Consider the following 57671-nt stretch of genomic DNA (forward strand, 5'->3'; position numbering starts at 1 on the left):
AGTAACCAACTTAATACAGTTGCGCCAGAGTTAGGACAGCTAAACAATTTAGCCTTACTAAGTATAACCAACAACCCCATGACAAGTATACCACAAGAGGTTTGTGATCTGCAAATATCTAATGGTGGTATACTAACCATTTTAACAGATACAGGAGAGGGTTGTAACTAAAATAGTCTATTCAATAATACTCCTAGGTTTTGCAAGAATAGTTCAAGAGATACACGGAGTATGTTCTTATAATTGTTTCACAACTTAAACGGTAACAATAATGAAACCAAGAAACACCATTAAATACGCTTTGACCACCCTTATGATAATTGCTCAAACCTTCCTAATACAGGCCCAAGCAAAACGTGATAAAAAGTTGATTCATAAGGCGGTGGATAAAACTCAAACCTTATTTTTTGATGAAGCAGATGCCATCTTCGGAAAAAGAACTGAGGTTGAAAAGGCATACCCCAAATTCAAGATTACAGGTAAGTTAAAAACAATTAACATATCTAAAAAGTTGAATGAAGGTGATAATTTAATTTATAAATTAAAATCTGGGCATACCTTAAATGCAACTGTAAAAAAAGGAAGGATAATTAAATTTAGTAAGGTTGTTGACGGAACATCAACAACCCTATTTTCTACCAGAAAAAACAATACACAGACTTGTTTTAATTGTACAGAACTTTGTCTTAATCCTGTAGATAGTGATTCACAGGATTGTTGGACTATTTGCGAAATGGTTGATTGTTCAAAAGACTTCAATGCTCAAATTAAAGGTAAGCTTGCCCCAACATTAAAATCAGCCCCATCACCTGCAGGGCCAATTCCCATACCCTATCCAAATAGCTCAAAGTTGGATCGTTCGAACCCGTTTTAACCCCAAATAAATGCTTGCACACCAACAATCAACATCTATACGAGGGTAGTCATAATTCATATAATTCTTGAACAAATACATCTAAAACCATGAAAACTACAACGATATTAAAGTTAAAAAGAAACCTAATCGGTTTGTCCATAGGCATTCTGGCATTAGCATTCAGTTCTCCACTACAATCCCAAGTTGTACGGGACCACAGAACAAAAAAAGAGACCGACCCCTATACCAGACTAAAAAACGAAGCTAAAAAAACGGCTGTACAAAAATCCCGAATGTCCCCGATTGAGATTTCCCAAAACGACCCTAATTGGAAAGGAAAGACAAAGGCCGCAATTAAGTTCGTTCCCTTTAAACTCGAAGATAAAAAAGGCAATCCCATTCCACCCAATAGAAAGGTTACCCTAAAAAACGGCAAAGTAATCACTGCGCTACAGTTATTGAATGAAACCAATGCCCTTGAAAAAAAGCTGAACAGCAAAGGGTATAGCCTTAGAATCAATGATGAAAAGGTCGTTTCCAGAACAGTAACGGACACCAAGTTTTTAGATGGCAGAAGGTCTTTGGCCCCTAAATCCATAGGTGCCTTCAAAAAAGAAGCGGAAGTCAAAAAATTCATGAGTTTAGAACGACAGGTGCAAGTGGCTGGCCCATCATTCAATGGAAGGTCACAAATGCTTACGCTAAAACCATATAGCAGCTATACCCAAAGTGAGCGGGACCAAATAAATAAGTATGATTTTTCAAAGGTATCCGGAAAGGTCATCGCTCAAAAAACCACAAAAAGGCGACCTTTTAAAGATTTTAGGACCAAAAGAATAGGCAACCTGGCAAAACTCTATGAAATCAACAAAACGAACAATAAAAATTGGGGCTTTGGCAATCCCGATACCTTTAGAGCCAATCTAGAAGGTTCAATAACCCGTTTTGCGAAAATTTATCCATTTGACCCACAAAACACGGCCAATAACAAGTCTGAGTTTAGGGTAAAGGCTACAAGCAAGGCAACAGGCTCACTTTTAGGGAAATCCATAGACATCCTTAATGCAAGTTGTCAATTCCATGCCCCCTCAAACGTGTCTAAAAAAATGAGTGCCACAATTTCGGTAAAAGCATTGGAGATGAACCTTTTTCCTCCAAATTCTACCACTTTTTCACAGCAAAAATCATTTTCTAAAACCTATGGTAGATCTTTTGATAAATCTTTTCCTTTAAGAGTACCAATTTTGCCAGGACTAGATTTTGTGGGCCTTATAGGTGTAAAAGGCGAAGTAGGATTTGAATATGAAGCAAAAATTGAAAGAACTGTAGCCTCCGTTCATGCCAAGCCATTAATTGATCTAAAAGTCTACGGCGAAGGCGGTCTTAGTCTTATAGGGGTCTTCGAAGGCGGTGTAGAGGCAGAATTAACCTTTATTAAAGGTGAATTAGACTTAAATGCATTCGCAGGCATATTCAGTCAAAATTCTGAAAACATCGTAGTAGGTGTTAATCATTATTTTGGATATGACATTGAAATTTTAAGTGGCACAATAAGCGCTTATGGTGAAGCCTGTTCCCCAATAGATATTCCTTTTATCGATGACTGTTATCGCAAAGAACATGAATTGTTTAAATGGGATGGTTTTAAAGATTCGGGAACTATTACTGAAGGAGGTTTTGAGCCATTTACATTAAAAAATATTGCAAAATATGATGAAACCCCAGTTTTCACCCAAGAATAGAAAACCATGAAAATCATTAAGAATTTAAGTATCATACTTCTTTTATGTCCATTTATTTATGGATGTAAAGGGAGTAGAAGTATGTCCATTTCAAAACAATCCCATTATAAATACAGTGCAGAAAACTTTGGATATAGCAATATAGAAAAGCTCTATAATCCTGATTCCGTAAATGTAAAAACAACCTTTTTCAATAGTGAATCACTACAGTATTTAGAAATGACCCTTCAGAGCGACTTAGAAAAATCAATACTAAAAAAAACTAAGGACAGTATGTTGATCTGTTATCAATTACAAAACCTGAAACTGGATTTAAAAAACGAAGGAATTTCAATTGATCTACATCCGATTCTTAAAGAGTTGATAAAACCGGTATTCGTCTACACAGATGTTCATGGAAAAATCGGTGCTATAAAATTTGATGCTGGGATATCTCAAATAGCAAGAGGTTTATACAAAGATATATTAAGTAGAATGCAATTTGTAAAACCATTAAAACAATCGAAAGATTGGAAAACTACCGAAGAAAACACCTTAGGAACCTATATCGCCGAATACCAAAATGTAGATTCCGATAGTTCAAATAGATTGTACAAGAAAAATGTACTGGACTATTTAACCTACAAATCGAAAAATGAAAATCAAAAAATAAAAACCGATAATAATTCGACTATAGAAACTGATGCATCTGGGACTATTAAAAAAATCAATATTTCAGAAGCCCAAATAATTGTTCGAAATAATGACACCTTAAGCATCTTAGGTTCTAAAGTTTCGGTCTGTATGAGTTCCGAAAAACAGGTGAAAAACGTTGATATTGCCCATCTTTTAGTATTAGAAAACTCTAAAAATTACAGGCAAAAAACAACCTTAAGTGAGGCGTTGTCACATGAGAAAATAAAAGGTACAGCATATAAAGGAACTTTAGGCTCGGATAATTGGGAGACCTTAATTCAAAAATTATCAAAAACCGAAAACTTAACTAACGCTTTAAAGGAAGATCTAATATTAAAGTTTAGAGCACTTTTTTATCTGCAGCCTGAGTATTGCAGTAAGGCTGTTTCTTTCCTTGATAATCAATTAGCTACTTCTAATGAGTTTGTTCTGCTCAGCAAAGCTTTATCAATTACTGAAACCCCTGGTGCTACAAATGCTTTAGCGATACTCATAGATAAGCGTAAAAGTAACGAAGAACTTATGGGAGCATTGATTCCTGTACTAACAACCACTAAATATCCAACAAGCAAGGCTATTGAAGTTTTAAAAAAAATAGGCTTTAGTGAAAGTAAAACACTTGGTTATTTTACAAAATCAATTGCGCAACTCGCATTAGGCGGCATGGCTAAAAATTTAGAACATTCCGATACTTTTAAATCCGAGACTCTGACAAATTATCTTATAGAAAAAATGACATTGGAAAAAGACCCCCTTCAATATCTGTTTGTGCTTGGCAATACAGGTTCTCCTTTAGTATTTCCATATGTAAAATCATTGCTTGAAAACAAACATTCGTCTGAGGAAATAAAACTTGAGGCAGTTTCCGCTCTTAGTCTCATTGATGATGAAAAAGTGTCATCCTACTTAAAACAATTGATGCAAAATAAGAATGTAGCTCTGAAAAACAAGGCAAAAGAAGTTCTTGAATTTCAGGGTAATAATTAGAAATAGGTTAAAAGGAAAGTAACAGAATTTTCGAAAACAATGAAAAAGCTATTTATAATAATGATCGGCGTTTCTTCGATAGGTATAGTTACAGCACAAAAAGGAATAAGTATAAGTAATTTCATTGCTGAAAAGATATCCAGTTCAGAGCTCTTAATTTCAGTTGATTATAGTCTTACTAAAGAAACGGATTCAAAGGATATATTTATTCAGGCAAATCCAGTCATGAAAGATGGTAGATTTATTTATAAAGAGGTTATTATTGATCGTCAACCTTTAGAAGCTAATAATCATCAGGTGAGTTTTAAAATCACCAAAAAACCCGGAGGGAAAGATTTTAGTAGCGAAAGCATTAGGGTATGTGTGACAACAAATAGAAGTATCCTTTTGTGCGAAGTGTTTCCATTTTCATTTATATGGAATGAGTTGGATGTTTCTACTGTAAAGATCGATTCATTTACCTCAAGTGAAACTCAAGTAGAAAAAGGAGAAACCGTGATACTTTCTTGGGAAACAGAGAATGCTTCAAAAGTAATGCTGGGGAAGTTTGGTGCAACAGATTTTCAAGAAGTACCGGCCAGTGGATCGAAAACTCTAGTTATAGATAAAACCTCTGCGTATGTGCTTATGGCAAGTCCTAAATCATCAAAAGGGCCAGCACAAGTAGAAAGCAGCAAACTTCAAATTGAAGTTACTAATAACGAACTTGACATTGGGAGTTTTTATGCAAGTCAACCTACTATTCGAAGAGGTATTGAAACTAAGCTTTTATGGAATGTTTATAATGCCGATAAAGTCACGCTTAACGGTAAAGCAGTCGAGGTTTATGGAGATCTAATCGTATCACCAACAAGTACTACGAGGTATACATTAAAAGCTCAAAAGGGCGATATTATTTTGGAAGAATTGCTAAGCATATATGTAACACCATTTGCTGTACCAAAGCTGTCCGACCCAATATATAGTTTAGAGATTTGTAAAAGAATTGAAACCAAAAATGGATATTCGAAATGTATTTCATCAGATGGTCCTTTTGCAACAGGAGATGAAATTTATATCATGGCGCGATTTAAAAATCTTCCTAAAGGAAATTATTCAGTGAAACGAATAACGTATAGAGGCCTTTATTTTAAAGATAAATGGACTAAAGCACATGAAGAAGAAGGCAGCTTCGACAATCCTGATAGCGGAGAACGCCTATTAACTTTTCTCATTGCCAATCTTGGTGAAGGGGCAAAAAAACTTAAAATAATCTTTAACGATAATAAGGAAACAAGTAGTGAGATTATTTATTGTATCGATTGTTCTCGCATGTGGGAATAAATTAAACTGATGGTGAGAACCAATACAAACGGGACTTAAAAAAATTATAAATTAAACCAGATCTTGACCATTCACGAATACTGCTAGAGATTGCATGAATAGTGAAAACCCTTCTGATTTGTAATGGTTAACCTTGCAACACTTCCCCCATAGATATTTTTCAATTCTAAAAAGTACGGCTGATCATGAAAGATGAATCTTCATACTTAATTAAAAAATTGGTGCGTCAAATTACCATATGCTGTAGTTTGATCGTATTGATCGCCACTATTGCTCTATTATTCTTTTTTGATGTGTTTTCGAAAGAACCGGCACCCTTAGAAGAAACCATGCTCATACCGATAGCATCAAAATATGATATTTCATTATTGGACGATTCCAAAGAAAATACGGCCATTAAATATGGGTATCAACTTTTTGTGAATTCCCCCAAATACATTGGCCCGGATAATGAAGAACCGGATAAGGCATACTCTGGCAATCGTTTGGCATGTAACAACTGTCATTTAAAGGCTGGTACAAAACCCTTTTCCGCACCGCTAATCGGTATCATCAACCGATTTCCACAGTATAGGGGAAGGGAAAACAAAATCGGCACGATCCAGGAACGCATCAATGGCTGTATGGAGAGAAGTATGAACGGTAGTACTTTACCACCTAACGGAAAGGAAATGCAGGCCTTTGTAAAATATTTGACATGGCTCAGCAGATTTACACCTGAGGACGGTAAAATCTTCGGTCAGGGCTTCGTCAAAATCCAAATTCCGGAACGAAAGGTAAACCTAGCTCAAGGAAAAGATGTTTTTGATAAGAATTGTGTTGTATGTCACGGCAAAAACGGACAAGGGGTTAAAATGCCAGATAGTTTCACCTATCAATATCCTCCGCTTTGGGGCAATGATTCCTACAATAACGGGGCGGGAATGACCAGGGTAATTACCGCTGCCCAATTCATTAAGGCCAATATGCCCTTGTTAACCACCTATGACTCGCCCCTATTGAGCGATGAAGAGGCCTATGACGTCGCCGGTTATATTAATCAGCAGATTAGACCCATAAAACAAAATCGGGAATATGATTTTCCTGATTTGAAGAGAAAACCCGTATCTACCCCATATCCACCTTATGCAGATTCCTTTTCAATGGAGCAACATCAAATGGGACCGTTTCAACCTATTATGGCTTTTTATAAAGAAGAATATAATATGAATAAATCTAAATAAATGATTATGAAAACAAAGAAAAATTCGAGAAGAAACTTTATGGGCGCCCTAATGCTCGGTGCCACCGCAAGTACGCTTTCAGTATTAGGGAATTCTGCCTTTGCAGGTATGACCGACTTTGATGAACACCAAATGAACGAGGCCGATGATTGGTTCAAGAATATCAAAGGAAAACACAGAATAGTATATGATGGGTCTTATCCCCACAAGGGTTTTCCGATAATTTGGAACTGGGCTTTTTACCTTTCGAACAATGAGACGGGATCTAAAGACAATGATATTACTGCCATGACCGTATTTCGACATGATGGGATACCTTTTGCCTTTAATTCTTCGCTTTGGAAAAAATACCCATTAGGAGAAATGTTCCATGTAAAAAAAGCCGACGGCACCAATTACGACAGAAATCCTTATTACGAACCACAAGAAGGGGATTTCCCCCTTCCGATCATTCAAGGAATAAAAGACATGCAAGCCCGTGGGGCCATGTTTTGCGTATGCAATTTGGCGATTTCTGTGTACAGTGGTGCCTTGGCCCAACAAATAGGTGCTGACCCAAAGGCAATGTACGACGAATGGATCGCGGCTGTATTACCAGAAGTTCAATTAGTCCCCTCCGGGGTTTGGGCACTCGGTCGTGCACAGGAGAATGGGTGTGGGTACATCTTTGCAGGTGAATAAGTAAAATTAAAAATCTATAAAAATACACGTATGAAAACGATAGTAAATTTAATAATGGTGTGCGTATTCAGCACAATGGTTTTTGCACAGGAAAAACCCGTCAAAATCGTATTTGATGTTACAAGTAGTAATACCAGTGTGCATGAATCCGCAATGCGGCATGTAAAAATGATGTCCAAGGCATACCCTGATTCAAAATTCGAGATGGTCATGTATAGCGGTGCCTACGGAATGGTCATAAAGGGTGAATCAACAGTTTCCGATGAAATGGAAGCACTAGCCAAGAATGAAAATGTAGACTTTGTGGTTTGTCAGGCCTCCTTGAATCGACATAAAATCGATGCTTCCCAACTCGTTGCCGGAGTTAGAGCCGTTCCTGATGGAATATTGGAAATCATTCAAAAACAAGGTCAAGGTTGGGGCTATATAAAAGAAGGGCAATAATCAATTATTTACCCGTCTATATAGGGTTTGGGTCAGATTCACCAAAGTTAGAACTAAGGAATATTGAATAGTATAAAATGGAAACCATAGAGATTTTTGGTTATTTAGGAGCCTTGTTGGTCGGGCTTGTTTTGGGTCTTATGGGTAGTGGGGGTTCATTGATCGCAATTCCCATTTTTACCTACTTATTCCATATCAGTCCGATAACAACAACGGCATATTCGCTCTTCGTAGTAGGTACTTCCTCTACAATAGGGGCACTAAGAAATTGGGAGAAGGGTTTGGTTGATTTTAAAATAGCCTTTGTCTTTGCTATCCCAGCGTTTATCGCTGTTTACGTTGTCCGTAAATATATACTTCCGATAATCCCGATGGAGATAGTCACAATATACGATATCGCGGTTACGAAGGATATGGCGATTATGGTGTTTTTGGCACTAATCATGCTGCTTTGTTCTCTTTCAATGATACGGACAAAGAAGTCGCTGCTTGAACACAAACAACTAAATCGTTACAATTACCCTTTAATAGTATTACAAGGTATCCTTATCGGCTTATTTACCGGTTTTGTTGGCATTGGCGGTGGTTTTTTGATCATTCCCACATTGGTCTTATTGGTAAAACTACCCATGAAGAAAGCAGTGGCAACTTCATTGTTCATTATCGCATTAAAATCATTGATCGGCTTTTTGGGTGATTTGGGGAATCTGGAAATCAACTGGAGTTTTCTCTTAAGGTTTACAGCAATCTCGACCTTAGGTATTTTCCTGGGTATTTACTTTTCTTCCTTTATTAAGGGTGAAAAGCTTAAAACCTATTTTGGGTGGTTGTTATTGATTTTATCCATCGGTATTTTTTACATGGAAGTTTTTACTTAAAGACCTATTGTACAAAAGTTGGATGTCAAAATCAAAACAGTAAAAAAATGATTCGGCCAGAAGATTTAACAGAAGAACAAAATTCGTATGTAATTGAAAAAGAGATTCCGAGAGCAGGTAATCTGCCTTAGGAACAATTAAAAGGTATTTCACAAACATCATGTAGGGTATTAAGGATTATGGAACCACAGATTCAGTGGGTACATGGCTATATAACCGCGGACAAGGTTTATTGTGTTTATAATGCACCTAACAGGGAATGGTTCGTCAGAATACCATTCGACCTAAAGGAAATACTGCTACAGCATTGAAACCATCTTTTTGCCCGCCTCAAATTCCCTGACCAACTCAGCAATGATTTCAGCAGCAGGTTTTATATCATGGATTAAAGCAGAAACCTGACCTATTTCAAGTTCGCCCTCTTCCATATCACCTTCGAACATACCTTTTTTAGCACGGGCCCTTCCCAAAAGTTCTTTCAATCCTTCTTTAGTTGCCCCATCTTCATATGCTTTGACAACATCATGATAAAATTTATTCTTGATCAGTCTTACCGGTGTCAATTCCTTAAGGGTGAGCTGGGTATCCCCTTCTCCTGCCTCAACTACTTTTTGTTTGAACAAATCATGGGACGAAGCTTCTTTACTGGCCACAAAACGACTTCCTATCTGCACACCTTCAGCTCCCAACACCATGCTAGCCAACATCGCTTTACCCGTAGCTATCCCGCCTGCGGCTATTAATGGAATATCGATTTTTTCCTTTACCGCCGGAATCAGTACAAGTGTAGTAGTTTCATCCCTACCATTATGTCCTCCGGCTTCAAAACCTTCAGCTACAATAGCATCTACCCCGGCCTCTTGTGCCTTTAATGCAAATTTGACACTGCTCACAACATGTACCACGGTTATGCCATGGTCCTTTAAATGTCCTGTCCATATCTTTGGGTTTCCTGCAGCGGTAAAAACAATCTTGACCCCCATCTCAATGATGAGTGCCATAAGCTTATCAATATCGGGATACAACATGGGAATATTTACTCCAAACGGACGATCGGTAGCTGCTTGGCATTTTTGAATATGCTCACGCAAAACATCGGGGTACATACTACCAGCTCCGATAAGGCCCAAGCCACCCGCATTGGAAACGGCTGAAGCCAATCGCCATCCACTGGCCCAAACCATTCCGGCCTGAATAATCGGATACTCTATCCCAAAAAGTTCGGTAATTCTATTTTTCATGCTAATACAGTAAATTATAACTCTTAAAATAAACTAGATAGGATATTTTCATTTAAGAAATAACACCTGAGCCTAATAATTCATCATCATTGTACCAAGCTACAAATTGCCCTTCGGTGATGGCGGATTGTTTTTCCTCAAAATCAACATAAAGTCCATCCGCGACCTTATACAAAATGGCCTTTTGCAAGGGTTGACGATATCTTATTCTCGCCATTATATTCATGGACTCCCCTTCTTTCATGGTTAAATCAGTGCGTATCCAATGTAACTCATCGTTTGAAACGAATAAGGTTTTACGATACAATCCCGGATGAGATTTTCCCTGACCGGTATATATGATATTTTCGTCCACATCGGTCTCAATGACATATAAAGGTTCTTTGGTGCCTCCTACATCCAAACCTTTTCGTTGGCCTTTAGTAAAATAATGTGCTCCTTGATGTTGGCCTACAGTCTTACCATCTTCAATGGAATAAACGGGCTTTTTTGAAAAATAAAGGAGTTCCTCTTCCTTGGTATCGAAATCAGGTATCTTTTCATTATATACCCCAAGGCCTTCAGGTACTTCAACAATTACACCTTTTTTAGGTCTTAACTTTTGCTGGAGGAAATCGGGCAAGCGAACTTTACCAATAAAACAAAGTCCTTGGGAATCTTTCTTATCCGCTGTGATCAAATCATTTTCTGCAGCAATTTTACGTACTTCAGGTTTTATGAGTTCACCTATAGGAAAAAGTGTTTTTGATAATTGTTCTTGGGATAGTTGGCATAAAAAATAGGATTGATCCTTATTACCATCCTTACCGGATAATAGACGAAACGTTTCTTCTCCCTTTTCGTTAATAAATGAATCTTTTCGACAATAGTGCCCGGTTGCCACATAATCGGCCCCCAATTGCATTGCTATTTTCATGAAAACGTCGAATTTGATTTCACGGTTACATAGAACATCGGGATTAGGCGTCCTTCCTTTTTCGTATTCATCGAACATATAATCTACAATACGTTCCTTGTATTCAACACTTAAATCAACTGTTTGAAAAGGAATGCCCAACTTTTCGGCAACTATCAATGCATCATTACTATCCTCTAACCATGGACATTCTTCTGAAATGGTAACGGAATCATCATGCCAATTTTTCATAAACAGGCCAATAACCTCATACCCTTGTTCTTTTAAAAGATAGGCAGCTACACTTGAATCCACTCCTCCAGAAAGTCCTATTACAACCTTTTCCATAACATTAAAAAAAGAGTACAAAAATACGAAATTAGGTCTTTTACTCCCAAAATCATGTAATAAGACAGCCTCTTCTAAGAATTATTTTGTTAAACTTTTTACAATTTTAGTTAAACAAAACGCAACCTTTTGTATTATTGTTCATCTTTTATTCAAATAACTTAAACAATATTAGTCGTAACCTTTAAAATCTTCTAGAGATGAAATCAAAAACAAAATTTTTAAACAGCTTTATCCTGTTGCTTATGGCAACGTTCGTACTTTCCTGCTCCGATGACGATGACAATGGTCCGGATCAAATGGAAACCGACCCCGACATGATAGAATTGAACATCGTTGAAACCGCCCAAGCCACCGCGAGTGTTAGTAGCCTCGTTGCCGCATTGGCCAAAGCGGACGAAAGTGCCTCCAATAACCTAATCACCACATTAAGTGATGAAACAACAAGTTTTACCGTTTTGGCACCTACCAATGATGCTTTCTCGGATTTATTATCCAGATTGGATGGTTTTGATTCCCTGGACGATTTCAACACTGAACAATTGCAGAATCTGTTGGCGACCATATTAACCTACCATGTGGTTGGTGACGCTTCGGTAACTTCTGGAGATCTTACCGAAGGACAAGTGGTTACCACGGTTCAAGGAGAAGAACTTACTGTAAGTTTGACCGGAGGTGTATATTTTATGGATGCAGCCGGTGAATCAGCCCAAGTTTCCTTGGCCGATGTTGAAACAAATAATGGTGTAATCCACCTTATAGATAAGGTTCTTATTCCTCAGGCAGCCCTTGACGCTTTGGCCGATGTCTTATTGGTTTCCATCACCGACTTGGCCATAAGCACACCAACATTAAGTAATTTAGTTGCTGCCTTACAAGCTGCGGATGGGGATTTACCTACCGTATTGGCCGGAGAAGGTCCGTTTACGGTTTTTGCTCCTACCGATGATGCCTTTGCAACTTTCTTGTCCGATAACGGATTCGCAAGTTTAGATGACGTTCCAGTAGACGTACTGACCCAAGTATTATTGAATCATGTAGTAAGTGGCGCAAATTTTTCAACTGATTTAACTGCAGGATATATTTCTACCTTTTCCACTGCAGGGGTAGGAGGCAATAATTTGAGTATGTTGGTAGACCTAACCAGCGGTGTGACCCTTAATGGCGTTTCGTCGGTCTCAGCTGCCGATGTTAAAGCCTTGAACGGAGTGGTACATATCGTCGATGCGGTTATTGGTCTTCCGAATATCGTGGACCATGCGGTAGCCAATTCCGATTTAAGCGAATTAGTAGGTGCCTTGACCGCTGATGGCAATACTACCTTTACAACCTTGCTATCCGATACAGAAACCGATTTTACCGTTTTTGCTCCCGTTAACGCTGCTTTTTCAGCCTTTATGAATCCAGATGCGAATGATTTGAACGCCATATTATCTAACCATGTTATCGCAGGAGCAGCCGCTTTCTCTAGTGGATTAACAAATTCTTATGTATCTACGGCTGCAATGAATGCCGATGGGGACAACCTAAGCATGTATATCAATACGGATGATGGCGTTACGATTAATGGCACTAGCAATGTTGCAGCTGCCGATATTGTGGCCACCAACGGTGTGATACATGCCGTGGATGCAGTAATTGATTTGCCTACCGTTGTGACGTTTGCTGTTGCCGATCCTAATTTTTCTACCTTAGTGAGTGCTTTGACAGAATTGACACCTGCAACTGATTTTGCTGGTATCTTATCTAGATCTGAAGGAGGAAACACAGACGGTATAGACCCCGATTTTACGGTATTCGCGCCAACAAATGAAGCTTTTGCCGCATTGGCCGCCATTCCAGAGGAAGATGTATTAACACAGGTTTTATTACATCACGTAGTTGCCGGTGCCAATGTTCGCTCTACCGATTTAACTCCGGATGGAAACACTATGGCCACAACATTGGAAGGTGACAGTATGACGATTACCCTACCAGGTACAGGAGAGAATATCGCTGATGTAACCGATGGTGCCGGAAACATGGGTATCGGAATAATTGCAGTAGATGTACAGGCCAAAAACGGCGTAATACATGTATTGAACCAAGTAATGATTCCTGATACTACTAATTAAACATTCTTAGATAAGTAAAAGCTACTAAATGTGGCTTTTACTTATTTAATAACAAAAATCTGTCAATTTAGGGATTAGAACGAATAATTCTGGATTCAACGATTATAATGAAGATAAAAGTGATGAATTCAAAATGATAACCTCCCCCTACAGATTTTAACCCTTTTAGGCCATTAGTCAGGTATTTAGGTTAGTGATTGATTATTGGTTATTTAAAACTTCCTCGTTTCAAGTTTGAGCATTTTTCATACTTGGACTTGGGAGTTTTTTTATTTAATGTTTACCTCGTTAATGGACATACGAATTACCAAACATCATTACTAGTTCCTTTAACATACAAAACTCGGCCCTTTACAACTAATAATTTCCCAGACTGTTAATATGTCACATATTTGTAATCCCAAATCTTACCAAACTAAACCATGGTAATGCCAAAAGCCCCGACTCAATGTCAGGGCTTTTATTCTTATAATTATTTTGGATTTACCCCCTATCTACATTTAGTAACAGAGAGCAAATTTCAGAAGTCTATTTTTTACCTGTTTTCTTTTGTTCTTCGGCCTGCTCCATCATTTCACGCATCTTACGCTGAAATTTATTTTCCTTTTTGGGCTTCTGTTTATTCTCTTGGATCTGGGCATGGATCTTATCATCATCCAATATAAAGTTTTTGATGACCAACATAATACCGATGGTAATCAAGTTCGATACAAAATAATACAAACTCAAACCACTGGCATAGTTATTAAAGAAGAACAACATCATGAACGGCATTAGGTACATGATGAATTTCATATTGGGCATACCAGGTTGTTGTGGCATATTCTGCCCTGTGGTCATCATCATATAAAAGAAAATAGCTACGGATGCCAAAATGGGGAATAAACTTATATGGTCCCCATAAAAAGGAATAGAGAAACCTTCCGGAAATTGATAAATAGTATCGAATGAAGAAAGGTCATCTGCCCATAAGAATGATTTTTGACGCAATGCAAATGACGTTGGGAAGAACATGAACAACGCATAGAATATGGGCATTTGCAAGAATGCCGGCACACAACCACTCATAGGACTCACCCCGGCCTTGTTATAAAGCTTCATGGTTTCCTGTTGTTTTTTCATGGCATTATCCTTGTACTTTTCACCGAGTTCAGTAATCTCAGGTTTAAGCACCTTCATTTTAGCCTGGGATAAATAAGATTTATACGTTACAGGAGACATGGCCAAACGAACCAATATGGTCATTATAACAATGGCTATCCCATAAGGTAAATAAGAACTTAAGAAAGTGTAGAATGGAGTGAAGACATATCTATTGATCCATCCGAAAATACCCCACCCAAACGGAATGGAATCCTCAAGACCCAGCTCCTCATAATGTTTTAACACATCTACATCGGTAGGGCCATAGTACCAATGCATGTTTTGGGAAAGTTCTCCCCCGTTCATCTCTAAGGGTACCTTGGAATCATAAACTTTGGTGTAACCGAAGGTTCTGCTTTCTTCCTCGACCAAGTTCTGAGATGACAATTCGGCTTTTTTAAAATGTTCCTCAGTAGCTAGGATAGAGCTGAAGAAATGTTGACGGTATGATAACCATTTCACATCCTCTTCTGTTTCTTCATCATCCTTTCCTTCGGAGAGCTTACTTATTTTTCCGTCTTCATGATTGTACGTTAGCCTAGTATATCGGTTTTCATATTGAATACTTTTGGAATGTCGGATTCCTTTCAATTTCCATTCCAATTGAACAGGCTTACTACTGTTGATAACCCCATTCAAACCTTGTGAACGAATAGTAAAATCAACCAAATAATCATTCGGTTTCATTTCATAACGGTACTCCAAATACTTATCGGCTGCGACCTTAGCTTTCATGGAGAGCACCTGATTGTCCCCATTTTTACTCATGGTCGGTTCAAAATACAGGTCTCTGGTATTGAGTACACGATTATCAGATGTAGTAAAATTCAAACCAAAAGAAGCATTCCCATCCTTGACCAAATAAACCGGAACAGAATCAAAGGTTACGAAATTTCGCATTTTGGCCTCTATGATCTCTCCACCTTTATTATCTATCTTCAGGGTAACCAGTTCATTCTCCAGCGTAGTAATCCCGTCATTAGGCGTTGTATAACCAAAAGCCCCGATAGCACCTTTATAATTGGCAATAGCGGTAGAGTCTTGAAGGTCTATAGCTATAGGAGCTTCCTCTTCGGACAATAGCGGTGTTTCTTCTTTTTCAGCTTGGGCCTCTACTTGTTCCTGTTTTGCTTTTTGGGCTTCAAGTTCTTCGGGAGTTGGTCTGTTTTGGTAAAACATGAAAACAAGTATCCCAAAAATCAGTACAAAACCTATTATAGAATTAATATCTAACTTCTTTTCTTCCATTTAATTTATTATCAAAATTATAATCCATAAATAAGGTCATCACGTTTTAAAAAAAGTTGAAACCCCTATATACTACAGATTTAATCAGTCAGCAAATATATGCCCAAAAGCGCAGATTATGCCATACTGGCATTACTTTGTTCTTTTTTGTGAATTAATGCAGCCTTAACCAACCCTACAAACAAAGGGTGCGGATTTGCCACTGTACTTTTGTATTCCGGGTGGTATTGAACACCTATAAACCAAGGATGATCGCCTAATTCCACAATTTCTACCAACCCGGTATCCTTGTTTATACCCGAAGTTTTAAGTCCGGCTTTTTCCAGCTGTTCCTTATATTTATTATTGAACTCGTAACGATGGCGATGACGTTCAGAAATATCAGTGGCCCCTTGATATACTTCCTGCACCAAGGTTCCCTCTTTTAAATGACAGTCCCAGGCACCCAATCGCATGGTCCCCCCTTTATTGGTAATTGTTTTCTGCTCTTCCATTAAACTGATAACGGGATCGGGCGTACTACCATCCATTTCTGTAGAACTGGCCTTTTCAAGTCTCAGAACATTGCGGGCAAACTCTATTACGGCCATTTGCATACCCAAACAGATTCCCAAGAACGGAATTTTATTTTCCCGGGCGTAACGCACGGCTTCTATCTTGCCCTCTACACCTCGCTCACCAAATCCTGGGGCAACCAAGATACCATCAAGGCCGCCTAATGTTTTCACGATGGTTTTTGAGGTAATATGCTCCGAATGTATAAAACGTACATTGACCCGAACTTCGTTTACAGCCCCCGCATGGATAAAAGATTCTAAAATTGATTTATAGGAATCCTGTAATTCAACATACTTACCTACCAAACCAATGGTGACTTCATGTTTAGGGTTTTTATGTCGATGCAAGAACTCATCCCACTGTTTTAAATCTGGGGTTGTTGAATCTGACAAGGCCAGTTTTTTCAAGGTCACGGTATCCAAACCTTCTTCCTGCATTAATTTTGGCACGTCATATATAGTGGAAGCATCTATGGATTGAATTACAGCTTCGCGCCTAACATTACAGAACAACGCCAGTTTATTCTTTATTTCGTCGGATATCTCATGCTCGGTTCTACAAACTAGAATATCTGCCTTAATTCCACTTTCCATCAATGTTTTGACCGAATGCTGGGTTGGCTTGGTCTTTAATTCGCCTGCAGCTGAGAGATAAGGCACCAACGTTAAATGGATAACTATGGCATTATTGTCGCCCAGCTCCCATAATAACTGACGTACGGCTTCGATATAGGGCAATGACTCAATATCACCAACAGTACCTCCTATCTCTGTAATTACAATATCATATTCCCCACTTTTACCGAGTATTTGAACCCGTTCTTTAATTTCATTGGTAATATGGGGTACCACTTGGACCGTTTTTCCCAAAAACTCTCCCCGCCTTTCTTTTTCTATAACGCTTTGATAGATTCTACCTGTTGTCACATTATTGGCCTGGGATGTCTTAACATTAAGAAAACGCTCATAATGCCCAAGATCCAAATCGGTCTCGGCACCATCATCGGTTACATAACATTCCCCATGTTCATATGGGTTCAAGGTTCCTGGATCAACATTGATGTAAGGATCTAATTTCTGGATGGTCGTTTTGTAACCCCGTGCTTGAAGTAATTTTGCCAAGGAAGCGGCAATAATCCCTTTTCCTAAAGAAGAAGAAACCCCACCGGTTACAAAAATATATTTGGTTTGTGACATGAAGCGTTCGATTGTGTTCGTAACGCAGGCAAAAATACAAATTGCATTAAGAAATCGCAGGTATTACTTAGGAAATTCTTTTTGAATTTTACGTATAAGAGGTTCTAAACCATTGATTTTAATTTCTAACATGGATTGCAGTAAGGTTCCCAGCTTTCCTTCAGGAAAACCTTTTTGTTTAAACCACACCAAATAAGGCTCTGGCAAATCTACCAAATAGCGATTCTTGAATTTACCTATGGGCATCCTATAATGGGCAAGCTCTATAAGTTTCTCGTAATCGGGTCTAACCTCCATAATACAAATTATACTAAAAGAATTTGGCAAAAGATGCCACTATTGCTATACAAGCTCAATGACGTAAAGCATCCTTAATTTTATTGTTCCAAAGCGATTGTTGTACGCTATCCCGGGAGAAATTGGTTTGCTGATCATAAAGGTCTTGGTAAACCTCGAGTTCCTCAAGTATTTCCCGATAAATCAATTTAACCTCTTCTTTTACATTTTCGGTAAAACTACTCTTTGCCAAACGATCTCTCATCTTCTGTGCATACAATTCGGAAATATCAAAATGTAATTGTTCATGACCTAAGATGAACGTATCGCATAAATGGGGCTGGTACCATGATTTGTTGGGATAAAAATAGGTTGTCACCTTAAAATCGACCTTTAATTCCCCATTTTTATACAGGGTTGAGAAGCGATATGTAATTCCACTGGCCGTAACGGCCGCTGCCCGATCATTTTCTGGCACCCTACCCTTAAAATCGGCCCAAGTCAACTTGCGATCCGCACTCCATTCAATGGTTTCATACTCTTGTGAATGACCCATGAAAATGCCGACAAAGCATATCAAAATGTATTTTACAAAACCCAATTGAAGGTAATAACTTTTTCTATATCTGGATGTAGGCTATACAAAACGGGACAGGTTCTTGCCGTATTCTCCAAAATTTTACGATGCTTATCCGTAATATCGGTCGGTAGTTTTAAATCAACTTCGATTTTAGAGATCCTACGGGGGTCAGCGGCCATATGTTTGGTAACCTGAGCGGTGGTATCAACCATATTTATTTCCAAGTCCCTTGCCTTTATTCCCATCATGGTCATCATACAACTGGCCAAACCCGTCGCGACGGTATCGGTTGGGGAAAAAGCTTCCCCCAAGCCATTGTTATCTATAGGAGCATCGGTAATAAAGGTGTCCCCAGAACGTACATGCTCGCATGTTGTTCGTAAATTTCCCGTATAGATAACTTTTGAAGTCATAATCAATTTTTTGCCTCTACCACTCTAAGACTATCAATAGTCATGATATAGGACGCCTGATTAAAGTACCCCGAATGTAAGTCCTTCTCATATGAAAATTTATTCCCGGTATATTCGGTTTCACCGATAATCTTAGAAACATCCATCAAATTGTTCTTATAGGCCAATTTTAAAAGCAAGTCATATGTTAGATCGAAACCACGAACCGCATAACGATCGGGCACATCACCAAAACGTTTCGAATATGCCTTAACAAAGGCACTATTAGCCACTTCTCGATAAACTGAAGGATAAGTAAAGTTAAGATTCGACAAATGACTTCCGGAAATGATCTCATTATCGAATGCCTTGTTCTTATCGGTAGTGAACATACGTACCTTTATCTTTTCCTTACTTGACTCCGCATTTAACAAAGAAGCCTCAAAAGCATTTAAAATGGAGACAACACTCGCAATCAATTTAAAATTCCCTGTTTCAACAAAAACCCAATTCTCAACTTTTTCTGACAACATCGTTCCCAACTTATCCCTATTGATCCCAATGTTCTTTTTCTCCTCTTTCACCTCAAGAACCTTAGCAGTAGTGAATTTTTGTAAAATCATGGCTTTGGCCGCCTGGCTTTTTTCATCAGCAATGATTATTATATTCTCATCGGTAATCTTTTCCTCTACGAATTCTAACATTTTGGTTCGTAAAACCTCATCGGAAGTATACGAAAAATAAACATTGCCCAAACTTAGGTCACTCTGTGCCGGGATAGGGGCAATAACCGGAACGTCATATTGGGAAGCCCTTACCGCTACCTCTTTCAACGAAGGAAGATCTAATGGACCTACAATTGCGCTTACATCAGCTAAATTTTCCTTTAAAAGTATTTCTTTGGTCTTTGCCAGATCCAATTGATTGTCAAAGGTCTTAACATCTACGGACACTCCCAATTTTGAAATGGAATCAATTGCCATTAAAGCTCCGGAGTAAAGTCCTAGGCTATATTTTAGGCTATTCCTGTTCTCTATGGTTTCCATAACATCTTCCTTGTCTTTTAGATCCAGACGGTCCAATCTAAAAGGCAACAAAAACATTATTTTTGGATGGTTCATGGGATTTATACTATCCAATAGATCTATTTTATCCAACACCAAGGAATTACGCACTTCAAAATTTCCTTTCTGGTCTTTAGGTAATTTCAATACCATTCCTGCCTTTAGCCCATCTTTTAAGTCAGGGTTCAGATCTAAAAGCTCTTTATAGGTAACACCGAATTTACGGGTTAATGAAAATTCGGTCTGCTTTGGCTTTACCTCATAAAAATTGAAGTTATCGGTATTCACCTCTCCTGGATCGGCCTTTTTCTCTGGAATACGAATGACCATTCCTTCTTTTAATCCACCACGTTCCGCTATTTCAGGATTCAACCGTACGATTTCATCCGATTTTACATTGAATTGTTTTTCCAACCGGTAAAAATTCATTTTCGGCGGAACGGTATAGGAAAGGTACAATTGCGTTTCTTGACCCTTAATGGTACTTCCCGGCAATTTCGGCATCTTAATCTCTTGACCTTCTGCCAAATAGTCCGTAGTCTTTGAAAGACCAGGATTCAAAACCAACATGCTATCTATAGTAATACCATATTTATGGGCGATACTCCATCGGGTTTCCTTTGGGGCAACGGTATACATTTCAAAGTCTTCCTCATTAATAGCTGCAACATCTTCAGGTTTAACCCTTTTATACTTAGGTATTTTAAGTCTCATTCCCTTTTTCAACTGGGAAGAATATAATTCCGAATTATATCTTTTTATGTCGTCCTCGGTAATATGATATCGCTGTGAGATACCATATAGGGTTTCCCTTTTCCGAACTTTATGTTCAGTAAAACCAATAGGTTCTTCCTGTTCCGGCTTCTCATTTACAACAACGGGAACTGATTGTTTTTCTTTGGCCTGTTCGGTAACCTCAGTAACCTTTGCCCCAATAGGAATCACCAAAATGGTATTCGCCTTTATGGCTTTACCCTGTTGAACCTCCTTATTATATGAAAGGATCGTGCTAGGAGTAACTTTATATTGCTTGGAAATGCTTTCCAACGTTTCTCCTTTTTTAACTGCGTGGGTGGTAAATTTTTGGGCCATTGCAGTACTTCCTATAAAAATAAAAAGAAGCAATACAATACTATTCTTGAAAAACTGATTCATATCTATTCCCATTCTATCGTGGCCGGGGGCTTAGAACTAATATCATAAACCACTCTATTAACACCCGGTACCTTGTTTATTATCTCATTTGATGTTTTCTGTAAAAACTCATAAGGCAGATCTACCCAATCGGCAGTCATACCATCTGTACTTTCTACGGCCCGTAAAGCTACACATTTTTCATATGTTCTTTCATCGCCCATTACCCCTACACTATTTACGGGTAAAAGCATGGCTCCGGCCTGCCAAACTTTATCATAAAGTCCCCATTCCCGTAATCCATTGATGAAAATGGCATCGACTTCTTGCAATATAGCTACTTTTTCAGGGGTTATATCGCCCAATATCCTAATGGCCAAACCTGGACCTGGAAATGGATGGCGACCCAATCGGTCACCACTGATCTTCATACTTGCACCAACCCTTCTAACCTCATCTTTAAATAACATTTTTAGTGGCTCTACCACTTTCAATTTCATATAATCTGGCAATCCCCCAACATTATGATGGCTTTTGATGGTAGCCGAAGGCCCTCCCGTTACAGAAACAGATTCAATGACATCAGGATAAATGGTACCCTGTGCCAGCCATTTCGCATCTTTGACCAAATGTGCCTCATCATCAAAAACATCGATAAAGACCTTACCTATGATCTTTCTTTTCTTTTCGGGATCACTTTCCCCTTTCAATGCATCCAAAAAGCGTGCCGAAGCATCTACCCCTTTTACATTCAATCCCATATTCTGATACTGATCCAGTACCTCTTGGAATTCATTTTTACGCAACAATCCGTTATCAACGAAAATACAATGAAGTTGTTTCCCAACAGCTTTGTTCAACAAAACCGCTGCCACTGTTGAATCAACGCCTCCAGACAATCCTAGGATAACCTTATCTCGGCCTATTTTTTCCTTTAATTCCGAAACGGTCTTTTCAACAAAGGCATCTGGGGTCCATGTTTGCTCCAATCCTGCAATATGAACAAGAAAGTTCTGTAATATAATTTTACCTTGGCTAGTGTGATAGACCTCAGGATGAAATTGTATGGCATAGGTATCTTCCCCTTCAATACGGAACGCTGCATTTTGAACATCTACGGTATTGGCCAGTACAACAGCATTTTCAGGTAATTCCTGAATGGTATCACTATGGCTCATCCACACTTGGGAACCACCGATAATACCATAGAAGAATGGCTCATCGCCTTTAATATTGGTCAGCCTTGCCCTCCCATATTCCCTTGTATTGGATGGCTCTACCTTGCCCCCGTTGAAATGGGCCAAATATTGGGCCCCATAACATACCCCCAATAACGGCAACTTTCCTTTGATCCCGGAAAGATCAGGATGGGGTGCATCTTCAGAACGTACTGAAAATGGGGAACCCGAAAGAATGACAGCTTTATAGCTAGACAAGTCTTTAGGCACTTTATTATACGGTTTTATTTCACAGAAAATGTTGAGCTCCCTCACCCTTCTAGCGATGAGTTGTGTATACTGGGAACCAAAATCGAGTATTAGGACGTTATTTTGCATGGGCAAAAATAGTAAAATGGAAATTTTGTGAAAGTATATGGAACGTATATTTATTCAAGAATTAAAAAACTTATAAACAGATTCGGCCTAACAAGTCAAAAAAACCAAGGATAAAAGCAACCTTTACCAAACAAACCGGATAAATATTGGATTTTGTACACATTACTTCGGTATTTCGATGACCAACACCACCAATTTGGAAAGAAAATTCCTTATCTTTATGTAACAACAAACCTTTTGGCGATACTGCCTTACAAGAGCATATTCTTATGATTTTGAATTGAAATTGCGCGCCGTCCCAGATGCTCTAAAAGGAATTCTGCCAAGTCGAGATGTACATTGATTATTTATAAACATAAACCTAAATAATATGCAGACAGAAGCAGTATATTCAAGCGACCTTAAATTTAATTTAGAGATTTGGAAACGGGAATTGAAATTTCATATGTCCGAATTGGAAATGTTTCAGGAAAAACTGGATGAAATAGCAGGAAGGGAAGATATTGACAAATCGTCATTGGAACTCGAAGGCTTTCAGAACAGGATTTTGATCGAGCGTGATGCAATTGGTAAATTATTGCATCGATGCAGGGCTAAATTAGGAAACCTACATAGTGCCGACCATTATAAGAACATCGACGGTCAACTACAGTATGAAAAACGCTCTTTATATGACGACCTTAAACATTATATAAAGTTACATTACGATTTCAAGGAAGAAATCATGGACTTCTTTTCAAAGTGGCTTTAAGCTAAAACTTCATTTAACGACCTTTCTTTGAAAATGAAAAAGCCTCGACCCTACATCGAGGCTTTTTTAATCAAAATCAAAAACCAACCTAAACACATGAACGAATTGATTGTTAAATTAAATTTTCCAATTCATAGCAATTACAACTATAACAACCATCATTTGAAATACCCTACTTTTTTTCGGAAAAATAAATTTCAACTGAAACAAAATTGCCTTAAAACGTTCAAAAACACTCTTTAAACCCCAAGTATCCAATATTTATAGAGCTATTTACATGCTCTTTTTTTATCTTTATAAGGTCATTATAACCATTAACCATGCAGAGCATTTTTGAAGAAATACTATCGGAACTACAGAATGGCGCCAAGGACCGGGAACATCCCTATCATTATTTCACTATCGCCACCCTAGGGGTAGATAAATTTGCCCGACTCAGATTAGTGGCCCTTAGAAATGTCTCTAACGATTTAAAATTGACTTTTTTTACCGATAAACGCTCTAAAAAAGTCTTGCACATTAAAGAAAACCCAAGAGTCAGCTTGTTGTTTTACCACCCGGAAAAACTTCTTCAATTACGTATCGAGGGGATGGCCACGATTAATTCCGACCAGTTCCAAATTCAAAAAACCTGGGAAACCATCGGTAATGAAGCTAGAAAAGATTATCTGACCACAGAAGCTCCGGGAACTACCATCACCAACCCTGAATCCGTAGAATATTTAAAGGACGGGGATTATTTTTCCATCGTAGATATTGAACCCTTTCGTATTGAGCGATTAAAACTTAATACCGAAGGGCACAGAAAAACCAAATTCAATAAAAAAGGTGATAAATGGACTAGTGAACATTTGGTTCCTTAACCCATCTTCACTCCATCGATTGCAAAATCGCGACAATGTCCTCAATAGTAGTATCCGGATTAATAAAACAAAACCTTGCAACTGTTTCCGGGATTCCATTTATTTTCCATGTGGTAGGTGTCACCAAGGCAAAACCTTCTTTATGGTTCTTATACGTCCATGTTCTATAATCTTCCGGGGACCAACCTTTACGTCTAAACAGTACACAGGATAGACTGGGCTCACGTACCAACTCCAATTCATTATGATCCGTTATAAGTTCCCCGGCCAAGTTTGCCAATTTCATACCTTCTTCCACCGCCCATCTATATTTATCTGTACCATGCATCGCCAAAGAAAACCACAGAGGCAATCCCCTTACGCGTCTTGTTAACTGTATTTGGTAATCCGCAGGATTGAAACCTCTCGCCCCTTCATCCTTGAAAATCTCTAGGTAAGAGCCTTCTTGTGCATGTGCCTCTTTGGCCAATTCGGGATTCTTATAAATTACGGCCCCACAATCATAGGGTGAAAAAAGCCATTTGTGCGGATCTATCGTAATACTATCCGCTTTTTCAATTCCACGGAACAAGTGCCTTACAGAATCTGCAGCTAAAGCACCACCACCATAAGCAGCATCTACATGAAACCATAAATTCTCCTTTGCACAAACTTCTGCCACGCCTTCTAAATCATCAATAATACCGGCATTTGTAGTACCTCCCGTGGCCACAACCGAAAATAATCGTTTGCGCTGATCTGGATCCAGACCAGCAATTTTTTCTTTTAACATGTCTGCCGTCATTAAATCCTCTGTCTCAACAAGAAGAACATCGGCATCAATGACTTTTGCCATTGCCTTAATAGATGAATGGGCGCCTTCAGAAGTAATGACCAATGCTTTCACATTACGGTTCTCAGGATTTTTTCGCCAATTTTCCCTGGCCGTGACCATTGCGGATAAATTGGCCGCCGTACCACCGCTGGTAAAAACCCCAAATGCCCCTTTTGGTAGTCCAGTAAGGGAAACCAGCCATTTCATGGCCTCATTTTCACAGAAGATACCTCCTGCACCTTCCATCCAATAAGCACCATGGATACTTGAAGCCGAAGTTACCAGGTCGAACATGATAGCCGCCCTGGTAGGAGCTGCCGGCACAAACGCCAAATGCCTTGGGTGATCAATAGGTACGGTAGCTTTCACCAATACATCTTTAAAAAGGCCAAAGGCATTCTCCCCTCCTATACCATCAGCAGTTATGGTCTCACCTACCAATTCACGGAGTTCTTTTTCACTCTTTGGTTTACCCAATTCCGGTGAAGTATGTGTCATTCTATTAATGGCGTATTTCATGACATCCAATGTCATTTCAACCACTTCAATATCTATATTATGCATTAATCTAGTTTTAAATCAACTTATTCAGGGAGTATACAAGTTCCCATCAAACTTTACAATAAACAAGGTATCCCTTTCTTTTCCGAAATTCAGGATACTGTCGAGCACCTTTTCATTACCCGTTACATCCCTTTTTAACATCACTTCTACCCCTTCTATATTCAAAAGCTTTGATATGGGCAAAGAAAAATCATCTTTTGCAAAGACTTCCTTCTCAGGGTTGAGTAATTTGACATTTCCTGCGTAGGTGACATCTGGCAGCATCCATATTTTATCATCGTACTTCTTTTCGAGTACATCATTCAAGGGCTCAAAACCAAAATGTACCGAAGACGGAATCCCCATTACCTTTTCTACCGGTGTCCGCAATACTTGGAAACCGACCACAATAAGAAAAAGGACAAATCCATAAGAAGACCATTTAGTGACCGATTTAAATTCTACCGAACGCATAAGCAATACCATAAACGGCAACACCAATGGCAACAACCATCTTTCTTCTACCTTTTGCACGTTCAAAACAACAAAAAAGAGTACTAAAACAGCCAATTGGGCAAGGGCCATTTTAGCCAAACAGTCTAGTTCGGGTCTTCTGAATCGAATCTTTTTCAAAGAAAATGTCAAAATAAAAACCGCCATTAAAGGGGCTATCAATCTTAACAAATTCAAAAGTAAGGAAAACAACGGACCTATTATGAATATGCCTTCACCACTTTCATTCTGTGTTTTTATACTCACACTTTCCCCCAGCTCGGACGCATAACCCCCAGGTCCTAAAAGCCAATAAAAATGAGGTAATGTAAGCGCCAAAACAATGAGAAAGGCCAAAACCATCTTTTTGCTGCTTACCACTTTTCGTAGGGACTCATCAAAAAACAATGTTGCCCCAAGTGCTGCCAAAAAAAGCACATAATTGTACTTGGATAAGATTCCGATACCCACCACCAAACCTAAAAGCGCATAATTTTTCCATGTTTTGTAATGCACCAATTGTTGTAGGACTAAATAAGATACGACCACAGCTCCACATAACAAGGAAGTATGGGAAAGTCTTCTAAAAGTAAAATCAATAAATACAGGAATCAAAACCAACCCAAACACCACCAACTCGCTCTTTTTACTGTCTTTGATAACCTTACGAGCAAATTGCCAGACCAACAATAATATACATGCGAAAATTACCCCTCTAAGTAGTGAAAATGATATTTTATGACTACCGAATATTTGATTTACACCATATTGCAACCAAGTGTACAAGGGCGGTTGATCATCATAGCCCCACCGCAACCATTGTGAATAATAAGCCTGTTCCGCATCTTCGAGCTCCAATGCGGATTTAAAAAAAGTAATACCGGTAATGGCGAAAAACGATAAAAAGGAAAGTATTTCTATTCGATTTATTGAATTCTTTCCCAAGGCCATAAATCTATTCTGCGATTAGTATCACGAATTCCAATTTAAGTGGGTCCAGTGCCTTGAACAACATGGGTATCAACCTTTGGCCAAATTCTAGATACAATTCGGAAAAATTGAGGTTACGTTCTTGTAACGATTGCCCCGGGAACAATTCGTCCTGAAGTTGGGTCATTCGTTCTACATGATCCTTAAGTTTGCGTTTTTGCGCTTTGAGCAAGCGATTTTCCAATACATCCAAACCCTTTAATTGCTTAACTTCCTGTGCTTTAACCGCTCCTAAAAAAGACGCGTCGGTTTTTGAGGCAATATCGTACATAGACTTGAATTGATCCTTCAGAAATTTCTTCTGAGGAGAGAAATCAATATCTATATTTGAGATTTTCCTTATTTTCTTATTGATGAAATGGTTTCGTTTTAAAAACAGGTCGGCAACCGATAAGTTCATCTTATCCAATTTCTGCCGTTGTTTTTCAGTTATGACAATAGCTGAATTTCTGGGCAATAAAATGGGAAAGGTAACTCCCATGGCATCGAATGAAGCCTTTAACTCCAACCAATAGGCCAATTCCCCTCCTCCTCCAATATAACAGAGGTTCGGCAGAATGATTTCCTGGTATAACGGACGTGCAATTACATTGGGCGAAAATCTTTCGGGATACGCTTCCAATTCTTGTAACAACCCTTCCTTACTGAACTTAATATCAGTACTTTTTATATGGAATTTATCCTTTACAGCAACAATACGCTCTCGAATACCATCCTTTATATAAAAATAATTTATTTCCCTTGGATTGACTTGAATACGGTACGAATCTGAAAGCTTTTCCAATTTTGGAATAGTCTCTGTCACCTTATGGAAGGAGACATTATCAAAAATGTCCTTTTCAACATAGGGGACCAATAACTTTTTTAAACTCTTATCATCCCCATCAACGATTACAAGACCCTGAGAACCAAAAAGTTCATTAGCAAGATACCTAGTAGCCCCTGCAAGGGTGCTATGCCCTAAATAGGCATTTTTGAAAAGATCTTTCAACTCCTCCGCATTTGTACCACCCCCCAATTCATTGGCGAAGGTATCGTAAATACCCTCAAGTCCTTTGGTATTGAATCGCCCTACAGGTCCGGAAGCATCCCTGTTCCATTGAATTTTTTTATTCCTGAAATTAAAGTAATTGATCTCGTCAAAATCATGGTCCTCGGTAGCCATCCAATAAACCGGCACAAAGTTGAACCTAGGATATTGCTTTTTCAGTGCAATAGTTAAATTAATGGTAGAAATAATCTTATAGAGAAAATAAAGCGGCCCGGAAAATAAATTCAATTGGTGCCCGGTCGTAATCGTAAAAGTAATGGGTTCTTTTAGCTGTATTAAATTATCCTTGGTTTTCTGGGAAATCATGACCCCTTCATATTGCCTTTGAAGCGCTTCGAAAAGCACGGTTCGATTTTCCTCTGGATAGTTTCTGGATTTTTCCTCTAATTGGTCCTTGAAATTCCCAACATTCGGATAGCGGTTGAAAAAAGGCCTTAGACCTTCCTTGTCCTCAATGTAATCACAAATTAAATCGGAAAAATATCCCGTATCCTTAAAGGGCAAACAATCAATATCCATATAAACATTAAAAAATAGAGGTAAAGATAAAACACTTGTTTTTTCTTGTTCCTAAAAATACGTTAATTACTGCGTCCCTTAAACCACAAAAGCAAGCACATCATAGAATGTTGGGCCTATGTATCGTTTTTATCATTAAATTAAACCCGAACAAACTTTAATACCGAACATGAAGCGACTTCTACTTCTATTAACGACCGCCCTTACCCTAAGTTTATCAGCCCAAGATATAAAATCCCCTTCCGAGTTTTTGGGATATGAACTGGGCACCCATTTCACTCGGCACCACGAGGTTGTTGATTATTATCAATATCTGGCAAAGAATGCTCCAGACCAGGTTTTACTTCAAGAATATGGCAAAACCAATGAGCGCAGGCCTTTATTAATAGCTACGGTCTCCACACCTTCAAATATCAGGAACATTGAAGCGATACGAACCGAACACCTTAAAAGCACAACCGAAGCAGGTAATTCACCCATAGCTATTGTTTGGCTAAGCTATAATGTGCATGGTAATGAGAGCGTAAGTACAGAGGCTTCTATGCAAACCATATATGATTTATTGACCCAAAAAAAAGAGTACCTTGAGAACACTGTAGTATTGATCGATCCTTGTATTAATCCGGATGGTCGGGATCGTTATGTAAACTGGTACAACCAGTATAAAAACACCCCGAACAATATTGACCCCAATAGCAAGGAACACCATGAAGGTTGGTGGAGCGGTCGTAGCAACCATTATATGTTCGACCTTAATAGGGATTGGGCCTGGCTTACCCAAGTTGAAAGCCAATATCGAATAAAAGTTTACAATGAATGGCTGCCCCACGTTCATGTAGATTTTCACGAACAGGGCGTTGATAGCCCGTACTATTTTGCTCCGGCCGCAGAACCGTATCATGAAGTTATCACACCATTTCAGAGAGCATTCCAAGCCACCATCGGTAAAAACCATGCAAAATATTTTGATACCAACGGCTGGTTCTATTTTACAAAGGAAGTTTTTGATCTACTTTATCCCAGTTATGGGGACACCTACCCTATGTACACCGGAAGTATAGGAATGACTTATGAACAAGGAGGTAGCGGAAGGGCCGGATTAGGGATAGTAACCGGAATCGGCGACACCCTTACCTTGAAAGATAGAATTGCACACCATAAGGTCACCGGCTTATCAACGGTTGAAGTCGCTTCAAAAAACGCAATAGAATTGAACAAAGAGTTCGAGAAGTTTTATGCTAACAAAAATTACACCTACAAAAGCTATGTTTTAGACGGCGACCCTGATCGCATTTTGGCACTTACGAAATTGTTGGATATGCATGAAATAGCATATGGCCAGGTTAAACCAACCAGCCTTAAAGGGTTTAAATACAGCACCGGTAAGACCGGAACTATAAAATTATCGAAAACCAATCTGGTAATCAATATTGACCAGCCAAAGAGAACCTTGGTAAAAGTTCTCTTTGAACCCATGACAAAACTCAGCGATTCGGTCACTTATGACATTACCGCATGGTCCTTACCTTATGCATATGGTTTAGATGCTATAGCTTCCCAAAACTTGATAACCAAAGAGCCATATGTAAGGGAAAAAGTTACAAAACCAAGCCTATCTCCTAGTGCTTATGCTTATTTGACCGAATGGAACAGCTTTAAAGATGCTAAATTTTTAGCTGGGCTATTAAAGAACAAAATCAAAGTAAGGTATTCTACAAAGCCATTTTCCATTGAAGGAAAAACCTACCAAAGAGGAAGTTTGATCATATCCAAAGCTGATAACCAAAACCTTAAGTCATTTTTAAAGAACTTAAAGGAAATCACTGACAAACACGACATTTCACTACAGCCTGTTGCATCAGGCTTGGTAGATTCAGGTAAGGATTTCGGCTCTAATCACGTACAAATGATCAAAGAGTCCAAGATTGCCATGCTATCGGGAAAACCAACATCAACCCTTAAATTCGGTGAAATCTGGCATTTCTTTGAACAACAACTAAACTACCCCCTAACCGTCATAGATTCGGATTATCTTAATCGAATTGACCTTTCGTCTTACGATATTTTAATTCTACCAAGTGGATCTGGTTATATTGATTTTATGGATATGGCCTTTAAAGAAGAGCTGAATGATTGGGTACTCAATGGAGGGAAACTGATTGCCATGGGCGGTGCGATCAAGGGACTTTTGGGCGAAAGTGGTTTTGCCATCGAATCCAAGGCAGTTCCTATAGATTCCACACTAAACCTAGAGGTATTTGACGAAACACAAAGGGAGTCCATTAAAAACAATATTACCGGGGCAATATTCAGAACGAAAGTCGACAATACCCATCCACTGGCTTATGGATATAAGGATACCTACTTCACTTTAAAAAACGGATCGGACGCTTATGAATATTTAAGAAATGGTTCTGTTGTTTACCTAGAAGACGGACAAAATATACCTGTTGCGGGTTTTGCAGGAAGTGAAGCCCAAAAGAAAATAGCCAATACTTTAATATTCGGGGTTGAATCCCATGGATCGGGCCAAGTCATTTATATGATAGACGACCCCCTGTTCAGGGGCTTCTGGGAAAATGGAAAACTTTTGTTCGCGAACGCCTTGTTTATGGTGAATTAATCCACGAATAAAGTGATACAATAAATTACGCAAATTGCCGAAACCCCAAGAATCAATGTCCCCAAGGTCAATGTTTTATTGCCTTGTTTAACATCCATACCTGTCAATTGTGTAAAGACCCAAAAGAAGCTGTCATTGGCATGGGACACTACCAAAGAACCGGCCCCAATTGCCAAAACGGTCATGGTTGTCATCATTGTACTTTCCAAACCTAAAGCGGGCATTATAGGAGCAATAATCGAAGCTGTGGTTATCAAAGCAACTGTAGAGGAACCCTGGGTGGTTTTTAAACAAGCAGCCAACAAAAAGGGTAAAAATATACCGATACTCAAATCGGAGAAATTTTCGGTGATCAATTCGGCAATGCCCGAACTCTGTAACATATTTCCAAAAATTCCGCCTGCACCGGTTATTAAAAGTATGGGGGCGGCCGATTTTACGGCATCCCCGAACCAACCACTTGCTGCATATACTTTTTCATCAAGCTTTTTAGGCAACAGCAAGGAAAGGCCTACCCCAATCAAAAGGGCAATTACAGGGGTTCCCAGAAAAGAAATCGCAGTATAAAATATATTCGTTGCCAAACGAGTTCCCGGATATTCAAAGACCGATTTCAAGATGATCAAAACTATAGGTACCAGAATCGACAACAACGACACCCAAAGCTTAGGACGGTAGTCTCTTTCTTTAACAGCTTCCAATACAATCGGGATTTTCGTCTTAGAGGCCATCTTGGTTGCAAAAAAATAGCTAGGTACAAGCGAAATAGAACTTACTATGATTCCCCACAAAATAACATTGCCCAAATCGGCCTTTAAAATTCCTGCAGCGGCAATAGGTCCTGGAGTCGGAGGCACCATTACATGGGTCGCGAAAAGCCCCAGACCCAAAGCTACTGAGGTCCCGGCATATGATGTTTTTGCTTGGTCGGACAATGCTTTGTTCAAGGAATTCAGCATAATAAATGCACTATCGGCAAAAACGGGAATAGATACCAAATAACCTGTTAGCAGCATCGCCAAGTGAATCGATTTTTCCCCAATGACCTTAATCATCTTCACGGCAATCACCATAGCACCCCCAGATTTTTCCAAAACCGTTCCTATGACCACACCAAAAAATATGATCAAGCCTATTTTACCCATTAAGCCCCCAAAACCATCATTGATGGCACTTAATATTTGTGGGATTTCCATTCCGGTGATAAAACCATATGATATGGCAGCAATAAGGAGCACAAAAAATGGATGGATTTTCCATTTTACGATTTCCAATACAATAAATACCAAGGAAAGTAATAAGGCGAAGATATACAACATTGAATGCGGCCGGGCTTTGGTTATATGTATTCCTAAAAATAAGGATTATATTGCCTTCACCCTAAATCCTTATCAATTTAAGACAGGACCAACCTATATATTCCGTAATCTTTAACTATGAAACCGGCTCGCCGTAAAGGTCAAAATCAGCAGCTTCTATAATCTTTATAGTTGCAAATTCCCCTTGCTTCAAATAAAATTTGGATGCATCGATAAGCACTTCATTATCTACATCGGGCGAATCGAATTCCGTTCTACCCACAAAATAATTACCCTCTTTACGATCTATGATACATTGGAAGGTATTCCCGATTTTTTCTTGGTTCAGCTCCCACGAAATCTGCGATTGTATTTCCATGATCTCATTGGCACGTTCCTGCTTAACTTCTTCCGGAACGTTATCCTCCAAGTTATAAGCATGGGTGTTTTCCTCATGACTATAGGTAAAACAACCCAAACGTTCAAAACGCATGGCCTTTACCCAATTTTTTAATGTTTGGAAATCTTCCTCCGTTTCACCCGGATAACCAACGATCAATGTGGTTCTAATGGCCATATTCGGTACATATTGCCTAAAATCAGCGATCAACTTTGTGGTTTTTTCCTGATTGGTACCGCGACGCATACTCTTCAAAATACTATCAGAGATATGTTGCAGGGGTATATCTAAATAATTGCAGACCTTCTGCTCTTTGTTCATGACATCCAACACATCCATCGGAAAACCTGTAGGAAATGCATAATGCAATCGAATCCATTCTATACCATCGATTTTCACCAATTCCTGGAGCAATTCAGCCAAATTTCTTTTTTTATAGATATCCAACCCATAATAGGTTAGGTCCTGGGCAATCAGAATCAATTCTTTAACGCCCTTGGCTGCCAATTTACCAGCTTCAATGACCAAATCCTCAATGGGCTTACTTTTGTGTTTTCCACGCATTAACGGAATGGCACAAAACGAACATGGCCTGTCACAACCTTCGGCAATTTTAAGATAGGCGTAATTCTTTGGGGTCGTTGTTAACCTTTCACCAATCAACTCATGCTTGTAATCCGCACCAAGGGCCTTTAACAAATTCGGCAATTCACTAGTACCGAAATAGGCGTCAACATCAGGAATCTCTTTCTGTAGATCTGGCTTATAACGTTCACTTAAACAACCGGTCACAAAGACCTTATCAACTTCACCAGCCTCTTTCTTTTGAACATAATCCAAAATGGTGTTCACACTTTCTTCCTTGGCATTATCAATAAAACCACAGGTATTTATAACGACCACATTGCCTTCCTCTTCGTGAACGACCTCTTTATCATTGGCCTTCAATTGCCCCATGAGTATTTCGGAATCGTACACGTTTTTAGAGCAACCTAAGGTTACTACGTTGATTTTGTTCTTCTTAAGTGATTTTGTTCGCATAGCTTTTTAATGGGGTGCAAAAATACAACTTGACATAGGAACTATTGCGATTAAAGACGATTTCTTGATTTTTTTCGTTAAACCTTAGACGGATTTTGTCATCAAAACTAAAATCATAAGACCAATGAAACAACTTTCATATACTTTTCTCACCATCTTCATCACCCTGATCATGGGATGTAGCAATGATTCGGATAAAAACGACACTGAAATCATCGAAGAGGAACCTATCGGAATGTATTTTCCCCCATTAGAGGGTATCACTTGGGAAACGGTAACATCTTCCCAATTAGATTGGAATACGGAGAACGAGGATGCATTGAATGCCTATCTGGAAGAAACCAACACCAAAGGGTTCATTGTTTTAAAAAACGGCCGAATAGTTTTTGAAAAGTATTTTAACGGTCATGATCAAAATGCAGAATGGACATGGTATTCAGCCGCCAAAAGCTTAACGGCAACGTTTGTCGGTATTGCCCAAGACGAGGGAATATTGGACATCAACAACAAAACATCGGATTATTTGGGCGATAACTGGAGCCAATTAAGTATTGATAAGCAAGATTTGATAACCGTAAAGCATCATCTTACGATGACAACGGGACTTACCCCACACTTAGGGGACTACGTTCCTTGGGTATGTAAACTGCCTACCTGTTTGGAATATACAGCCGATGCTGGTACGATTTGGGCCTATCACCAAGGAGCTTATATGCTTCTTCAAGATATGATATCGCAAAGTACCGGTGTCTCTTTTCAAGAATATTGTAAAACCAAAATCTCGGATAAAATCGGAATGGAAGGTAATTGGACAAGTAGCTTAGGACTGAACATTTATAACAGTAACACCCGTAGCATGGCTAGATTTGGACTCCTTATGCTGAACGAAGGAATTTGGGATGGTACAGCGATAGTAAGTAAATCCTATTTTGATGCGATGACGAACACTTCACAGGACATTAATAAATCTTACGGTTATCTATGGTGGCTAAATGGAAAAGAAAATTATGTAGGCACCACATCTACAACCAGTAACTCAGGCCCTCTTGTACCCAACGCGCCAGATGACATGTTTGCCGCCCTAGGAGCCAATGACCAGAAAATCTATGTTGTTCCCAGCAAGGACCTGGTAATCGTAAGATGCGGGGAAAGCGCAGGAGAAATGCAATTGGGTCCGTCTAGTTTTGACAATACCTTATGGGAAAAAATAAATGCAGTCATCAATTAGATCTGTCCCTTCTAAAAGGGGCTAAATAAACAGGAGATACACCGCAAAAATCAATATAGGCAATATTACCAATAAGGAAATCGTAACAACATTTATCCTGAATTTCCTTATTGTCGCTTTATCAAAACTTTTAAGGTTTATGGGATTGGGATATTTGGTTAAATAATATTTTTTCAAATACATACTGATTCCCAATACAATGACCAGAAACCCTATTATCAAATACCACCTGTAAGGCCAAAGACTAAAACTCATTTTGAAACTGAAAAGCGAGTAAAATAAATACAAGGACAAATTGACCAAATAAAAAAAGAAAACCGTGAAACATGATACCAATTTGTAAATAGCGGTACCTACATGTTTTTTATGAACAATGGATTTTTTCTGTAACCCTTCGAGTACGTAAAAACTTAAAAATAAATTATCCATGATTATCTGTTTTTCGAATTTGGCTGATTCTTGATCAAACGGGCCTTCCATTTTGCAATATTCTCTTCATTCATTCGAACAAATTCATCCTTACCCTGAAGATTAGCAAGTTCCAATGATTTTTGGGCCGAGGAAATTGCTGAACTATAATCTTCCATGGCCGCCTCTACCAATGATTTAACCCTGTTGAAATAATATGTATCACCTCCTATTTCGATGGCTTTATCTAAATACTCCAAAGCCTCTTTATACCTTATCCCCTGTTCTTGATAATACCGGGCAGCTTCATAATATGTTTGTGCTGAAGGATTGGCTTTCAATTCGCTTTCAATTTGCCCTTGCATAAAACTATGGGTATCTACATGAATGGGAATCCGTATTTGGGTATAGGCCCAATGCCAGGTCATTTGCAAGGAATTATGGTCAATACTATCAAAACTGATTAAAAAATTCTCCTGGAATTCCTTTGAAGAATTTGGCTTTACCTGCACGCGTAGTGCATCTTCAGCAGGATTATAATTATCCCTACCATCACCCCAATGGGTTATGTTTTTGTGAAATACGACTTCCCAATTGTTTGCTTCCGGGAAAGCATAAAGAGCATATGTCCCTTTTTCCAGGACACTATCGTTCACCATTACATTACTGCTAAAAGTGATTTTGGTTGATTCATTGGCACCTACGCGCCATATTCGACCATATGGGACCAATTCGCCGAATATTTTCCTACCACGAACGGCGGGCCTTGAATATTCTACGTGTATATTCGTAAGTCCGACATCTTGACTTATCGATGCATAAGGACTTGCTTTAGGATGATTAATCTGTGCGGATAATTCCCCAAAAATCAAAATTGCAAAAATCAAGAGAAGTCCTCTAGCCATTAAATGCTGAAAAAGGAATCTACAAACTCAAATTTATTGAATACCTGAAGATCTTCGATACCTTCCCCTACTCCAATATATTTAACCGGAATCTGAAACTGATCGGATATTCCGATAACCACACCACCTTTGGCCGTACCGTCCAATTTGGTAACCGCTAGGGAAGTTACCTCGGTGGCCTTGGTGAACTGTTTAGCCTGTTCAAAGGCATTCTGTCCCGTAGACCCATCCAATACCAGTAATACGTCATGGGGCGTATCTTCGACCACTTTTTGCATTACCCGCTTTACCTTGGTAAGCTCATTCATTAAATTTACCTTGTTGTGCAATCTTCCCGCTGTATCTATGATTACAACATCCGCATCTTGGGTAACAGCCGAACTCAACGTATCAAAAGCTACAGAAGCAGGATCACTTCCCATTTTTTGTTTTACTATCGGCACATCTACGCGATCTGCCCAAACCTGTAATTGATCTATTGCCGCTGCCCTAAAGGTATCCGCAGCACCAAGTACAACTTTGAGCCCTTGTTTTTTAAATTGATAGGCCAACTTTCCGATAGTCGTGGTCTTGCCCACTCCGTTAACACCCACGACCATAATTACATATGGCTTTTTATCTTTTGGAATACTATAATCGGTCTCTTCGCCAACATGGGTCTCTGATAGTAAACCTGCAATTTCCTCACGTAAAATCATATTCAACTCGTCGGTACCCATATATTTATCTTTGGCCACCCGTGCTTCGATACGATCAATGATCTTCAATGTAGTGTCGACACCCACGTCAGATGAAACCAATACCTCTTCAAGATTGTCGAGAACATCGTCATCGACTTTTGCTTTTCCGGCAACGGCTTTACTTAATTTAGAGAAAAAAGAGGTTTTGGTCTTTTCCAATCCTTTATCCAAGGACTCTTTTTTTTGTGAGGAAAAAATCTTTTTGAATAAACTCATAATACCTGAACAATTTTCACCAAAGATATAAAATAAAAAAGCTCCTTTCTTTCAAAAGGAGCCTTTACAAATTGAATAAAACAATTCGTTATTTTTTTGCAAGCCATTCGTTAACAACTTCAGGAGCCATAACAGACTCTTGGAATACATATGCCCCACTTTTTGGAGACTTAACCATTTTAATTGCCTTGGTTAATCTTTTTGAACTTGTTTGTAAACTTGCTACTGTCTTCTTTGCCATGACCTTATACGTTATTTGACATTTTCATCGAAACGATGATGTCCTAATTACTTAATTTCTTTATGAACAGTCATTCTCTTGAGGATAGGATTGAATTTTTTGATTTCCATCCTCTCAGGAGTGTTCTTTTTGTTTTTCGTGGTAATATACCTAGAAGTTCCTGGTTGTCCAGACTCTTTATGCTCTGTACATTCCAAAATAACCTGAACTCTATTTCCTTTTTTTGCCATTGTAATCTATGTTTTTAGGATTATTTTACAAACCCTTGTGCTTTAGCCTCTTTTAAAACAGCAGAAATGCCTTTCTTATTAATGGTTTTCAACGCTTTGGCAGAAACCTTAAGCGTTACCCATTTATCTTCCTCTGGAATATAAAAGCGCTTTTTAGAAAGATTTACATTAAATCTTCTTCTGGTTTTATTGATGGAAAACGATACGTTGTTACCGAACATCGCTCTCTTTCCCGTAATTTCACATACTTTTGACATTGCGCTTAATTTTTCATTTTAAACAGGCTGCAAATTTATATCATTTTTATGTGACGGACAAAATTATGGTTCAGATTTTTACAATTTCTTTTTGAAGTAACTCAAACGCCTTATTTACAGCCTTTTGGACAATCCTAAAACGTTGTTTCCCAAACATAAACTTATTAACTATCACCTCTTTTGGGGTAGCAACAGCGATAAATACCGTTCCTACCTCTGCATCTGAATCCCCTTTAGTGGGTCCGGCATTCCCGGTTGTCGCCACGGCAAAATCACTTTTCAACAATGATTTCACATTCACGGCCATTGCCGTTGCTACTTCGGCACTGACAACTGAATGTTCTTTGATCAATTTTTCTTGCACCTTGAGTACATTTACCTTTACATCTGTAGCATAACTTACAACCGTACCTTTATAATAAGCCGAAGCACCCGGTATGGCCGTAATCTGTTCTGCGATTCTCCCCCCGGTACAACTTTCCGCAGTGGCCAAGGTCATATTTTTGGCCGTAAACAATTTTGCGACTCGCTCCTCCAGGGTTTCTTCATCTTCGGCACCATATAATATGTCACCGATCAAGGGCTGTAATTTTTCAATTTCCAACTCAATGGCATCAAGCAAGATTTGCTTATCCTTACCTTTCGCACTTAATCGCAACCTGACCTTTCCTAAATTAGGTAAATAAGCCAATTTAATAAACGGTGGCAGCTGATCTTCCCAATCTTCGATTCTTTCCGCCAATGCACTTTCCCCCAAACCATAAGTGACCAAAGTCCTATGGATAATGTACGGTCTTTTGAATTCCTTGATTATCTTGGGGATTACGGCATCTACGATCAAAGCCTTCATTTCAAAAGGCACCCCTGGCAACGACACGAAGGCAACCCCGTCTTTCTTAACCCACATTCCCGGGGCCGTACCATTTGCATTATGCAAAACGGTAGCCTTGGATGGGACCATCGCTTGTTGTCTGTTCACTTCGGATATCGGTGTGGATATGATGCTAGCAAACAGATGCTCTACGTGTTTTAACACTGATTTGTCCTGAACTAATACATCATCGAAAAAATCACAAAAGGTATGTTTGGTTATATCATCCTTGGTTGGACCCAATCCTCCAGTTACTATTACGATTTGGGCCCTGGATTTTGCCTCAGTAAGGGCATTAAGTATGTGTTGCCTGTCATCCTGTACAGAGGTAATCTGATAAACCGATACCCCTATTTTATTCAACTCCTTCGCAATGAATGCGGAATTGGTATCAACGATCTGACCAATTAGGATCTCATCGCCAATAGTGATAATTTCTGCGAACATTACAGATTAAAATCATTTTTAAGTTCTGCGACAACTTGGTAAATATCCTTTTTCAATAAAGGAAATACACTTCGAATCTCGCTCATATTGGCAGAATTTTTCCCTAAGGTCTCTATTTGAAGGGCAACAGCCCTTGTTTGCTCCATTCCCAAAAGATCTACGTTGGGCTTTATTTTATGCGCGAGTTGATACACCTGATGATGATTTTGCTCGTCCAAGGCTTTTTCAAGTCCCTCAAGATCCTGGGGAACCTCTTCCAAGAAGACGGATATAACAGAATTGATGAAATCCTCATCCCCTTCAGCCATTTCATTTATTTTATCAAGATTGTATATCATTATTTAATTTTTAAAGTAAAAAGTTCTTGTCCCTCCAACTTGCCCGAAAGGTAATCATTTGTAGCAATCTGACCAACACCCGCTGGAGTGCCCGTAAATATTACATCACCTTTTTTCAAGGTAAAGTATTTTGAGACATAGGCAATTAGCTCATCTATCTTCCAGAGCATTAGACCGGTATTACCGTCCTGTACAACCTCTCCATTCTGTTCAAGGGTAAAATTGAGATTTTCCAGATTTTTGAAATTTGACTTCGGGAGCCATTTACCAATGACTGCCGACCCATCAAAACCTTTTGCCTTTTCCCATGGCAATCCTTTTTCCTTCAATTGGGATTGAAGGTCCCTTGCCGTAAAATCTATCCCCAATCCTATTTCATCGTAATATTTATGGGCAAAATCCTCACTAATATGCTTACCAACCTTACAGATCTTCACCAAGACCTCAACTTCATAATGAACATTATTCGTAAAATCGGGAATGTAAAAATCTTGCTCCTTTGGCAATACGGCAGAGTCTGGTTTAATGAACACTACTGGATCAGTAGGACGCTCATTCTTTAACTCCTCTATATGTGCGGCATAATTCCTACCTATACATACTATCTTCATATGTTATTACTCTTTGGATAATTTGACACTAATGGCCGGAATCAGGTTTTTGGTATTGTCCTTGGACCTAACCTTAAAATCAGTCCATTCACCCATTCCATAAACCATGGCTTTATAATTTTGGTTTTTATTATAAACAGCTCCAAAAGTTGGGGCAAACCGATCTTCAATCACTTTCTTATTAGTTAGAGGGTGAATTAAGGTATTCTTATACCAGTTATAAGGCACGAACAACCATTCAACACCTACATAAATTCCTTCTTGCGGAATTTTCATATTCAGGGCACCAAGGTCTATGGATACAAAATCTTCCTCCACATTAGACTCCAAAACCATACTTTTTCTCAATATATCGGTTTTAGGTTTTTTAGTCTCTGGATCAACATCATAAATTCGCAATCGAAATTTTGCCGTTGGCCTATTGAATTCCGAATTCTTTTGAAAAAACACCGTTACCTTTTCCAGGTATTTCTTCTGCGCTCCGATGTTAGGAAAATACAAGGCCAATACCCAAGGAGTCGAGGAAGATGAAAAACCACTGGTAAGGCTATAACTACTTATTGGATTGAGGACATCGGAGTTTCCTAAAGATTGGGAAACCACGACCTCATCCAACTCATAAGACTCCTCGACCATATCAAACCGTTTCATCTTATAAATGTTCTTGGCCACCACGATGGTATCTTTATACCCCAAAGAAGAAATATGAATTTGTTTATCTAAAAAAGGAGTTGGAATATCAATAAAGAAATGCCCTTTTTCATCTGTCGATGTTCCTTTTAAGGTATTAAGAAAACTCAGGTTCACGTAGGGAATGGGCTCTTTCGTCTTATGATCATAGACATGCCCTTCGAAAAGCACCTCTTGACCATGAACACCAATAGCACAAAAAAGAATAAAAAGAAGTACGAAAAATCGCATTTAACTCAACTTGTTATTTAATCTGCTCAATTTTATCTGGGTCAGGACTTTTTTGGTATACAAAGGAAAATCAGCATTCAATATCCACCCGAAATATCCTGGCTCCTTATCCAATACATCGAGCACTTTTTTTCCTTTATGCTTTCCAAAGGCGAAAACTTCCTCTTCGTTTTCATCCAAAGCAATGAATCCTGCAAAATCAACCATCTTCTTATGTGTTGAAAACTCAGCCAACATTTTAACATTGTTCTCCAATTCGGGATAACGTTGCAATTGGGACAAAAGCACCTCATAAGTTGCATTCGTATCAGCTTCGGCACTATGTGCGTCGGTAAGGTCTTTATCGCAATAGAACTTATAAGCAGCTTCGAGGGTTCTTTTTTCCATCTTATGAAAAATGGTCTGCACATCTATAGACAACATATGCTTCATATCAAAATCAACATCGGCCCGTAGCATTTCTTCCGCCAACAAAGGAATATCAAATCGGTCGGAATTAAAACCTCCGAGATCACTATCCTTGATCATTGCATAAATTTCCTTTGACAACTCCTTAAATGTTGGTTCATTGGCCACCTTCTCATTTGAAATTCCATGGATTTTCACAACCTCATCGGGAATTTTGACCCCTGGGTTCACCAACCAGGTTTTACTCTCCTTATTCCCGTTAGGATATACTTTTAAAATGGATATCTCTACAATTCTATCATGGGCCACATTGGTGCCTGTTGTTTCCAGATCAAAAAAACATATCGGTTTTGTAAGTTTTAATTCCATTCCTTCTTAAAATTTGAACAAAGATAAGTTTTAGAAAACTTTGAGCGAATGAATACCCTTAATAATTGTTTACACATATATTGACTAAGGAATAGCAATATACATCCGAGTAACTATGACAATTTAGAAATTAATCAGGTGGGGAGACTTCCGTTTTCTAAATCTCCCTGTTCATATCCCATGCTTCAAGGTAATCGGCTACGGCCTTTATGAACATACTGCCCAAAGCACCATTCACGACCCGATGGTCGTAACTATGGGAGAGAAACATTTTACTGCGAATACCAATAAAATCCCCTTCAGCTGTCTCAATTACAGAAGGCACTTTCCTAATAGCACCAAGGGCTAAAATACCCACTTGGGGCTGATTGATTATGGGTGTGCCAAAAACACTACCAAAAGTACCCACATTAGTAACGGTGTACGTACCATCCTGCACCTCATCTGGTTTTAATTGGTTGTTTCTAGAACGCTCCGCAAGATCATTGACCACTTTGGTCATACCAACCAAGTTCAATTGATCGGCATTTTTAATAACGGGAACGATCAGGTTACCATCGGGCAACGCTGCCGCCATTCCTATATTGATGTTTTTTTTCTTCAAGACCGTATCTCCTTCAACAGAAATATTCATCATCGGATATTTCTTTAAAGCCTTTGCAACGGCCTCCATAAATATTGGTGTAAACGTTAGTTTTTCACCTTCTGCAGTAAAAAAAGAATCTTTTACCTTGTTTCTCCAATTAACTATTTTAGTCACATCTACCTCTATAAAACTCTGTACGTGAGCAGATGTAGAAACACTTTCTGACATATGTTTCGCAATGAGTTTACCCATACGAGACATTTCCAAGACTTCTACGCCTTCTGAAGAAACAGGTCGAGAGGATTGTGGCTTATCCTTGGAAACAGACTGCGTACTTTCAACCACTTGCGCATGTTGCTTTTCTATTTTAGGTTCTACGGAAGGTACGCCCGAAGAATTCCTTGACGATACAAATTGTAAAATATCACCTTTGGTTACCCTACCTTCTGAACCGGTACCTTTGATCGCATCCAACTCTTTTAAAGAAATGCCTTCTTGTTTGGCAATATTTTTAACCAATGGGGAATAAAAACGTTCCGAAGAACTTTGTTTTTGAATAGTACTGCCCACTGTCTCCTTGGCCACTTCTATGCTTTGGGAAATTTCACCTACAACCTCAACCGGTACTTCAACTTCTTCTTCATCAGTATCACCTACCTCATCAGCACTTTCCATTTGATCGCCTTCAACCTCAATTACGGCAACCACATCACCCACCTTTACCACATCATCAATATTGAACAGTTTTTCAACCAAAACGCCATCCACTTCACTGGGCACTTCGGAATCTACCTTGTCAGTGGCTATTTCAAAAACTGCCTCATCCATTTCAATAGTATCGCCCACTTCTTTCAACCATGAGGTCAATGTTGCCTCTGCAACACTCTCTCCCATTCGCGGTAATTTCAATTCAAATTTTGACATATTGTTAAATTATACACGGTTTTAGATGAATTATTTGCAAAATTAATAAAAAATAAAGCAAATTAATTCATTAGATGTAATCTTAGTTTGTTTTCAATGAATTTTCAAACGGAATCCTGTTCAGTATACTACGCCCCAAGGTTACCTCATCAGCATATTCCAATTCATCACCTATAGAAATACCACGGGCAATGGTCGATGTTTTTATATCCAACCCCTCGAGTTGTTTATAAATATAGAAATTGGTCGTATCCCCTTCCATGGTTGAACTTAGTGCAAAAATCAATTCTTTGATATCCCCTTCCTTTGCCTTTTTGACCAAAGATGATATGGTCAGCTCTTGCGGGCCAACTCCTTCCATGGGCGAGATCTTTCCTCCTAATACATGATAGAGTCCATTATACTGACCTGTATTCTCAATGGCCATGACATCCCTGATATCCTCTACAACACAGACAACTTGATCATCCCGCTTTGGATTGGAGCATATTTCACAAACCTCAACATCGGAAATATTGTGGCAACGGCTACAGAATTTAACCGAATTACGTAAATCTTCCAAAGCAGAGGCCAACCGCATGGTTTGCCCATTTGGCTGTTTCAATAAATGAAGAACCAATCGCAAGGCCGTTCGTTTACCTATTCCCGGTAACTGGGACATTTCATGAACAGCATTCTCCAAAAGTTTTGATGAAAAATCCATAGCAACAAAATTACACACTATTTTTGCTTTTTGTACTTTGCATTTGAATTAAATTTATATGACAGCAACCCATATCCTGCTTCTTATTGGAGCTTACTTCATTGTACTTTTATTAATTTCCCATTTTACCGGAAAAAACGATTCGAATGCTGATTTTTTCAAGGCCGGCAAACAATCGCCATGGTACTTGGTTGCCTTTGGCATGATAGGCGCATCCTTATCAGGAGTCACGTTTATATCGGTTCCAGGATGGGTAGAGGCCTCCGAATTCAGTTATATGCAGGTGGTCTTCGGTTATTCGCTGGGTTATTTTGTCGTCGCTTATGTGCTGCTGCCCGTTTATTATAGGCAAAACGTAACTTCGATCTACGAATATCTCGATGAAAGATTCGGGTTCGTGAGTTATAAAGTCGGTGCCATTTCATTTTTTGTTTCACGAGTACTGGGTGCCGCGTTTAGGTTGTTCTTAGTGGCCATAGTACTACAACAATTTGTTTTCGATACTTGGAACGTTCCCTTTGAACTTACCGTGACCTTATCTATTTTACTTATCTGGATCTACACATTCAGAGGAGGAATTAAGACCATTGTATGGACAGATACTTTACAAACCTTGTTCATGCTGGTTTCCGTAGGGCTATCAATCTACTTCATACTTGACCAAATGGATTGGAGTTTTATGGATTTTTTATCCTCTTCAGAACTGAAAGAATACAACAAAACATGGTTTCTCGATGATTTTTCACAGAAAAACCATCTAGTAAAATCTTTTTTAGGCGGAATGTTCATAACGATATGCATGACGGGGTTAGACCAGGATATGATGCAAAAAAACCTCACCTGTAAAACGCTGAAAGATGCCCAAAAGAACATGGTTAGTTTTAGTATTGTATTGGTTGCAGTAACCTTTCTTTTTATGCTCCTCGGAGCCCTTCTTTTTATTTATGCCGAAAAATTCCAGATTGCGGTTCCTTTGATGGACGGTAATCCAAAATCCGATCTTCTGTTTCCTGAAATCGCTTTGAACAGTGGGTTGGGCATGACCGTAGCAGTTACTTTTATCCTTGGTCTCATTGCCGCGGCCTACAGTAGTGCCGACAGCGCACTAACATCACTGACCACCTCGTTTTGCGTAGACTTCTTAGGTATTGGGCATAAGCCGGAAATCATGAAAAAGAAAATAAGAAAGGCCACGCATATTGGCATGAGCCTTTTACTGATTCTTGTAGTCATAGCTTTTAAACACATTCTTGACACTAATGTAATCGACGGACTTCTACAAGTAGCCTCATATACTTACGGCCCTTTACTCGGTCTTTTCGCATTCGGTATTTTCACAAAACATCAAATCAAAGATAAATACGTTTGGGTTGTTGCCCTTGTCTCTGTTACAATTTGTTATATCTTGGGTAAATTGCCCCCTGAAAATTTGGGCGGCTATGTTTTTGGTTATGAATTACTTCCCTTGAACGGACTTATAACCTTTATTGGCCTGCATTTAATACGAAAAAAAAGTAGCGATCAATAACCCATATCAAACCAAATAAACTTTTTGATATGAAGAAAAACGACAAAAACCATCTTTAATATTGATCGGTTGCCAACATTACCAAAGTACAGGCAACAACAGCCTCAATGTCATTTTCTGCCAATAATTTATAAAACTCAGGATTTTCGGTCCCTGGGTTAAAAATTACCCTCTTTGGTTGTAAGTTAATGATGTCATTATAATATTCTTTTTGCCTTCTGGGATTTAAATACAAAGTAATTGTATGTATATTTTGGATATCATTTAAATTGGCCTTAATTTGCACCCCGTGAATTACCCCTACTTGTAATCCGTATGCCTGTGTAGCAATTTCTTTGCCGACCAGTCGTTCAATTGCCATATTGCTATAACGGTCTGGTTTCAATGAAGCCCCAAAAACAAGTGTGTCTTTCATATGTTAAAATTGTTTAGTAAGTGTAACTTTTTGAATAAAAGTACGTCTAATAAATAATACGAATATTACTGTAACAAAATATAAGGTCGTTGATGAAGCTATATGTTTATAGTTAATGGTTAGTGTTTAGTATAGCATATCAGCGAAAGGAACCCTGACGGAAACGTCAGGGTTTTATATTTTAATTCTTTACGTTTCTAACCCTGCCCCCCTTCTTTTGTAAGCTTTCAAAGTAAAAGAAGTCCATTATACCTATTCGTTCTTGTTCAGGAAAGAACGTTAAAGTTAGATTTATCGGTAACAAAAACTGAGAAATTCCGTCTTTATATATAGAAAGGAATCAAAAAAACAGATAGGTTCTTAATTAAATACCTAAAAGATTTGGCGAATTCTTCATGGAATGATGGTTGGTTGATTCCAGCAAAGGTTTGCCAAGAAAAAACCCTGACGAAATTCGTCAGGGTTTTGATTTTTATTCCAAGGTGTTATTTTACCATCGTATTATGACACTACCCCAAGTAAACCCGCTACCAAAAGCAGCAAGGACAACCAAATCGCCGTCTTTTACCTTACCTTGCTCCCAAGCTTCTGTTAAAGCAATTGGAATAGAGGCCGCTGTGGTGTTACCATATTTCATGATATTATTGAATATTTGATCATCTCGTAATCGAAATTTTCTTTGGATAAATTGCGAAATTCTCAAATTGGCCTGATGCGGTATCAAAAGATCAATGTCTTTCTCAGTAAGACCATTGGCGGTAAGACCTTCCATAATCACCTCACTAAAACGAACAACGGCATTTTTGAAAACGAATTGTCCGTTCATATATGGGTAATAAGAGGTTTCTTCAGGATCGTTGTCCTTTATAATATCGGTAATCCATCTTTTTCCCATACCGGGTGCAACCAACGAAAGCTCTTCTGCATGCTCACCTTCAGAGTGTAAATGGGTAGATAAGATACCTTTAGAATTATCTTCTTCCCTTGAAAGAACGGCAGCTCCTGCGCCATCACCGAAAATTACTGTAACCCCTCGCCCCCTAGTACTAAAATCGAGCCCGGTAGAATGGACTTCGGAACCAATGACCAGGACATTTTTGTACATGCCGGTTTTAATATACTGATCGGCAACAGAAATACCATAGACAAAACCCGAACATTGGTTTCTTACATCTAAGGCCCCAACTGTTTTTATCCCTAGTTCTCGTTGAACCAATACCCCTGGACCTGGAAAATAAAAATCCGGACTAAGTGTGGCAAAAACGATAAAATCAATATCGTTTTTGTCTATACCTGCTCTTTCTATAGCTATTTTAGCTGCTTTTACCCCCATGGTCATGGTGGTATCGTCCCCTTTTATAACGTGTCTACGCTCTTTTATCCCGGTACGTTCTTGGATCCATTCATCATTGGTATCCATTACCTTGGCTAAATCATCATTGGTGACAACGTTTTCAGGTACAAAATACCCGAGGCCTGTAATTTTTGAATTATACATCTTGAAGTCTGTTTAGGTTTGTGTCATAGATTGCGACAATCTATACGGGTGCAAGGTAGTGATTGCTCCGCTTTTAATCAAAACATAAAACAACAGTTATCCGAACAACCGATACTTAGGTATTAACTAAGATAATTTTTAAAATTATTTACCTGAACCGTTGCTTTAAGGTCGTACAAAAGATTAAAAAGGCCGAAAAAAGTTCGGTTCATATAGAGAAAATGTTTAGATCCCCTATTACCGTTCATTTTTCGAATTTGGGGATCCGTTGAATAACGTTGGCTAAGATCAGCTATTTTAGCCCAAAATATATCCGAACCAAAATCAAAGACCTCCTCATTTAACGGTGAAGTAAACAGGGTCAACATTTCCTTGAAAAGCTCCTTGAAAAAAATGAATTCTTCAGGCGTATCACTGGAGGTCAAAATCTCAAGTTCATACAACTTTTCAACAAAGACCGAGTCATTGGAAATATTCTCCTTTTTAGACAATTCAAAATAAGGTACATAAAACTCATCGGGAATCTCTTTAATACATCCAAAATCTATGGCAATCAAGGTTTCTTGATCACTTACAAGGAAATTTCCGGGATGGGGATCCGCATGAACCTTGCGCAATCCGTGAATTTGGAACATATAAAAGTCCCATAAGGTCTGTCCTAGCTTATTGCCTTGTTCCTTTGTAAAATCGGTCTTGGCAAATTCACTTAAATGAACCCCATGCATCCAATCCATGGTAATGATACGTTCGCTGGACAGGTCTTTATAATATTCTGGAAATTCTAAATTGGGTATAACCGAACAAGATTCGGTAATCTCAATACTTTGCTTCAACTCTAACAAATAATTGGTTTCTTCAACCAATTTATGCTCCATCTCCTTAAAATATTTATCCGAATCATTACCTTGAAGATTGAACATACGAATAGCAATAGGTTTAACCAAGGCCAAATCGCTACTTATACTCTCGGCAACTCCCGGATACTGGATTTTTACTGCCAATTCCTTTCCGTCTTTAGTTGCTTTATGCACTTGGCCTATACTGGCCGCATTGATAGAATCCCGATCGAATGTATCGAAAATATCTTCCGGATATTTACCTAAATACTGCTTAAAGGTTTTACGTACCAATGGGGCGGATAGCGGAGGAACCGAAAACTGTGAAAGGGAAAACTTTTCGACATAAGCCCGCGGCAGTAGGTTTTTCTCCATACTCAACATTTGGGCAACTTTTAGGGCGCTGCCCTTAAGACTTTTAAGTCCGTCATAAATATCACCCGCATTATCCTCATTCAGTTCATCCTTACTATGGTCAGGGTTCACCAACTTTTTGCCGTAATATTTTGCATAATTACCCCCTATCCGTACTCCTGTCTTCACCAGTCTACCGGCCCTTTCTATCTTTCCTGTGGGAATCTTATCAAGTGTTTTCAATATATTATCGGCTTTAAACTAACAATTAAACAAAGGTTTCTTTATAAAGGAATTTCCCGAAATCTATGATATTTTCCAGAGGTGTATTATCGAAAACATCGAAAATGGTATTTACCGACTTTTCTATTGCCATATCGGTTTTTTCGAACCCTTTGGATTCATCATCTTTCCAGAACTTCAATAAAAACAAAAATTGAAACCATGCCCCTTCTGAAAATAATTTAGGATTGAACTTTGTTATTTTTAAAGTTTTATCGGCATTACCATCCTCTATCAAAATGGTTGCAAAATTCTTGATTTGCTTGCGCAGTCCTTTTAACTGTTCCAAGTTTTTTAAAGGGTTATCTTCTTGGTGTAGGGCAAGGAGCACATAACTACGGTTCAAGGTCAATAGTTCGAAAAAAGAATAGAAAAAGGTCAACATCTTATCCTTATTCGAAAAATCGTCGAATTCCTTGTTCTTACGAAGTAAATCTTCTGTATTCTCGAAGAATACACTCCAAATTCGTTTAGGAATCGATTCAAGCGAACCGAAAACCCCGTAAAATTCAGCTTCGGTAATCGAATGCCTTTTACAGAATTTATATACGGACCGTGGTTGGGTTTCATTCTCCAGCACATCATCCATATACATGGTAATTACATCATTTTCTGTAAGTTTCTTTGTTTTTGCTTTTGCTCCCATAGCATATATATATTAATAAATTGGTATAGAATAAAACCGATTCCTTACGATTCGATAGCAGAAAAAACGCACTTTCATCTGAAAGCACGTTTTCAAACAACCTAACCACTAAAACCTGGTAGTAATTGGTTCAACATGACTTTTCATAGCAAAATCAATTCCCAATCCCTACAAAGATAAGACTTGTTTAATCTTTTAGGTTATTAATTAAACAAAATTTTTGTTAAATTTTGAGTCACAGAAATTTAAGTACTTTACCGTGTCAGTTTGTCACCCTTTATAAGTATGGTATTTTTTTTGACAGGTAAGTTTAGATAAATATTAAAAAACTATATAAAATGGCAACAGGCAAAATCAATGTTTCAGTTGATAATATCTTTCCTTTAATAAAGAAGTTCTTATACAGTGATCACGAAATTTTTCTTCGTGAGCTTATTTCAAATGCTACGGATGCGACCCTTAAACTTAAGCACCTTAGTTCTATAGGTGAGGCCAAAGTTGAATATGGCAATCCTATAATAGAGATCAAGGTTGATAAAGAAGGTAAAAAATTGCATATCATTGACCAAGGTCTCGGAATGACCGAAGAGGAAATTAAGAAATACATTAATGAGGTTGCCTTTTCAGGTGCAGAGGAGTTTTTGGACAAATATAAGGATGCAGGTAAGGAAGCCGGTATCATAGGACACTTTGGGCTAGGTTTTTATTCCGCATTCATGGTGGCCGACAAGGTTGAAATCATTACCAAGAGTTTTAAAGATGAACCTGCCGTTCATTGGTCTTGCGACGGTTCACCTGAATTTTCTTTGAAAGAGAGTGATAAAAAAGAAAGAGGTACCGAAATAATTCTTCATATAGCCGAAGATTCTACGGAATTTTTGGAAGAAGGAAGAATTTCCGAATTGTTGAAGAAGTACAATAAATTTATGCCTATCCCGATTAAATTCGGAACAAAAACGGAGACCTTACCAAAACCTGAAGGTGCAAAAGAAGAAGACCCTGCACCGACCAAAGAAGTTGATAACATTATCAACAACCCCAACCCTGCTTGGACCAAACAACCGGCCGATTTAAAAGACGTGGATTACAAGAGCTTCTACAGGGAACTCTACCCGATGCAGTTCGAGGAACCTTTGTTCCATATTCACTTGAATGTTGATTATCCTTTCAACCTTACCGGTATTCTTTATTTTCCAAAACTAACGAACGACCTTAGTGTTCAGAAAGACAGGATCCAACTGTATCAAAACCAAGTTTTCGTAACCGACAATGTTGAAGGTATAGTGCCTGAGTTCTTAACCATGCTAAGGGGTGTCATAGATTCACCGGACATTCCTTTGAACGTTTCACGTTCTTATTTACAGGCCGATGGTGCCGTTAAGAAAATATCGTCTTATATCACCAGAAAGGTTGCCGACAAATTAAATTCGCTCTTCAAGAACAACCGTGAAGAATTTGAGGCAAAATGGAATGACATTAAGATCGTGATCGAATACGGTATGCTTTCCGAAGAGAAATTTTTTGAAAAAGCCGACAAATTTGCCCTTTACCCAACTGTAGATGGTAAATTCTACACTTTTGACGAAATGAAAGAGACTTTAAAGGAAAACCAAACCGATAAAGACGATAAATTGGTTATCCTTTACGCATCTGACAAAGAAGCCCAACATAGTTATATCGAAGCCGCAAAAGCTAAAGGATATGAAGTCTTGTTGATGGATTCCCCAATTATCAGCCACTTGATGCAGAAATTGGAAACAACCAAAGAGAACCTTTCTTTTGCCAGGGTAGACGCTGATCACTTGGACAATCTAATCAAAAAAGAAGATACGCAGATCTCCAAACTTTCCGATGAGGAAAAAGAACGTCTTAAAACCAACTTGGAAGAGGTTATTACCGATAAGGGATACACCATTCAGATGGAGGCTATGGACAGTGATGCCTCACCTTTCATTATTACCGAACCCGAATTTATGCGCAGAATGAAAGAGATGCAGCAAACAGGTGGCGGAGGAATGTTCGGAATGGGCAATATGCCAGAGATGTACAATCTTATCGTGAACACCAACCATGAACTGATAGGGGAAATCCTAAACACTAAAACGGCTAAGAAGAGAGAACGTTTGATCAGTCAATCCTTGGATCTGGCAAGATTATCAAAAGGCTTACTCAAGGGAGAAGAGTTGACCAATTTTATTAAAAGGAGTTACGAAATGGTCAAATAGTTTGGCTACATTTGGCTAAACAACTTCGATAAATGAAGCGAATAATAGTAGGGATAGCACTCCTTTTGGGGTGCTTCTCATTTGCCCAAAAGGCACATCTTAGCATTAAGATAGAAGGCATAGAGTCTGAAAAAGGCAAAATACTTTACACTGTGTTTTCCGACAGGTCAGGTTTTCCAAGTGATGTGGACAAAGCTATCGAAAAGGGCTTGGTTCGTATTGAAAACGGCGAAGCCGACATTGATCTGGACCTACCCAAAGGAGAATATGCCGTAATGGTTTTTCATGATGAAGATGATAATGACGAGCTTAAGACCAACTGGTTCGGAATGCCCAAGGAAGGAGTCGGGAATTCAAACAACCATAAGGGAATACCCAGTTTTAAAAAATCGGTTTTTAAATTGTCAGATGACAAGACCATAAAAATTAATTTGTTTTACATGTAGTCTATCATCAATTATAGAAATGTCTTTTTTAATATTGATAAAACCGAGGTTCTAACCTTGGTTTTTTTTTGCCCAATTACCCATTAGAACAATTAAAATTGTTAACAGTTAATTTCTTATAATTCTAATGCGTATATTAAGATTCAAATTGTAGCTTAATCTATATGTTCGGACCATATGAAATCGATTATAACCTCCAATCGTTTTTGGATATTTTAGGCTTAACACAAGGTATCACCTTAGGGTTCTTGTTATTACTATTGAATTACAAACATCATAGAAGTACTTTTTTTCTAGGTCTTTATCTTCTTTTGTTTTCTTTAAAGTTGGCATATTTTATTCCAAAGGGTTTAAATCTGGAACACACCTTTCCGGAACTGTTCTTACTACCATTTAATTTTTCGTGGTTGCTCTTTCCTGTTTTCTTTGTTTATACTCAAAAAATATCAGTTTTTTCTGATAAAAAAATAAAATTCTGGGTACTCTACCCAGGCTTGGCTTCTTTTGCTCTCCAAGTCTTGATTTACTTTCAACCTTATTCCGTAAAACTATTAATTGCCGACAGTCCAATGTATAAGTTGGTATTTACCTTTTTAGGCATTTTTTATGCTTGGACAATTGGGATTTGGAATTTAATACTATTGAAAAAACATAAAATCGAAGTAGAAAATACTTTCTCGAGTATTGAATACAAAGTCTTGCATTGGGCCCGGTTTTTCTTGATATATAGTATAACAACATCTATAATCATTCATTTACTTTACTTCCTTTCACCTCAAAATTATTTTTTTAAAATTATTTTTTCAATAATAGATCTTATAGCAATTTATTGGGTTGCTATTAATGGTATTAAACAGCGGGATGTTTTATCAGTCTTACCAAAAAACATGACAAAAGAAAACAATGCCGATTCGTCTACACAACGAATTGACATCCCCATGTATTCGAATGAAAGTCATAATAATTTTATGAAAGAAATAGATAAATATGTAAAAGAATCCGAATGTTTCACGCAAAAAGAATTAACCATAATCGATTTGGCCGAGAATCTAAATGTCCACCCGAAACGCATCTCTACAACCATAAATTCTGTTTTATGTCAAAATTTCAATAATTACATTAATGAACTTCGAATAAAAAAAGCGCAAGCCCTACTGAAAAGCAAAAGTTCAAAAAAATTGAGTATTGAAGGTATTGGGCAAGAAGTAGGCTTTCAAAGCAAAAGTGCTTTTTATTCAGCCTTCAAAAAATTTACGGGCACTACCCCGACAAAGTACAAGGAAAAAAATAGGCTATGAATTTAAATCTTGAATAAAATGTCATTGGTTCAATCAATATTACGAACTATCATTAAAGCCTAATTAAGGGAGTTCTTTCCTTTATGAATAATGTAAAAGGCCCTGTTTTAGGGTTAATCTGTACTTATTTCGGAAATCAGGACAGAAACTAACCCTAATATTTTGGTAGTTTTAAAGCCCTCTGGCATATTTACTAAAAAAACTATGTTTTCATCCAATAAGGGACTGGTTCTATTGCTATTTTTGATTTGGTCTTTGTTTATTGCCTATGAGCTTCAAATACAAACCGCTATCAAGGATTACCCTGACTCAATAATCCGTATTGACCTGATTTTATTACCATTTCTGATTATTTTGTCAGGTTATATGATTTATGTTTTACTCAGGGAGCAGAACCCTAACAACAATTAATTATAATACTTTAAAATTTATAATTCTGTTAAGCGATTGCATATCTAAATAAATCAATTTGTTTTGTTTGCAACTACCATATTCCTAAATTAAGTGTTATTGACTTTTTCATGGTATAACATCTTTTATTATAAATAAAATCTTAAAACCACTGTTGATTATACAGTGGTTTCCTATTTTTATAACATGAAGGTAATCGCCACCAATATTGGAAAACCCACGACCATTTTGTGGAATGGAAAAGAAGAGCTGACCGGAATTTACAAGTATCCGACTGAAGAAGCCATAGTATTGGGCGGGACAGATGTTGAAAACGATACGGTAATTGACAGAAAACATCATGGAGGCCCGAACAAAGCATGTTATTTGTTTTCAGCTGATCAATATCCGTATTGGAAAGGCAAATACCCCCATTTGGACTGGAATTGGGGCATGTTCGGTGAAAACCTTACTGTTAAAGGCTTAGATGAGACCAAACTATGTATTGGGGATATCTATCGTATGGGCTCCGCATTAGTTCAGGTTTCCCAACCTAGGGAACCTTGCTATAAACTTGGTATTCGCTTTGGCACCCAAGAAATCCTAAGACAATATATTGACCACGGCCATCCTGGCACCTATGTACGAATACTTGAAGCAGGGAAAGTAAATGAAAATGATTCTTTAACGCTCGTTGAAAAATCAGAAAATCCCCTTACCGTACAGCAGTTTTACCAACTTATTTACGCAAAATATAAAGACCCTAACATTGTAAAATTAGCTATAGAAAACAAGGCCCTTCCTTATTATAAACGGGAACGTTTAAAAAAGTATCTTTAATTATTACGTAATCAGAAACTATGGAAGCCCCTTGGCATCTTTATATCATGGCCGTTATGTTCATCACTGCTGGCATCATGCATTTTGCCAGGCCTAAAATCTACCTTCGCATTTTGCCCAGATATATACCTTCGCCAAAATTAATGGTTGCACTCAGCGGTCTGGTCGAGATACTTGTAGGCCTAGGACTTTGTTTTTCTTTTTCAAAGGTGTATTCCGTATACTTGATTATTGCAATGCTCACGGTTTTTCTCTTGGTCCATTTTTATATGCTCAGTAATGAAAAAGCCGGCGCTGGTATACCACGATGGATATTGATTTTAAGAATACCCATTCAATTCGTACTCATATATTGGGCATATTCGTATTTATAAATAAAAAAAGAGGACCGTTAAGTCCTCTTCTCTCCTAGAATAAAATTAAAACTAACTTAATCAATCTTAATACTGTTGTAAAAAGTATCGCTACCTTTCTTTACTTTGATAATATATTGTCCCTTATGGGCATTTTTGAAGTTAAAAGCCTTTTCTACGATCGCTTGGTTCTCCAATATCTCCTTGGCAACAGTTCTTTCATTACCATCATAAACGGTAATCGCGACATCTTCTTTACTCAAGTTCAGAAGATTAAGATAAACCATCCCTTCTTTCTCAACAAATACTGGTTTGTTTTTCTCAGCCCTGTTTTTGATTGCAACATCTGTATCTTCAATAGAGATAGTGAATGCTGTTTCTTTAATCGCATCTTCAACTTCCAAGAAATAAACGCCGGACTCAAGGCTACTTAAGTTGAACTTTTTAGTGTATTCAGCATTATCTTCAAGACTCTCGGTAAAGATTATGTTACCTTCACCATCTACGAACCTTAGTTCAGCACCGGTAGTAGAGTTGTCGTATTTGAACAATAACGTCTTACTTTCTTTATCTGAACTTATTCTTAAATCCATTTCGTTGGCCATACCTAATGCACTTATAAATAGGAAGGCGATACTTAGTGTAATTTTCATGATTCTTTTCATAACTTTTTGATTTAAAGGGTTAACCTATAATTAATTTTCTTTTTCTTTTTTACTTTTTAATTACATGACAAACTTACGACGACATAGCACCTTCCACTACATCAAGATTTCCCAATTTATATGTTATTTTACCAACCTGATAGATTAACATAATGTTAAGGGATAATATAGAGTATAATTCAGGCAATTTAGTGGATTTCGATGTTTTGATTATAGAATGGACGCTATCAAATATGGAATCAGGTCACGCTAATTATAAAAGAGAATTTGATAGTACATATTTTACCAGGATATGCCCCTAGGAAAGATATATTAATGCAACATGAAAAATCAAGTTTTTATTATGCAGTTGCCTATAGAAGTCGAATATTTACAAGGATAAAGATTACTACATGGAATTCTATAATGAATACAAGCGAATGCTTTTCGTTGCTCCTAAGATTTAGTAATCATTTCTTGGGTGGATTACTTAGCTACCTGTTCCTAATGGTCTAAAGTAATCTATAGTCGCGATCATTGCTAAACGGATCATTTATAAAGAATGGCAATGTAATGGGGGATATAACCGGAGGATATAAGTAAAGGGCACATCCTTATTTCACTCTTGGAAATTAGATATATTCCCAATCTCAAATTTGAATTTTGGACATAAAAAAAGAGGACCGCTAAGTCCTCTTCTCTCCTAGAATAAAATTAAAACTAACTTAATCAATCTTAATACTGTTGTAAAAAGTATCGCTACCTTTCTTTACTTTGATAATATATTGTCCCTTATGGGCGTTTTTGAAGTTAAAAGCTTTTTCTACGATGGCTTGGTTCTCCATTATTTCATTGGCAACAGTTCTTTCACTATCATCATAGACGGTAATTACAACTTCTTCCTTGTTCAAGTTCAACAGGTTCAAGTAAACCATCCCTTCTTTCTCACTGAAGACAGGTTTGTTCTTCTCTAACCTGTTTTCAATGGCTACATTGGTATCCCCTATTGAAATAGTATAGGCCGTTTCTTTAACAGCATCTTCCACTTCCAAGAAATAAATACCGGCCTTAAGAGTACTTAGGTTGAATTTTTTGCTGTATTCTGCATTATCTTCCAGGCTCTCGGTAAAGATTACATTTCCTTCCCCATCTACAAACCTTAATTCTGCATCTGTAGTTGAGTTGTCGTATTTAAACAATAATGTCTTACTTTCTTTATCTGTGCTTATTCTTAAATCCATTTCGTTGGCCATACCTAATGCACTAACAAATAGGAAGGCGAAACTTAGGGAGATTTTCATGAATCTTTTCATAACTTTTTGACTTTGAGGATTAACCTATAATTAATTTTCTTTTTCTTTTATTTTTACATCTTAATTACAGGACAAATTTACGCCCGCTTTACCTCCCCTACTACATCAAGATTTTCTAATTTATATGCTATTTTACCAACCTTATAGGTTAACTTAATGTTAAGGGATAATTTAGAGTATAATTAAGACAATTTAGTAACGTTACGTCGTTTTTCTACTTAAAACATACGATTGAAAAAGTGAATGAAATGCCATTATCAT

The 57671-nt window shown here is 38.2% G+C and carries 53 protein-coding genes and 1 pseudogene (1 of these 54 only partly in view); 21 read left to right on the forward strand and 33 right to left on the reverse strand.

Annotated elements, in window-relative coordinates:
- The 10 genes and pseudogenes from R3X28_RS10825 to R3X28_RS19370 all read left to right on the forward strand — a co-directional run.
- Positions 1 to 171, forward strand: partial view of a hypothetical protein gene (locus tag R3X28_RS10825; RefSeq protein ID WP_317664257.1) — the 3' end only. It extends 1668 nt beyond the left edge of the window; 171 of the gene's 1839 nt are visible here — the last part of the coding sequence; its start codon lies beyond the left edge, outside the window; it ends in the stop codon at positions 169 to 171.
- A gap of 100 nt (positions 172 to 271) precedes the next feature.
- Positions 272 to 874 carry a hypothetical protein gene (locus tag R3X28_RS10830; RefSeq protein WP_317664258.1) on the forward strand — a complete coding sequence of 201 codons (603 nt, stop codon included), beginning with the start codon at positions 272 to 274 and terminating at the stop codon, positions 872 to 874.
- Positions 875 to 963: 89 nt separating this feature from the next.
- The gene (locus tag R3X28_RS10835; protein ID WP_317664259.1) at positions 964 to 2598 is read left to right on the forward strand and encodes a hypothetical protein; all 1635 of its coding nucleotides are present in this window, start codon (positions 964 to 966) and stop codon (positions 2596 to 2598) included.
- A 6-nt stretch (positions 2599 to 2604) separates the two neighbouring features.
- Positions 2605 to 4260: a hypothetical protein gene (locus R3X28_RS10840; protein ID WP_317664260.1), complete on the forward strand. Its 1656-nt coding sequence runs from the start codon at positions 2605 to 2607 to the stop codon at positions 4258 to 4260.
- Between the two features lie 39 nt (positions 4261 to 4299).
- Positions 4300 to 5583 carry a hypothetical protein gene (locus R3X28_RS10845; protein ID WP_154368459.1) on the forward strand — a complete coding sequence of 428 codons (1284 nt, stop codon included), beginning with the start codon at positions 4300 to 4302 and terminating at the stop codon, positions 5581 to 5583.
- A gap of 185 nt (positions 5584 to 5768) precedes the next feature.
- A complete protein-coding gene (locus tag R3X28_RS10850) occupies positions 5769 to 6806 on the forward strand; it encodes a c-type cytochrome (RefSeq protein ID WP_317664261.1) in 1038 nt (345 codons plus the stop codon).
- Between the two features lie 6 nt (positions 6807 to 6812).
- Positions 6813 to 7487, forward strand: a complete 675-nt coding sequence (locus R3X28_RS10855; protein ID WP_282056155.1) for a Tat (twin-arginine translocation) pathway signal sequence containing protein — start codon at positions 6813 to 6815, stop codon at positions 7485 to 7487.
- A gap of 30 nt (positions 7488 to 7517) precedes the next feature.
- Positions 7518 to 7931 carry a DsrE family protein gene (locus tag R3X28_RS10860; protein ID WP_317664262.1) on the forward strand — a complete coding sequence of 138 codons (414 nt, stop codon included), beginning with the start codon at positions 7518 to 7520 and terminating at the stop codon, positions 7929 to 7931.
- 77 nt (positions 7932 to 8008) lie between these two features.
- Complete coding sequence (locus R3X28_RS10865) at positions 8009 to 8809, forward strand: sulfite exporter TauE/SafE family protein (RefSeq protein WP_317664263.1); 801 nt, start codon at positions 8009 to 8011, stop codon at positions 8807 to 8809.
- 143 nt (positions 8810 to 8952) lie between these two features.
- Positions 8953 to 9120, forward strand: a pseudogene (locus R3X28_RS19370) (nickel-binding protein); the annotation flags it as partial.
- Here R3X28_RS19370 and R3X28_RS10870 read toward each other — a convergent pair.
- Positions 9109 to 10050, reverse strand: a complete 942-nt coding sequence (locus tag R3X28_RS10870; RefSeq protein WP_317664264.1) for an NAD(P)H-dependent flavin oxidoreductase — start codon at positions 10048 to 10050, stop codon at positions 9109 to 9111. The pseudogene R3X28_RS19370 and the gene R3X28_RS10870 sit on opposite strands and share 12 nt — an antisense overlap.
- A gap of 52 nt (positions 10051 to 10102) precedes the next feature.
- Positions 10103 to 11293, reverse strand: a complete 1191-nt coding sequence (gene mnmA / locus R3X28_RS10875) for a tRNA 2-thiouridine(34) synthase MnmA (RefSeq protein WP_317664265.1) — start codon at positions 11291 to 11293, stop codon at positions 10103 to 10105.
- 200 nt (positions 11294 to 11493) lie between these two features.
- Between mnmA and R3X28_RS10880 the strand changes: the two genes are divergently transcribed.
- Complete coding sequence (locus tag R3X28_RS10880; protein ID WP_317664266.1) at positions 11494 to 13407, forward strand: fasciclin domain-containing protein; 1914 nt, start codon at positions 11494 to 11496, stop codon at positions 13405 to 13407.
- 528 nt (positions 13408 to 13935) lie between these two features.
- Here the strand turns inward: R3X28_RS10880 and yidC are convergent.
- The 7 genes from yidC to guaA all read right to left on the reverse strand — a co-directional run bounded on the left by yidC (position 13936) and on the right by guaA (position 22554).
- A complete protein-coding gene (gene yidC, locus R3X28_RS10885) occupies positions 13936 to 15798 on the reverse strand; it encodes a membrane protein insertase YidC (protein WP_317664267.1) in 1863 nt (620 codons plus the stop codon).
- Positions 15799 to 15914: 116 nt separating this feature from the next.
- Positions 15915 to 17552 carry a CTP synthase gene (locus tag R3X28_RS10890; RefSeq protein ID WP_317664268.1) on the reverse strand — a complete coding sequence of 546 codons (1638 nt, stop codon included), beginning with the start codon at positions 17550 to 17552 and terminating at the stop codon, positions 15915 to 15917.
- 63 nt (positions 17553 to 17615) lie between these two features.
- On the reverse strand, positions 17616 to 17849 hold the full coding sequence (locus R3X28_RS10895; protein WP_154368478.1) for a DUF3820 family protein: 234 nt from the start codon (positions 17847 to 17849) through the stop codon (positions 17616 to 17618).
- 55 nt (positions 17850 to 17904) lie between these two features.
- Positions 17905 to 18384 carry a DUF922 domain-containing protein gene (locus R3X28_RS10900; RefSeq protein WP_317664270.1) on the reverse strand — a complete coding sequence of 160 codons (480 nt, stop codon included), beginning with the start codon at positions 18382 to 18384 and terminating at the stop codon, positions 17905 to 17907.
- 32 nt (positions 18385 to 18416) lie between these two features.
- Positions 18417 to 18821: an OsmC family protein gene (locus R3X28_RS10905; protein ID WP_154368482.1), complete on the reverse strand. Its 405-nt coding sequence runs from the start codon at positions 18819 to 18821 to the stop codon at positions 18417 to 18419.
- A 2-nt stretch (positions 18822 to 18823) separates the two neighbouring features.
- On the reverse strand, positions 18824 to 21019 hold the full coding sequence (locus R3X28_RS10910) for a LysM peptidoglycan-binding domain-containing protein (RefSeq protein WP_317664273.1): 2196 nt from the start codon (positions 21017 to 21019) through the stop codon (positions 18824 to 18826).
- A gap of 2 nt (positions 21020 to 21021) precedes the next feature.
- Positions 21022 to 22554 (reverse strand): glutamine-hydrolyzing GMP synthase, encoded by a 1533-nt coding sequence (gene guaA / locus R3X28_RS10915; RefSeq protein WP_317664275.1) that lies wholly within the window; start codon positions 22552 to 22554, stop codon positions 21022 to 21024.
- A 370-nt stretch (positions 22555 to 22924) separates the two neighbouring features.
- Between guaA and R3X28_RS10920 the strand changes: the two genes are divergently transcribed.
- Both R3X28_RS10920 and R3X28_RS10925 read left to right on the forward strand, forming a co-directional pair.
- The gene (locus tag R3X28_RS10920) at positions 22925 to 23305 is read left to right on the forward strand and encodes a hypothetical protein (RefSeq protein ID WP_154368488.1); all 381 of its coding nucleotides are present in this window, start codon (positions 22925 to 22927) and stop codon (positions 23303 to 23305) included.
- Positions 23306 to 23625: 320 nt separating this feature from the next.
- Positions 23626 to 24168: a pyridoxamine 5'-phosphate oxidase family protein gene (locus tag R3X28_RS10925; RefSeq protein ID WP_154368490.1), complete on the forward strand. Its 543-nt coding sequence runs from the start codon at positions 23626 to 23628 to the stop codon at positions 24166 to 24168.
- Between the two features lie 7 nt (positions 24169 to 24175).
- Here R3X28_RS10925 and R3X28_RS10930 read toward each other — a convergent pair whose 3' ends face one another.
- The 3 genes from R3X28_RS10930 to bshC are packed head-to-tail and all read right to left on the reverse strand — an operon-like array spanning position 24176 to position 28577.
- Complete coding sequence (locus R3X28_RS10930) at positions 24176 to 25546, reverse strand: pyridoxal phosphate-dependent decarboxylase family protein (protein ID WP_154368492.1); 1371 nt, start codon at positions 25544 to 25546, stop codon at positions 24176 to 24178.
- A gap of 24 nt (positions 25547 to 25570) precedes the next feature.
- On the reverse strand, positions 25571 to 26962 hold the full coding sequence (locus R3X28_RS10935) for an ArnT family glycosyltransferase (RefSeq protein ID WP_317664277.1): 1392 nt from the start codon (positions 26960 to 26962) through the stop codon (positions 25571 to 25573).
- 10 nt (positions 26963 to 26972) lie between these two features.
- The gene (gene bshC / locus R3X28_RS10940) at positions 26973 to 28577 is read right to left on the reverse strand and encodes a bacillithiol biosynthesis cysteine-adding enzyme BshC (RefSeq protein WP_317664278.1); all 1605 of its coding nucleotides are present in this window, start codon (positions 28575 to 28577) and stop codon (positions 26973 to 26975) included.
- 169 nt (positions 28578 to 28746) lie between these two features.
- Between bshC and R3X28_RS10945 the strand changes: the two genes are divergently transcribed.
- Complete coding sequence (locus R3X28_RS10945; protein WP_317664279.1) at positions 28747 to 31200, forward strand: M14 family metallopeptidase; 2454 nt, start codon at positions 28747 to 28749, stop codon at positions 31198 to 31200.
- Here R3X28_RS10945 and R3X28_RS10950 read toward each other — a convergent pair.
- Entirely contained in the window at positions 31197 to 32519 is a 1323-nt protein-coding gene (locus tag R3X28_RS10950; protein WP_317664280.1) for a GntP family permease, read from the reverse strand. The two genes, R3X28_RS10945 and R3X28_RS10950, sit on opposite strands and share 4 nt — an antisense overlap.
- Before the next feature lie 115 nt (positions 32520 to 32634).
- Positions 32635 to 33939, reverse strand: a complete 1305-nt coding sequence (gene rimO / locus R3X28_RS10955) for a 30S ribosomal protein S12 methylthiotransferase RimO (RefSeq protein ID WP_317664281.1) — start codon at positions 33937 to 33939, stop codon at positions 32635 to 32637.
- Positions 33940 to 34063: 124 nt separating this feature from the next.
- Here rimO and R3X28_RS10960 point away from each other — a divergent pair, with 124 nt between their 5' ends.
- Positions 34064 to 35167 carry a serine hydrolase gene (locus tag R3X28_RS10960; RefSeq protein WP_317664283.1) on the forward strand — a complete coding sequence of 368 codons (1104 nt, stop codon included), beginning with the start codon at positions 34064 to 34066 and terminating at the stop codon, positions 35165 to 35167.
- Between the two features lie 21 nt (positions 35168 to 35188).
- Here R3X28_RS10960 and R3X28_RS10965 read toward each other — a convergent pair whose 3' ends face one another.
- The 13 genes from R3X28_RS10965 to recR form a co-directional block, all read right to left on the reverse strand.
- Positions 35189 to 35596 (reverse strand): hypothetical protein, encoded by a 408-nt coding sequence (locus tag R3X28_RS10965; protein WP_317664285.1) that lies wholly within the window; start codon positions 35594 to 35596, stop codon positions 35189 to 35191.
- Between the two features lie 2 nt (positions 35597 to 35598).
- On the reverse strand, positions 35599 to 36480 hold the full coding sequence (locus tag R3X28_RS10970) for a DUF2911 domain-containing protein (RefSeq protein WP_317664287.1): 882 nt from the start codon (positions 36478 to 36480) through the stop codon (positions 35599 to 35601).
- A complete protein-coding gene (ftsY, locus tag R3X28_RS10975; protein WP_154368510.1) occupies positions 36480 to 37436 on the reverse strand; it encodes a signal recognition particle-docking protein FtsY in 957 nt (318 codons plus the stop codon). The genes R3X28_RS10970 and ftsY overlap by 1 nt, the downstream gene beginning before the upstream one ends.
- 88 nt (positions 37437 to 37524) lie before the next feature.
- On the reverse strand, positions 37525 to 37677 hold the full coding sequence (locus R3X28_RS10980; RefSeq protein ID WP_154368512.1) for a DUF4295 domain-containing protein: 153 nt from the start codon (positions 37675 to 37677) through the stop codon (positions 37525 to 37527).
- Between the two features lie 47 nt (positions 37678 to 37724).
- Positions 37725 to 37907 (reverse strand): 50S ribosomal protein L33, encoded by a 183-nt coding sequence (gene rpmG / locus R3X28_RS10985; RefSeq protein WP_154368514.1) that lies wholly within the window; start codon positions 37905 to 37907, stop codon positions 37725 to 37727.
- Between the two features lie 20 nt (positions 37908 to 37927).
- On the reverse strand, positions 37928 to 38164 hold the full coding sequence (rpmB, locus tag R3X28_RS10990; RefSeq protein WP_154368516.1) for a 50S ribosomal protein L28: 237 nt from the start codon (positions 38162 to 38164) through the stop codon (positions 37928 to 37930).
- A 70-nt stretch (positions 38165 to 38234) separates the two neighbouring features.
- Positions 38235 to 39482 carry a competence/damage-inducible protein A gene (locus R3X28_RS10995; RefSeq protein WP_317664292.1) on the reverse strand — a complete coding sequence of 416 codons (1248 nt, stop codon included), beginning with the start codon at positions 39480 to 39482 and terminating at the stop codon, positions 38235 to 38237.
- Positions 39482 to 39820 (reverse strand): Hpt domain-containing protein, encoded by a 339-nt coding sequence (locus R3X28_RS11000; protein ID WP_154368520.1) that lies wholly within the window; start codon positions 39818 to 39820, stop codon positions 39482 to 39484. Before R3X28_RS11000 ends, R3X28_RS10995 begins: the two co-directional genes overlap by 1 nt.
- Positions 39820 to 40431 (reverse strand): fumarylacetoacetate hydrolase family protein, encoded by a 612-nt coding sequence (locus R3X28_RS11005; protein WP_154368522.1) that lies wholly within the window; start codon positions 40429 to 40431, stop codon positions 39820 to 39822. Before R3X28_RS11005 ends, R3X28_RS11000 begins: the two co-directional genes overlap by 1 nt.
- Positions 40432 to 40437: 6 nt before the next feature.
- Complete coding sequence (locus R3X28_RS11010; protein WP_317664295.1) at positions 40438 to 41352, reverse strand: carboxypeptidase-like regulatory domain-containing protein; 915 nt, start codon at positions 41350 to 41352, stop codon at positions 40438 to 40440.
- The gene (locus R3X28_RS11015) at positions 41353 to 42129 is read right to left on the reverse strand and encodes a 3'-5' exonuclease (protein WP_154368526.1); all 777 of its coding nucleotides are present in this window, start codon (positions 42127 to 42129) and stop codon (positions 41353 to 41355) included.
- 157 nt (positions 42130 to 42286) lie between these two features.
- Positions 42287 to 43639, reverse strand: a complete 1353-nt coding sequence (locus R3X28_RS11020) for a dihydrolipoamide acetyltransferase family protein (RefSeq protein WP_317664296.1) — start codon at positions 43637 to 43639, stop codon at positions 42287 to 42289.
- An 82-nt stretch (positions 43640 to 43721) separates the two neighbouring features.
- Complete coding sequence (gene recR, locus R3X28_RS11025; protein ID WP_154368530.1) at positions 43722 to 44342, reverse strand: recombination mediator RecR; 621 nt, start codon at positions 44340 to 44342, stop codon at positions 43722 to 43724.
- A 58-nt stretch (positions 44343 to 44400) separates the two neighbouring features.
- Between recR and R3X28_RS11030 the strand changes: the two genes are divergently transcribed.
- Positions 44401 to 45870: a sodium:solute symporter gene (locus R3X28_RS11030; RefSeq protein ID WP_317664299.1), complete on the forward strand. Its 1470-nt coding sequence runs from the start codon at positions 44401 to 44403 to the stop codon at positions 45868 to 45870.
- 55 nt (positions 45871 to 45925) lie between these two features.
- On the opposite strand, the gene R3X28_RS11035 is transcribed toward R3X28_RS11030, so the two are convergent.
- The 4 genes from R3X28_RS11035 to R3X28_RS11050 all read right to left on the reverse strand — a co-directional run bounded on the left by R3X28_RS11035 (position 45926) and on the right by R3X28_RS11050 (position 49901).
- Complete coding sequence (locus R3X28_RS11035) at positions 45926 to 46285, reverse strand: CoA-binding protein (RefSeq protein WP_154368533.1); 360 nt, start codon at positions 46283 to 46285, stop codon at positions 45926 to 45928.
- Positions 46286 to 46775: 490 nt separating this feature from the next.
- Complete coding sequence (locus tag R3X28_RS11040; protein WP_154368535.1) at positions 46776 to 47783, reverse strand: 3-oxoacyl-ACP synthase III family protein; 1008 nt, start codon at positions 47781 to 47783, stop codon at positions 46776 to 46778.
- A 122-nt stretch (positions 47784 to 47905) separates the two neighbouring features.
- Positions 47906 to 49216, reverse strand: coding sequence for an ABC1 kinase family protein (locus tag R3X28_RS11045; RefSeq protein WP_317664301.1), 1311 nt, complete (start codon positions 49214 to 49216; stop codon positions 47906 to 47908).
- 25 nt (positions 49217 to 49241) lie between these two features.
- Entirely contained in the window at positions 49242 to 49901 is a 660-nt protein-coding gene (locus tag R3X28_RS11050) for a TetR family transcriptional regulator C-terminal domain-containing protein (protein WP_154368540.1), read from the reverse strand.
- A gap of 338 nt (positions 49902 to 50239) precedes the next feature.
- On the opposite strand from R3X28_RS11050, the gene htpG reads away from it, so the two are divergent.
- The 5 genes from htpG to R3X28_RS11075 all read left to right on the forward strand — a co-directional run bounded on the left by htpG (position 50240) and on the right by R3X28_RS11075 (position 55474).
- On the forward strand, positions 50240 to 52126 hold the full coding sequence (gene htpG, locus R3X28_RS11055) for a molecular chaperone HtpG (protein WP_282056127.1): 1887 nt from the start codon (positions 50240 to 50242) through the stop codon (positions 52124 to 52126).
- 32 nt (positions 52127 to 52158) lie between these two features.
- On the forward strand, positions 52159 to 52572 hold the full coding sequence (locus R3X28_RS11060) for a DUF2141 domain-containing protein (protein WP_154368543.1): 414 nt from the start codon (positions 52159 to 52161) through the stop codon (positions 52570 to 52572).
- A gap of 887 nt (positions 52573 to 53459) precedes the next feature.
- The gene (locus R3X28_RS11065) at positions 53460 to 53870 is read left to right on the forward strand and encodes an AraC family transcriptional regulator (RefSeq protein ID WP_317664303.1); all 411 of its coding nucleotides are present in this window, start codon (positions 53460 to 53462) and stop codon (positions 53868 to 53870) included.
- Positions 53871 to 54467: 597 nt separating this feature from the next.
- Complete coding sequence (locus R3X28_RS11070) at positions 54468 to 55100, forward strand: MOSC domain-containing protein (RefSeq protein WP_317664305.1); 633 nt, start codon at positions 54468 to 54470, stop codon at positions 55098 to 55100.
- 20 nt (positions 55101 to 55120) lie between these two features.
- Complete coding sequence (locus R3X28_RS11075) at positions 55121 to 55474, forward strand: MauE/DoxX family redox-associated membrane protein (RefSeq protein ID WP_317664307.1); 354 nt, start codon at positions 55121 to 55123, stop codon at positions 55472 to 55474.
- Positions 55475 to 55530: 56 nt separating this feature from the next.
- On the opposite strand, the gene R3X28_RS11080 is transcribed toward R3X28_RS11075, so the two are convergent.
- Together R3X28_RS11080 and R3X28_RS11085 are read right to left on the reverse strand one after the other, a co-directional pair.
- Positions 55531 to 56118: a T9SS type A sorting domain-containing protein gene (locus R3X28_RS11080; protein ID WP_282056124.1), complete on the reverse strand. Its 588-nt coding sequence runs from the start codon at positions 56116 to 56118 to the stop codon at positions 55531 to 55533.
- Positions 56119 to 56822: 704 nt separating this feature from the next.
- A complete protein-coding gene (locus R3X28_RS11085; protein WP_317664309.1) occupies positions 56823 to 57410 on the reverse strand; it encodes a T9SS type A sorting domain-containing protein in 588 nt (195 codons plus the stop codon).
- Between the last annotated feature and the right edge of the window lie 261 nt (positions 57411 to 57671).

The organism is Maribacter sp. TH_r10, from assembly GCF_033101095.1.
Lineage (GTDB): Bacteria > Bacteroidota > Bacteroidia > Flavobacteriales > Flavobacteriaceae > Maribacter_A > Maribacter_A luteus.

Excerpts from the sequence above, each read along its gene's own strand:
- R3X28_RS10830 (WP_317664258.1), top strand. The coding sequence starts at position 272 with ATGAAACCAAGAAACACCATTAAATACGCTTTGACCACCCTTATGATA.
- R3X28_RS10835 (WP_317664259.1), top strand. The coding sequence starts at position 964 with ATGAAAACTACAACGATATTAAAGTTAAAAAGAAACCTAATCGGTTTG.
- R3X28_RS10840 (WP_317664260.1), top strand. The coding sequence starts at position 2,605 with ATGAAAATCATTAAGAATTTAAGTATCATACTTCTTTTATGTCCATTT.
- R3X28_RS10845 (WP_154368459.1), top strand. The coding sequence starts at position 4,300 with ATGAAAAAGCTATTTATAATAATGATCGGCGTTTCTTCGATAGGTATA.
- R3X28_RS10850 (WP_317664261.1), top strand. The coding sequence starts at position 5,769 with ATGAAAGATGAATCTTCATACTTAATTAAAAAATTGGTGCGTCAAATT.
- R3X28_RS10855 (WP_282056155.1), top strand. The coding sequence starts at position 6,813 with ATGAAAACAAAGAAAAATTCGAGAAGAAACTTTATGGGCGCCCTAATG.
- R3X28_RS10860 (WP_317664262.1), top strand. The coding sequence starts at position 7,518 with ATGAAAACGATAGTAAATTTAATAATGGTGTGCGTATTCAGCACAATG.
- R3X28_RS10865 (WP_317664263.1), top strand. The coding sequence starts at position 8,009 with ATGGAAACCATAGAGATTTTTGGTTATTTAGGAGCCTTGTTGGTCGGG.
- R3X28_RS10870 (WP_317664264.1), bottom strand. The coding sequence starts at position 10,050 with ATGAAAAATAGAATTACCGAACTTTTTGGGATAGAGTATCCGATTATT.
- mnmA (WP_317664265.1), bottom strand. The coding sequence starts at position 11,293 with ATGGAAAAGGTTGTAATAGGACTTTCTGGAGGAGTGGATTCAAGTGTA.
- R3X28_RS10880 (WP_317664266.1), top strand. The coding sequence starts at position 11,494 with ATGAAATCAAAAACAAAATTTTTAAACAGCTTTATCCTGTTGCTTATG.
- yidC (WP_317664267.1), bottom strand. The coding sequence starts at position 15,798 with ATGGAAGAAAAGAAGTTAGATATTAATTCTATAATAGGTTTTGTACTG.
- R3X28_RS10890 (WP_317664268.1), bottom strand. The coding sequence starts at position 17,552 with ATGTCACAAACCAAATATATTTTTGTAACCGGTGGGGTTTCTTCTTCT.
- R3X28_RS10895 (WP_154368478.1), bottom strand. The coding sequence starts at position 17,849 with ATGGAGGTTAGACCCGATTACGAGAAACTTATAGAGCTTGCCCATTAT.
- R3X28_RS10900 (WP_317664270.1), bottom strand. The coding sequence starts at position 18,384 with ATGGGTCATTCACAAGAGTATGAAACCATTGAATGGAGTGCGGATCGC.
- R3X28_RS10905 (WP_154368482.1), bottom strand. The coding sequence starts at position 18,821 with ATGACTTCAAAAGTTATCTATACGGGAAATTTACGAACAACATGCGAG.
- R3X28_RS10910 (WP_317664273.1), bottom strand. The coding sequence starts at position 21,019 with ATGAATCAGTTTTTCAAGAATAGTATTGTATTGCTTCTTTTTATTTTT.
- guaA (WP_317664275.1), bottom strand. The coding sequence starts at position 22,554 with ATGCAAAATAACGTCCTAATACTCGATTTTGGTTCCCAGTATACACAA.
- R3X28_RS10920 (WP_154368488.1), top strand. The coding sequence starts at position 22,925 with ATGCAGACAGAAGCAGTATATTCAAGCGACCTTAAATTTAATTTAGAG.
- R3X28_RS10925 (WP_154368490.1), top strand. The coding sequence starts at position 23,626 with ATGCAGAGCATTTTTGAAGAAATACTATCGGAACTACAGAATGGCGCC.
- R3X28_RS10930 (WP_154368492.1), bottom strand. The coding sequence starts at position 25,546 with ATGCATAATATAGATATTGAAGTGGTTGAAATGACATTGGATGTCATG.
- bshC (WP_317664278.1), bottom strand. The coding sequence starts at position 28,577 with ATGGATATTGATTGTTTGCCCTTTAAGGATACGGGATATTTTTCCGAT.
- R3X28_RS10945 (WP_317664279.1), top strand. The coding sequence starts at position 28,747 with ATGAAGCGACTTCTACTTCTATTAACGACCGCCCTTACCCTAAGTTTA.
- R3X28_RS10950 (WP_317664280.1), bottom strand. The coding sequence starts at position 32,519 with ATGTTGTATATCTTCGCCTTATTACTTTCCTTGGTATTTATTGTATTG.
- rimO (WP_317664281.1), bottom strand. The coding sequence starts at position 33,939 with ATGCGAACAAAATCACTTAAGAAGAACAAAATCAACGTAGTAACCTTA.
- R3X28_RS10960 (WP_317664283.1), top strand. The coding sequence starts at position 34,064 with ATGAAACAACTTTCATATACTTTTCTCACCATCTTCATCACCCTGATC.
- R3X28_RS10965 (WP_317664285.1), bottom strand. The coding sequence starts at position 35,596 with ATGGATAATTTATTTTTAAGTTTTTACGTACTCGAAGGGTTACAGAAA.
- R3X28_RS10970 (WP_317664287.1), bottom strand. The coding sequence starts at position 36,480 with ATGGCTAGAGGACTTCTCTTGATTTTTGCAATTTTGATTTTTGGGGAA.
- ftsY (WP_154368510.1), bottom strand. The coding sequence starts at position 37,436 with ATGAGTTTATTCAAAAAGATTTTTTCCTCACAAAAAAAAGAGTCCTTG.
- R3X28_RS10980 (WP_154368512.1), bottom strand. The coding sequence starts at position 37,677 with ATGGCAAAGAAGACAGTAGCAAGTTTACAAACAAGTTCAAAAAGATTA.
- rpmG (WP_154368514.1), bottom strand. The coding sequence starts at position 37,907 with ATGGCAAAAAAAGGAAATAGAGTTCAGGTTATTTTGGAATGTACAGAG.
- rpmB (WP_154368516.1), bottom strand. The coding sequence starts at position 38,164 with ATGTCAAAAGTATGTGAAATTACGGGAAAGAGAGCGATGTTCGGTAAC.
- R3X28_RS10995 (WP_317664292.1), bottom strand. The coding sequence starts at position 39,482 with ATGTTCGCAGAAATTATCACTATTGGCGATGAGATCCTAATTGGTCAG.
- R3X28_RS11000 (WP_154368520.1), bottom strand. The coding sequence starts at position 39,820 with ATGATATACAATCTTGATAAAATAAATGAAATGGCTGAAGGGGATGAG.
- R3X28_RS11005 (WP_154368522.1), bottom strand. The coding sequence starts at position 40,431 with ATGAAGATAGTATGTATAGGTAGGAATTATGCCGCACATATAGAGGAG.
- R3X28_RS11010 (WP_317664295.1), bottom strand. The coding sequence starts at position 41,352 with ATGCGATTTTTCGTACTTCTTTTTATTCTTTTTTGTGCTATTGGTGTT.
- R3X28_RS11015 (WP_154368526.1), bottom strand. The coding sequence starts at position 42,129 with ATGGAATTAAAACTTACAAAACCGATATGTTTTTTTGATCTGGAAACA.
- R3X28_RS11020 (WP_317664296.1), bottom strand. The coding sequence starts at position 43,639 with ATGTCAAAATTTGAATTGAAATTACCGCGAATGGGAGAGAGTGTTGCA.
- recR (WP_154368530.1), bottom strand. The coding sequence starts at position 44,342 with ATGGATTTTTCATCAAAACTTTTGGAGAATGCTGTTCATGAAATGTCC.
- R3X28_RS11030 (WP_317664299.1), top strand. The coding sequence starts at position 44,401 with ATGACAGCAACCCATATCCTGCTTCTTATTGGAGCTTACTTCATTGTA.
- R3X28_RS11035 (WP_154368533.1), bottom strand. The coding sequence starts at position 46,285 with ATGAAAGACACACTTGTTTTTGGGGCTTCATTGAAACCAGACCGTTAT.
- R3X28_RS11040 (WP_154368535.1), bottom strand. The coding sequence starts at position 47,783 with ATGTATAATTCAAAAATTACAGGCCTCGGGTATTTTGTACCTGAAAAC.
- R3X28_RS11050 (WP_154368540.1), bottom strand. The coding sequence starts at position 49,901 with ATGGGAGCAAAAGCAAAAACAAAGAAACTTACAGAAAATGATGTAATT.
- htpG (WP_282056127.1), top strand. The coding sequence starts at position 50,240 with ATGGCAACAGGCAAAATCAATGTTTCAGTTGATAATATCTTTCCTTTA.
- R3X28_RS11060 (WP_154368543.1), top strand. The coding sequence starts at position 52,159 with ATGAAGCGAATAATAGTAGGGATAGCACTCCTTTTGGGGTGCTTCTCA.
- R3X28_RS11065 (WP_317664303.1), top strand. The coding sequence starts at position 53,460 with ATGACAAAAGAAAACAATGCCGATTCGTCTACACAACGAATTGACATC.
- R3X28_RS11070 (WP_317664305.1), top strand. The coding sequence starts at position 54,468 with ATGAAGGTAATCGCCACCAATATTGGAAAACCCACGACCATTTTGTGG.
- R3X28_RS11075 (WP_317664307.1), top strand. The coding sequence starts at position 55,121 with ATGGAAGCCCCTTGGCATCTTTATATCATGGCCGTTATGTTCATCACT.
- R3X28_RS11080 (WP_282056124.1), bottom strand. The coding sequence starts at position 56,118 with ATGAAAAGAATCATGAAAATTACACTAAGTATCGCCTTCCTATTTATA.
- R3X28_RS11085 (WP_317664309.1), bottom strand. The coding sequence starts at position 57,410 with ATGAAAAGATTCATGAAAATCTCCCTAAGTTTCGCCTTCCTATTTGTT.